At 33.9% G+C, this 57,671-nt stretch carries 48 protein-coding genes (1 of these 48 running past the window's edge); 18 read left to right on the top strand and 30 right to left on the bottom strand.

The features are described 5' to 3' along the window. On the top strand, positions 1 to 3,253 hold the 3' portion of the coding sequence (locus tag HOO91_13860) for a PAS domain S-box protein (protein ID NOU18637.1). It extends 185 nt beyond the left edge of the window; the window shows 3,253 of its 3,438 coding nt (coding positions 186-3,438); its start codon lies off the left edge, out of view; it ends in the stop codon at positions 3,251 to 3,253. A gap of 437 nt (positions 3,254 to 3,690) precedes the next feature. Here HOO91_13860 and HOO91_13855 read toward each other — a convergent pair whose 3' ends face one another. From HOO91_13855 to HOO91_13835, 5 genes are all read right to left on the bottom strand, one after another. Beyond that, entirely contained in the window at positions 3,691 to 5,574 is a 1,884-nt protein-coding gene (locus HOO91_13855; GenBank protein ID NOU18636.1) for a methyl-accepting chemotaxis protein, read from the bottom strand. A 17-nt stretch (positions 5,575 to 5,591) separates the two neighbouring features. Beyond that, on the bottom strand, positions 5,592 to 6,614 hold the full coding sequence (locus tag HOO91_13850; protein NOU18635.1) for a hypothetical protein: 1,023 nt from the start codon (positions 6,612 to 6,614) through the stop codon (positions 5,592 to 5,594). Positions 6,615 to 6,708: 94 nt separating this feature from the next. Continuing rightward, the gene (locus HOO91_13845) at positions 6,709 to 8,352 is read right to left on the bottom strand and encodes a HAMP domain-containing protein (GenBank protein ID NOU18634.1); all 1,644 of its coding nucleotides are present in this window, start codon (positions 8,350 to 8,352) and stop codon (positions 6,709 to 6,711) included. 32 nt (positions 8,353 to 8,384) lie between these two features. Then, complete coding sequence (locus HOO91_13840) at positions 8,385 to 9,209, bottom strand: transporter (protein ID NOU18633.1); 825 nt, start codon at positions 9,207 to 9,209, stop codon at positions 8,385 to 8,387. 7 nt (positions 9,210 to 9,216) lie between these two features. Next, on the bottom strand, positions 9,217 to 9,741 hold the full coding sequence (locus HOO91_13835) for a chemotaxis protein CheW (protein NOU18632.1): 525 nt from the start codon (positions 9,739 to 9,741) through the stop codon (positions 9,217 to 9,219). 912 nt (positions 9,742 to 10,653) lie between these two features. Here HOO91_13835 and HOO91_13830 point away from each other — a divergent pair. Further along, positions 10,654 to 11,514 carry a tetratricopeptide repeat protein gene (locus HOO91_13830; protein NOU18631.1) on the top strand — a complete coding sequence of 287 codons (861 nt, stop codon included), beginning with the start codon at positions 10,654 to 10,656 and terminating at the stop codon, positions 11,512 to 11,514. Position 11,515: 1 nt separating this feature from the next. Here HOO91_13830 and HOO91_13825 read toward each other — a convergent pair whose 3' ends face one another. Next, entirely contained in the window at positions 11,516 to 14,305 is a 2,790-nt protein-coding gene (locus tag HOO91_13825) for a CHAT domain-containing protein (GenBank protein NOU18630.1), read from the bottom strand. Positions 14,306 to 15,312: 1,007 nt separating this feature from the next. On the opposite strand from HOO91_13825, the gene HOO91_13820 reads away from it, so the two are divergent. The 6 genes from HOO91_13820 to HOO91_13795 all read left to right on the top strand — a co-directional run bounded on the left by HOO91_13820 (position 15,313) and on the right by HOO91_13795 (position 21,037). Beyond that, on the top strand, positions 15,313 to 15,459 hold the full coding sequence (locus tag HOO91_13820; protein NOU18629.1) for a hypothetical protein: 147 nt from the start codon (positions 15,313 to 15,315) through the stop codon (positions 15,457 to 15,459). Positions 15,460 to 15,675: 216 nt separating this feature from the next. Continuing rightward, positions 15,676 to 16,983, top strand: a complete 1,308-nt coding sequence (locus HOO91_13815; GenBank protein ID NOU18628.1) for a hypothetical protein — start codon at positions 15,676 to 15,678, stop codon at positions 16,981 to 16,983. Then, positions 16,980 to 17,612: a hypothetical protein gene (locus tag HOO91_13810; GenBank protein ID NOU18627.1), complete on the top strand. Its 633-nt coding sequence runs from the start codon at positions 16,980 to 16,982 to the stop codon at positions 17,610 to 17,612. The genes HOO91_13815 and HOO91_13810 overlap by 4 nt, the downstream gene beginning before the upstream one ends. Before the next feature lie 43 nt (positions 17,613 to 17,655). Beyond that, positions 17,656 to 18,312: a hypothetical protein gene (locus tag HOO91_13805; GenBank protein ID NOU18626.1), complete on the top strand. Its 657-nt coding sequence runs from the start codon at positions 17,656 to 17,658 to the stop codon at positions 18,310 to 18,312. 78 nt (positions 18,313 to 18,390) lie between these two features. Then, the gene (locus tag HOO91_13800; protein ID NOU18625.1) at positions 18,391 to 18,849 is read left to right on the top strand and encodes a redoxin domain-containing protein; all 459 of its coding nucleotides are present in this window, start codon (positions 18,391 to 18,393) and stop codon (positions 18,847 to 18,849) included. Positions 18,850 to 18,853: 4 nt separating this feature from the next. Then, positions 18,854 to 21,037: a peptidase domain-containing ABC transporter gene (locus HOO91_13795; GenBank protein NOU18624.1), complete on the top strand. Its 2,184-nt coding sequence runs from the start codon at positions 18,854 to 18,856 to the stop codon at positions 21,035 to 21,037. 1,095 nt (positions 21,038 to 22,132) lie between these two features. On the opposite strand, the gene HOO91_13790 is transcribed toward HOO91_13795, so the two are convergent. Together HOO91_13790 and HOO91_13785 are read right to left on the bottom strand one after the other, a co-directional pair. Continuing rightward, positions 22,133 to 23,146, bottom strand: coding sequence for a dihydroorotate dehydrogenase-like protein (locus HOO91_13790; GenBank protein ID NOU18623.1), 1,014 nt, complete (start codon positions 23,144 to 23,146; stop codon positions 22,133 to 22,135). A gap of 137 nt (positions 23,147 to 23,283) precedes the next feature. Next, positions 23,284 to 24,342 carry a serine hydrolase gene (locus HOO91_13785; protein ID NOU18622.1) on the bottom strand — a complete coding sequence of 353 codons (1,059 nt, stop codon included), beginning with the start codon at positions 24,340 to 24,342 and terminating at the stop codon, positions 23,284 to 23,286. A 175-nt stretch (positions 24,343 to 24,517) separates the two neighbouring features. Here HOO91_13785 and HOO91_13780 point away from each other — a divergent pair, with 175 nt between their 5' ends. Then, entirely contained in the window at positions 24,518 to 25,516 is a 999-nt protein-coding gene (locus HOO91_13780) for a DUF4421 family protein (GenBank protein ID NOU18621.1), read from the top strand. Here HOO91_13780 and HOO91_13775 read toward each other — a convergent pair. From HOO91_13775 to HOO91_13760, 4 genes are all read right to left on the bottom strand, one after another. Next, a complete protein-coding gene (locus tag HOO91_13775) occupies positions 25,513 to 26,691 on the bottom strand; it encodes a putative C-S lyase (protein ID NOU18620.1) in 1,179 nt (392 codons plus the stop codon). The two genes, HOO91_13780 and HOO91_13775, sit on opposite strands and share 4 nt — an antisense overlap. 69 nt (positions 26,692 to 26,760) lie before the next feature. Further along, positions 26,761 to 27,051, bottom strand: a complete 291-nt coding sequence (locus tag HOO91_13770) for a hypothetical protein (GenBank protein NOU18619.1) — start codon at positions 27,049 to 27,051, stop codon at positions 26,761 to 26,763. A gap of 192 nt (positions 27,052 to 27,243) precedes the next feature. Continuing rightward, positions 27,244 to 27,639: a DUF1987 domain-containing protein gene (locus tag HOO91_13765; protein ID NOU18618.1), complete on the bottom strand. Its 396-nt coding sequence runs from the start codon at positions 27,637 to 27,639 to the stop codon at positions 27,244 to 27,246. 495 nt (positions 27,640 to 28,134) lie between these two features. Further along, complete coding sequence (locus HOO91_13760; GenBank protein NOU18617.1) at positions 28,135 to 28,503, bottom strand: DMT family protein; 369 nt, start codon at positions 28,501 to 28,503, stop codon at positions 28,135 to 28,137. A 93-nt stretch (positions 28,504 to 28,596) separates the two neighbouring features. Here HOO91_13760 and HOO91_13755 point away from each other — a divergent pair, with 93 nt between their 5' ends. Then, on the top strand, positions 28,597 to 29,124 hold the full coding sequence (locus HOO91_13755) for an HXXEE domain-containing protein (protein NOU18616.1): 528 nt from the start codon (positions 28,597 to 28,599) through the stop codon (positions 29,122 to 29,124). 1 nt (position 29,125) lies between these two features. On the opposite strand, the gene HOO91_13750 is transcribed toward HOO91_13755, so the two are convergent. The 4 genes from HOO91_13750 to HOO91_13735 form a co-directional block, all read right to left on the bottom strand. Beyond that, the gene (locus tag HOO91_13750) at positions 29,126 to 30,040 is read right to left on the bottom strand and encodes a Dam family site-specific DNA-(adenine-N6)-methyltransferase (GenBank protein ID NOU18615.1); all 915 of its coding nucleotides are present in this window, start codon (positions 30,038 to 30,040) and stop codon (positions 29,126 to 29,128) included. 127 nt (positions 30,041 to 30,167) lie between these two features. Next, positions 30,168 to 31,244, bottom strand: a complete 1,077-nt coding sequence (locus HOO91_13745; GenBank protein NOU18614.1) for a hypothetical protein — start codon at positions 31,242 to 31,244, stop codon at positions 30,168 to 30,170. A gap of 35 nt (positions 31,245 to 31,279) precedes the next feature. Beyond that, positions 31,280 to 31,816: a hypothetical protein gene (locus tag HOO91_13740; protein NOU18613.1), complete on the bottom strand. Its 537-nt coding sequence runs from the start codon at positions 31,814 to 31,816 to the stop codon at positions 31,280 to 31,282. Positions 31,817 to 31,818: 2 nt separating this feature from the next. Then, positions 31,819 to 32,379 carry an RNA polymerase sigma factor gene (locus HOO91_13735; protein ID NOU18612.1) on the bottom strand — a complete coding sequence of 187 codons (561 nt, stop codon included), beginning with the start codon at positions 32,377 to 32,379 and terminating at the stop codon, positions 31,819 to 31,821. Between the two features lie 314 nt (positions 32,380 to 32,693). Between HOO91_13735 and HOO91_13730 the strand changes: the two genes are divergently transcribed. Together HOO91_13730 and HOO91_13725 are read left to right on the top strand one after the other, a co-directional pair. Continuing rightward, complete coding sequence (locus HOO91_13730; protein NOU18611.1) at positions 32,694 to 34,724, top strand: TonB-dependent receptor; 2,031 nt, start codon at positions 32,694 to 32,696, stop codon at positions 34,722 to 34,724. A gap of 83 nt (positions 34,725 to 34,807) precedes the next feature. Beyond that, on the top strand, positions 34,808 to 35,002 hold the full coding sequence (locus tag HOO91_13725; protein NOU18610.1) for a hypothetical protein: 195 nt from the start codon (positions 34,808 to 34,810) through the stop codon (positions 35,000 to 35,002). A gap of 54 nt (positions 35,003 to 35,056) precedes the next feature. Here HOO91_13725 and HOO91_13720 read toward each other — a convergent pair whose 3' ends face one another. Both HOO91_13720 and HOO91_13715 read right to left on the bottom strand, forming a co-directional pair. Further along, positions 35,057 to 35,905, bottom strand: coding sequence for a hypothetical protein (locus HOO91_13720; GenBank protein NOU18609.1), 849 nt, complete (start codon positions 35,903 to 35,905; stop codon positions 35,057 to 35,059). 14 nt (positions 35,906 to 35,919) lie between these two features. Further along, complete coding sequence (locus HOO91_13715; protein NOU18608.1) at positions 35,920 to 37,698, bottom strand: M20/M25/M40 family metallo-hydrolase; 1,779 nt, start codon at positions 37,696 to 37,698, stop codon at positions 35,920 to 35,922. Between the two features lie 189 nt (positions 37,699 to 37,887). Between HOO91_13715 and HOO91_13710 the strand changes: the two genes are divergently transcribed. Continuing rightward, positions 37,888 to 38,211, top strand: coding sequence for a hypothetical protein (locus tag HOO91_13710; GenBank protein ID NOU18607.1), 324 nt, complete (start codon positions 37,888 to 37,890; stop codon positions 38,209 to 38,211). Here HOO91_13710 and HOO91_13705 read toward each other — a convergent pair. From HOO91_13705 to HOO91_13685, 5 genes are all read right to left on the bottom strand, one after another. Beyond that, positions 38,208 to 39,308: a SpoIIE family protein phosphatase gene (locus HOO91_13705; GenBank protein NOU18606.1), complete on the bottom strand. Its 1,101-nt coding sequence runs from the start codon at positions 39,306 to 39,308 to the stop codon at positions 38,208 to 38,210. The genes HOO91_13710 and HOO91_13705 overlap by 4 nt on opposite strands. Before the next feature lie 132 nt (positions 39,309 to 39,440). Continuing rightward, complete coding sequence (locus HOO91_13700) at positions 39,441 to 41,459, bottom strand: response regulator (GenBank protein NOU18605.1); 2,019 nt, start codon at positions 41,457 to 41,459, stop codon at positions 39,441 to 39,443. A gap of 153 nt (positions 41,460 to 41,612) precedes the next feature. Continuing rightward, on the bottom strand, positions 41,613 to 42,716 hold the full coding sequence (locus HOO91_13695; GenBank protein ID NOU18604.1) for an alanine racemase: 1,104 nt from the start codon (positions 42,714 to 42,716) through the stop codon (positions 41,613 to 41,615). An 84-nt stretch (positions 42,717 to 42,800) separates the two neighbouring features. Continuing rightward, entirely contained in the window at positions 42,801 to 43,310 is a 510-nt protein-coding gene (locus HOO91_13690; GenBank protein ID NOU18603.1) for a hypothetical protein, read from the bottom strand. Between the two features lie 136 nt (positions 43,311 to 43,446). Then, positions 43,447 to 44,445, bottom strand: coding sequence for an isoaspartyl peptidase/L-asparaginase (locus tag HOO91_13685; protein ID NOU18602.1), 999 nt, complete (start codon positions 44,443 to 44,445; stop codon positions 43,447 to 43,449). A gap of 112 nt (positions 44,446 to 44,557) precedes the next feature. Between HOO91_13685 and HOO91_13680 the strand changes: the two genes are divergently transcribed. The 3 genes from HOO91_13680 to HOO91_13670 all read left to right on the top strand — a co-directional run bounded on the left by HOO91_13680 (position 44,558) and on the right by HOO91_13670 (position 47,270). Next, positions 44,558 to 46,393 (top strand): LTA synthase family protein, encoded by a 1,836-nt coding sequence (locus HOO91_13680; GenBank protein ID NOU18601.1) that lies wholly within the window; start codon positions 44,558 to 44,560, stop codon positions 46,391 to 46,393. A gap of 41 nt (positions 46,394 to 46,434) precedes the next feature. Continuing rightward, positions 46,435 to 46,647, top strand: a complete 213-nt coding sequence (locus HOO91_13675; protein NOU18600.1) for a hypothetical protein — start codon at positions 46,435 to 46,437, stop codon at positions 46,645 to 46,647. Between the two features lie 119 nt (positions 46,648 to 46,766). Continuing rightward, a complete protein-coding gene (locus HOO91_13670) occupies positions 46,767 to 47,270 on the top strand; it encodes a hypothetical protein (GenBank protein ID NOU18599.1) in 504 nt (167 codons plus the stop codon). A gap of 84 nt (positions 47,271 to 47,354) precedes the next feature. Here HOO91_13670 and HOO91_13665 read toward each other — a convergent pair whose 3' ends face one another. After that, positions 47,355 to 47,840 carry a hypothetical protein gene (locus HOO91_13665; protein ID NOU18598.1) on the bottom strand — a complete coding sequence of 162 codons (486 nt, stop codon included), beginning with the start codon at positions 47,838 to 47,840 and terminating at the stop codon, positions 47,355 to 47,357. Positions 47,841 to 47,984: 144 nt separating this feature from the next. After that, complete coding sequence (locus HOO91_13660; protein ID NOU18597.1) at positions 47,985 to 49,046, bottom strand: NADH:flavin oxidoreductase/NADH oxidase; 1,062 nt, start codon at positions 49,044 to 49,046, stop codon at positions 47,985 to 47,987. A gap of 383 nt (positions 49,047 to 49,429) precedes the next feature. Between HOO91_13660 and HOO91_13655 the strand changes: the two genes are divergently transcribed. Together HOO91_13655 and HOO91_13650 are read left to right on the top strand one after the other, a co-directional pair. Continuing rightward, positions 49,430 to 50,011 carry a nicotinamide mononucleotide transporter gene (locus HOO91_13655; GenBank protein NOU18596.1) on the top strand — a complete coding sequence of 194 codons (582 nt, stop codon included), beginning with the start codon at positions 49,430 to 49,432 and terminating at the stop codon, positions 50,009 to 50,011. A gap of 610 nt (positions 50,012 to 50,621) precedes the next feature. Further along, the gene (locus HOO91_13650) at positions 50,622 to 51,056 is read left to right on the top strand and encodes a hypothetical protein (protein ID NOU18595.1); all 435 of its coding nucleotides are present in this window, start codon (positions 50,622 to 50,624) and stop codon (positions 51,054 to 51,056) included. 107 nt (positions 51,057 to 51,163) lie between these two features. Here the strand turns inward: HOO91_13650 and HOO91_13645 are convergent, their stop codons facing one another. From HOO91_13645 to HOO91_13625, 5 genes are all read right to left on the bottom strand, one after another. Beyond that, the gene (locus HOO91_13645; protein NOU18594.1) at positions 51,164 to 51,916 is read right to left on the bottom strand and encodes a DUF1987 family protein; all 753 of its coding nucleotides are present in this window, start codon (positions 51,914 to 51,916) and stop codon (positions 51,164 to 51,166) included. Positions 51,917 to 51,919: 3 nt separating this feature from the next. After that, a complete protein-coding gene (locus tag HOO91_13640; protein ID NOU18593.1) occupies positions 51,920 to 54,067 on the bottom strand; it encodes a DUF1987 family protein in 2,148 nt (715 codons plus the stop codon). Positions 54,068 to 54,114: 47 nt separating this feature from the next. Next, positions 54,115 to 56,223 (bottom strand): SpoIIE family protein phosphatase, encoded by a 2,109-nt coding sequence (locus tag HOO91_13635; GenBank protein NOU18592.1) that lies wholly within the window; start codon positions 56,221 to 56,223, stop codon positions 54,115 to 54,117. 21 nt (positions 56,224 to 56,244) lie between these two features. Continuing rightward, positions 56,245 to 57,225 (bottom strand): hypothetical protein, encoded by a 981-nt coding sequence (locus tag HOO91_13630; protein ID NOU18591.1) that lies wholly within the window; start codon positions 57,223 to 57,225, stop codon positions 56,245 to 56,247. Positions 57,226 to 57,309: 84 nt separating this feature from the next. After that, complete coding sequence (locus HOO91_13625) at positions 57,310 to 57,555, bottom strand: transposase (protein NOU18590.1); 246 nt, start codon at positions 57,553 to 57,555, stop codon at positions 57,310 to 57,312. Positions 57,556 to 57,671 lie beyond the last annotated feature (116 nt).

Below are 57,671 nucleotides of genomic sequence, written 5' to 3'. Positions count from 1 at the left end.
TTTGTGTAGTAATGTTATTCGTAAAACCGAAAAGGGTCTTATAAACTGTTTTAAGTCAGACGCAATAATAGGTAGAGAAAACCCTAATGGTCCTATTATTCAAGCTTGCTTGAGCGGAGGATTGTGGGATGCTGGTGTAAGTATCACTGTTGGAGGTAAACATATCGCAAATTGGTTAATTGGACAGGTAAAAAATGAGGCATTGGATGAAAAACAAATGCTACAGTATGCTGATGAAATTGGGGTAAATAGGGATGTGTATATGCAGGCTCTTGCTGAAGTCCCTGTTATGTCGCTTGAGCAATTTACTAAAGTATCGAAAATGCTGTTTGTATTTGCAAAGGAACTTTCTGAAAATGCATACAGTAATTTACAGCTTAAGACACAAATTGTTGAAAAGGAAAATATAACAAAACAATTAAAAGCAAGCGAGGAGCGATTCACTCAATTATTTGATAAAGCTCCACTTGGCTACCAATCGCTAGATTTTGATGGTAATTTTATTGAAGTAAACCAGCAATGGTTAGATATACTTGGTTATTCACATGAGGAGGTAATTGGAACGTGGTTTGGAGACTATCTTGCCCCAGAGTATCGGGATAGTTTTCGAGAGCGATTTCCAATTTTCAAGGCCAAAGGCAAGATTCATAGTGAATTTATAATGGTTCATAAAAATGGTAATAGGTTGTTCATTGCATTTGATGGAAAGATTGGTTATGATTTGGATGGAAAATTTAAGCAAACTCACTGCATATTGCAAGATATATCTGAACGTAGGCAGGCGGAAGAGAAACTTGCCCAAGCGGCATTAGAATGGCAAACTACTTTTAATGCTGTTGATGATGCTATTTGGCAGCTCGATAAGGAACAACTAATAGTGCATTCCAACAATAAGTTGGAGCATTTTTCTAAACACAACATAAGCGAAATTTCTCATAAGCATTGTTGGGAAATTTTTCACGGTACTGCTGAACCAATCCATGAATGTCCTTTTTTAAGGTCAAAAGTGAGCCATAAAAGAGAATCAATGGATTTAAAGATTGATGATAAATGGTACAACATCTCAGTCGATCCTATTATTGATGAAGATGACCAGTTTTCCGGTGCTGTGCATATTGTTAGTAATATCACTGAACGCAAACGTGCTCAGCTTCTTGAGCATGCCCTTTATCAAATTGCGAGGGTACCGGAAACTGCTAAAGGCTTAGATGAATTGTACTATGCAGTTCACCAGATTATAAAGAGTTTTATGCCGGCAGACAATTTCTATGTGGCTCTTTATGATGATGTTAAAAATATTATCTATTTCCCCTACTTTGTTGATGAGGTTGATAAACCGCCACCAGCATTAACACTTGAAAAAGGTTTAACAGCAAGTGTTATTAAAACAGGGCACTCGCTTCTTTTTGATGGCAATCTTCAAAAGGAGAAGGTTATTAATGGAGAAATAGTAATGTTAGGAACCCAATCTGCATGTTGGTTAGGAGCCCCACTAAAAAATGGAGAAAAGGTTATTGGTGTAATAGCTGTACAACACTATTCAAATACAAAAGCGTATGGAGAACAGGAGAAACAAATTCTGGATTTTGTTTCGGATCAAATAGCCAACACTATTGAACGTAAGAAGGCGGAAGAGGCCTTAATACAAAGTGAACTACTTCTCAGAGAATCTCAGAAAGTTGCCCGATTAGGAAGTTATGTTTGGGACATAAAAATAGGTATATGGAAAAGCTCTGAAATTCTTGATGAAATTTTTGGAATAGATGAAAGTTATAACCGAACCCTTAATGGTTGGTTGGAGCTAATTCATCCGGATTGGCGTTCTTTAATAAATAATTATATTTCAATTGATGTTTTAGAAAACCATCAGCTGTTTAATAAGGAATATATGATAGTTCGTTGGCTTGATAAAAAAGAACGTTGGGTACACGGACTTGGTGAATTAGAATATGATTTAAATGGCAATCCGATTAAACTGTATGGAACAATTCTAGATATTACTGAGCGTAAACAAGCAGAGCTAATAATAAAGGAGAAAAACGAGGAAATATCCTTGCAAAACGAAGAATTACGACAATTAAACGAGGAACTTTATGAAATAAATAGGGAATTAGTCGTAGCTAAAGAAAAAGCAGAAGAGAGCGATAAACTTAAATCTACTTTCCTTGCCAATATTTCACATGAAATTAGAACGCCAATGAATGGTATTCTAGGATTTGCTGAACTGCTTAAAAACCCTCATCTTTCTGGTGAAAAACATCAAGAGTTCCTTGATATTATAGAAAACAGTGGAATTCGAATGCTTAACATTATCAATGATTTAATTGATATTTCGAAGATTGAATCGGGACAAATGAAGGTGGTTATTTCTAAATGTAATATAAACGAGCAAATAGAATATATATATTCATTCTTTAAACCCGAGGTTGAAGTAAAAAAATTGAAGCTTATTGTTAGAATTGCACTTCCAGCAAGCAAAGCAATTATTAATACTGACGTTGAAAAAGTGTATGCGATTATGATTAATTTGGTTAAAAATGCTATAAAATATACTAATCAAGGTACTATTGAATTTGGGTACGAAAAGATGGATAATTACCTGGAGTTTTATGTTAAGGATACGGGAATTGGTATTCCTAAGGATAGGATAGAAGCCATTTTTGAACGTTTCATTCAAGCTGATATTTTTGACAGTAAAGCCTTACAGGGAGCAGGTCTTGGCTTGGCAATTACCAAATCTTATGTTGAAATGCTTGGTGGTAAAATTTGGGTTGAAAGTACGTTAGGGGTAGGATCTACATTTTTCTTTACTATCCCTTACATAACCGAACCAGTTGAAGAAATTCAAACTAAGAAAGTTAGTTCAAAGAATGGAAAAGGAAATCAAATTAATAAACTAAAGATTTTAATAGTTGAAGATGATCAAACTTCAGAATTACTACTTACGCTGACATTCGAAAAATTTAAGTTTGAAACATTAAATGCTAGAACAGGATTCGAAGCTGTAAAAATTTGCCGCAATAACCCAGATATTGACTTGATTTTAATGGATATTAGAATACCAGAAATTAATGGATTCGAGGTTACAAAACAAATTCGTAAGTTTAATAAAAAAGTGATTATTATTGCTCAAACAGCCTTTGCTTTGGCAGGTGATGGCGATTTAGCAATTAAATCGGGTTGTAATGATTATATCGCTAAACCGATTAAAATGGATAAATTAATGGAACTGCTTAATAAGTACTTTAATTAACGTTAGTTCGTAAGATGTCATTGTCCGAAACTCGTAAGTTCGGTTCTGAGCGAAATGAAGGATCTAGTTATCTGTAATACAAATGATTGCTTTCAGCGAATCCTTCGGATTTCACTTCGTTCAGCATGACAAGAAACAGTAAGCTCTGGAAATTCTAACCCCTTTCCTTAATAATGATGAATTGTAATATGAAACCTTTGTCATCCTGAGCGGAGCAAAGGATCTAAGATGCTTCACTTCGTTCAGCATGACAAATTACCAATCTAATATTTACTTAAAATCAATATATTATGATAGTATAGAAATTACGTTAAAATAGTTTACAGTTATTACAGTAATCACAAAGCCGCCTCAATTTACTTCTGAGACGGCTTCTGTTAAATGAAATCTAAACCAATTAACATCCATTAACGCTTTGATGGAAGAGCTAAGAAACCTTAAAAATTCTCATAATTCTTATCATCATGTTCTTTAAGGTGAAGGTTGATACCAGACGTTTTCTTACCTGTGGGAACAAATTGGTTTGTAGTTTTTTTAATGTTAACCTCTTTTTTAGGAGTATAGGTTTTATTTATACGCATACCTTCGTTCTCCTTTTCAATTTTAAAAAAGGATACAAGCTCTTTTAGCTGTTCTGCCTGACCTGCAAGCTCCTCGGCACTAGATGCAAGCTCCTCGCTAGCCGATGCATTTTGTTGGGTAACCTGATTTAGCTGCTGTATTGCCCCGTTTATCTGAGTGGTTCCATTAGTCTGCTCTGCGCTAGCAGCGGATATCTCTTGCACCATTTGGGTGGTTTTCTCTAGTTCGGGCATAATATTCATCAATTTTTTTCCAGCCTCTTCTGATAATCCTAAACTTTTTTGAGATAGCGATACAATTTCATCGGCAGAAACCTTACTTCGCTCTGCTAGTTTTCTTACTTCTGCAGCTACTACGGCAAAACCTCTACCATACTCACCAGCTCGGGCGGCCTCAACAGCAGCATTAAGCGCAAGTATATTCGTTTGGAATGCTATATCATTAATTATGTTTATTTTATTGGCAATTGTTCTATTGGCTTCAACGGTATCACCAGATCTGGTTGAAACTTCATCCATACCTTGGTAAGCCGATACGGATATCTTTTCAGTTAGAGAAGCATTTTGGCTATTCTGCTCTATAATTGATGTTATTTCCTCCATGGTTGATGATAACTCTTCAACAGAAGCTGCCTGCTCATTTGCTCCTTGGGAAAGAATCTGTGACGTTTTACTCATTTCCATACTTGCTGTTGCAATATTATCAGCTCCAGCAATAATATTTCCTATTATGTCCTTTAGTTTTACAACCATTTCCTGAATATCCTTCATTACGCCCACTCGCTGCCTTGAGCCAAAATCAACCAGTAAATCTCCATTTGAAACTTTATTAGCTATTTCTGCAACTTCCGTTGGCTCACCTCCTAGCTGTTTAATGGTTACCCTCGTTATAAATGTTGCTATTGCAACACCTACAATTAAAGCAATTATTGATATTAATATTATTGTAGACCTATTTGTGCCTACAGAAGAGTACATTTTCAGGTTCTGGTTCTTCGAAGATTCTGAGGTAATTGCAATTGCCTCCCTGGCATGAGTTACCATTTCCTCTTCAGCCTTGATTTGTTCCTGTGTGTTGGAATAAAATTGATCAAATTCTTTCTTGTACTCACGAATCGCATCACTAATCTCTTGAATATTTAATTCATCAGAAATTTCAAGGGTTTTATTATAGTTCTCCATAAATTTGTCATAGTTCTGCTTATCTTTAAAAATAATGATGTCCTTCTCTGATTTTCTGGTTTCTAAAAAATTAATTAATAGTAATGCTACCCTATTCCCATTTTGTTTATCAAGGTATTTTTCGCTTTCAGATTTTACAACACGTCCATGCTCTCTCATTTGTTGCAGTATGGATTCATCCTCTTTATCAAGTTTAACATAGGTGTCAAAAGAGGCTAAATAATCATGAACCTTTTCTAAAATACGATCCTTTTCATCCTTATCTGCTTGCTGAGAATGGCTTGCTTTAGCCTCAAGAGCAATTTTTTCAATTTTATCTATCGCCTCATGAAGCTGTTTTACGTAGTTCTGGTTATTCCTGAGCATAAAATCCTTTTCGTGCCTTCTTGCTGAAAGCATTTCTTTTTCAACCTCCTTCATGTAGTCGCTTTTCTTTACCCGGTCAAGTACATCGACAAAACCTCTAACACTTAGAATTACAACTATTAGGGTTAACAGAAGTACTAGCCCATATCCCAGAGCTAATTTCTGTCCAAATTTTAGTTTATTAAAGTTCATAGTAGTTTTATTTAGGTTTAGAACTTAAAATCGATGTTAGCATATACAGAAATCTTTTTTGTTTTGTCTGAATTTTCAGGTAATACGTAGCGTCCATTAAGCGAAAAAGAAATGTTTTTTATAGGACTCATTTGAAATCCAAAAATGGCTGTGCTTAAATTTTTATCGTAGTTCCAGCTATTCGTTTGACCGCTCAAAGTGTTGGATGATAGCCTATCATATCGCCCAAAAATTTCAAGTTTTTTGGTTAATTGGTAAGCCGCAAACAAAGATAATCCGTTCAACTTTTTATTGTCTACATTTCCAAAATTTTGCCCAATTTCCAGCTCAGCACCAACTTTAAACTTAGTACCCATATAGCTTATATAATTTGTAATGTTCGATTGAGCCACACCCTTTTTGCTATAGTCAAAATAAGCCCTATAGTATAAACCTTTAAATGGTTGAATGGTGACTCCTAAACCGTACCAGTAAATATTATCCGATTGAACTTTTTTAAACCCTTCACCATTTCGTACTGTTACATCAGCCGAAAGCCAATTGGTAAATTTATAGTCAATTTTCGCCCCAAGATCAGCACTTGAACAGAAACCATACTCATCTTGTAGGGTTTTCATAACGTATCTGTGACCCCATTGCTGATCCTGAAGTTTAAATTGATTTAATTCAATCATTCCAATCGATACCGAAAATTTGTTTTTCTGATAAGTTCCATATGCAAACTTTAGGTGAGCTGTATGTTGCAATGATGTTGATATAGTGTCTACTGTTTTACCGTTAATTGCAACATCAGGTTTAGAAACATCAATCACGGTTCTTACAGAAAAATTTTCGGAATAGCTATAGTTATACCCAAGATATGCTCTTGAAACTTCAAATGCGGTTTTGTGTTCGTTGAATTCATAAAAGAAATCAGTAAAAACTCTTCCTTCTATTTTTCCGCTTGGGCTAAACTTTACCAACGAATCTTTTACCTGAGCATTCGTAAATCCCACAATTTGGAGAGCTAGGAATATACCTAGTGCAGTTTTTTTTAACATAGTAATTTCACAGTTAAACAATTAAAGTCTAATTTGAGTAACTCCCTATTAATTCAAAAAAATTATATTCTATTTTTAGTAGAGTTCGAAAACCTTAAAAATTTTCATAACTCTTATCATCATGTTCCTTAAGATGAAGGTTGATACCAGATGTTTTCTTACCTGTAGGAACAAATTGAGTTGTAGGTTTCTTAGTATTAACCTCTTTTTTAGGAGTATAGGTTTTATTTATACGCACACCTCCGCTCTCCTTTTCAACTTTAAAGAAGGATACTAGCTCTTTTAGCTGTTCTGCCTGACCTGCAAGCTCCTCGGCACCAGATGCAAGCTCCTCACTAGCTGATGCATTTTGTTGAGTAACCTGATTTAGCTGTTGTATTGCCCCGTTTATCTGAGTGGTTCCATTGGTCTGCTCTGCGCTAGCAGCGGATATCTCTTGTACCATTTGTGTGGTTTTCTCGAGTTCGGGCATAAGGCTCATCAATTTTTTTCCTGCTCCTTCTGATAGCTGCAAACTCTTTTGCGATAGTGCCACAATCTCATCGGCAGCAACCTTGCTTCGCTCTGCAAGTTTTCTTACTTCGGCTGCAACTACAGCAAAACCCCTACCATATTCACCAGCACGAGCAGCCTCAACCGCAGCGTTAAGTGCAAGTATATTTGTTTGGAATGCTATATCATTTATTATTTTTATTTTATCGGCAATTGTTCTATTGGCCTCAACGGTATTGTTAGCACCAGTCGCCACATCGTTCATGCCCTGATAAGTTGCAACGGATATTTTTTCTGTATGTGAAGCGTTTTGGCTATTCTGTTCAATAATAGATGTAATTTCCTCCATGGTTGAAGATACCTCTTCAACCGAAGCGGCCTGCTCATTTGCTCCCTGGGAAAGTTGCTGCGATGTACTGCTCATCTGTAAGCTCGCTGTGGCAATATTATCGGCTCCTAAAACAATATTTCCCATCATTTCCTTTAGCTTTACAACCATATCCTTTAATGATGAGGCTAAAATACCCACCTCATCTTTTTGGTCAATATCAAGCTTTACAGTTAGGTTACCCTTTGAGATTTCATTTGCAAATACTACCCCCTTATTCAATGGTTTGGCAATTAAATTTACCATTATATAGGTAAAAATTATAGCAATAATAATGGCTATAATATTTACAACAATTGAAAAAATATAGACGCTATTTGTTGTTGTATCAAAATTCTTATCGGCAGCTTTATTTTCTGCTTCTATTGAAGTAACCATTTTATCTACAGCAATATCTAGATTTAATAGTATTACGTCAAATTTTGCATCAACTATACGAATCTCTGCCATTGAGCTGTCCGCTTTGACTAGCGGTAACATATCATCCTCAAATAGTGAAATTATATTTTTTAAATGCTCACGACACTCCTTTAAAAGATCTTTCTCCAAATTTGTATCTACAATTTTTTCAAGATTATCCAAATCACTCAATGCATTTGCTTTATCGTCCCTCCACTGTTTCTGAACCTCGTCTAAATTTCTGTTAATAATAGCATCAGCAATATCTTGATAAAGTACAGTTCCCATTGCTTTAATCTCTTTAGCATAAACAAGAGCCTGTGAGCGCAGAAATCCCTCATCCTGTAGTTTAGATAGAATAGTCTGTTGATAAAGTTGGTAAATAGAAACCATTACAAAAAGTGAGATTACAATAAAGAAGCTAAGTATCAGTTTTTGGGCAATTTTTAAATTTTTCATGATTGTTCAATTATTTTATTTTTTAATTATTTTTAGAATGGGTGCTCGAAGGATAGGTAGAAGAAAATCCCAGTATCGGACTTACCATCCCGAATGGTTGTAGGTATTGCTATACCTGGCACTATTTGTAGCTGTTTTACATCAATTGCATACCTAAAACCTGGGCTTACAATTGTTTCATTCACCAGCTCCATTTTGTTGCTTGGATTTGGTATCCTATAAATATTATGAAGAACTTCGAGCATTAGGTTCAGTTTCTGTGTAGCTAGCCAGATTAAACTTGCCCCCATGTTAAAATTTAGTAGATTGTTTTTATTCTTATTGTTCAATAAATCAACTGATTTCACGTTTGGTAATAGTGTTAATCCCACATTAGCATGGCAAGCAAAAGCATTGGTAAGCCTTTTGCTCATTGGCAAATTGAGCTGATAACCGAGAACGCCATTACCAAACCCTTTATCCTCGTTTCCAGTTGGAAGAATTATCGAAAATCGTGGGGCGAGAGTTATAAAATCATCATGCCCTGTAAGCTGGTATCTATAGTTAATAAGGAAATCGGGGATTCCATTTGTAGAATTGGAATTTAACCATGAGTAACCTATTGTATAGCTGAATTGATGTTTTTGGGAACCTACGGGCCACTCCTGAGTAAATGAGTACATTAAATCTTTTGTGGGGCTCATTTTATAGTAGCCACTGCTTATATGCTGAACAACTCCATCCTCCTGATTGTATGCCTCTTCTACAAAATACGAATTATCTTCAATGGCTTTAACAAATTGGATTTCTTTTTGCTCCTGTGCAATTAAACCATTGTGGGTAAGAACAAAAAAGATTAATAATAGTCTTATTCTCATTGTATTATTAATTATTTTGTTGATCAGCTTCATCAGGAATAATTTCAGGTATAGAGGTGCTCAAAATAGCCACCTCATCGGCCATTAAAACATTTTCAATATCAACAATCATTATAAATGAATCATTATTCTGATAAATTCCTTCAAGAAAATCAGATCTATATTTATTCCCAAGTGTTGGTGTTGGAGCTATTTTACTTGGTTCAATTTCGTGAACTTCATTAACAGAATCAACCAGAATACCAAATTTAATGTACTGACCTTCAACGGTTGCCTCCATAACAAGAATACAGGTACTTGATGTGATTTTTGCCTCAGGCAAACCGAACTTATAGTGTATATCTATTACAGGTAGAACCTCTCCACGGAGGTTAATTATACCCCTCATATAGCTAGGGGCGTTTGGAAGTTTTGTGATTTTTGGCATCTCTAAGATGCTCATTACAGAACCAACATTGGTTGCAAACTCCTCATCATTCAGTCGGAACGAAAGGTATGAGGTGAGTTTTTTCGTGGTTTCTTCTACTTTCATTTTATTAATTTTTATGTCTTAATAGTATCTTTTAAAACTTATCATCATCTAAATTCCGCTAATTGGGAATTTCATTTTCTAATAGCTAAAAAACATCGCAGATTGCGATATTTATTATTTAGAATTATTGTTTTTAATTAACCATTTAATCGTATTTCAAATGTTATTTCTTAGAATTTAAATGATTTAAATCTACTCAAAAAACCATATTGATACTTCCGATAATAGCTAAATTTAATAAAGTTGTTCCAATATCTATCTATACTAAACTTACTATTAAGTTTCAGACTTGCTGAATTTATTAATCACGGACAAAATCAATACAAACTAAAAGCATGATTAGTATACTGTAAAAAATTAGTATACAGTATTATGCAAATATAGTTCTAGGATTGTGATAGTGAAAATATAGATTAATGAGATAAATCACCTTTTTTTATGCGTTGTTTCATCATTATTTGGACGAGTTGGCTTAGATATGTATTCTTCCCTGCATTATTAACAGGATGACATTTCCAGACTATAATGTTTCTTGTCATCCTGAACGGATTGAAATCTGAAGAATTACTTTCGTCGAACTAGTAAAACATGTCCTGATGTTTTTTTATCGGGAGAACACTCGGTTCTAGATTTTTTTGAATCATTTTAATTTTATCTGATATGCCAATTGCTATATTGCTACCATAATAATTCTTTGCAACCTGTAACTTTACTCCAATATTTTACTTCCCGAACCTTTAAAAATATCTTTTTTCTACACAAAAATAATATTTTAGCAAATGAATCTTTTAATATCATTAATGCGTATTTAATGTTACTTATATTGACAAAATATTTAACTTGTGTGTTGATATAAATAATTTCATTAATATTGTATTTAATTATATACGCCTTGCATAACAAACTCTATTTATGAGCTTACAAATTAACAGAAAAATAATTAAAGCATTTATACTAAATGAGCTTTCAGATGAAATGATGTCATTAGTTTCGGATGCAATACTCGCAAATGAGCGTTTGGCAAGAATGTGCGAGGAAGAAAAATTTAAAATTGATATAAAGCGATACCATGATAATGAGATGACCCCTGCCCAGCGGCTTGAGTTTGAGAGCAAGTTAATAAAGGACACGGAGTATTCTGTTGAGGTTAAAAAGAACGAGGAAAATAACAGCTCTCAGGAGGAGTCTCCTCTAAGAAGAAAACTGGATAAGGCCCACAGTACCTATAAAGCTTCCCAAAAGCAGCATTACACTATAAATAGGAGGCTTAAATACTGGTTGGCAGCTGCGTCAATCGTAATGCTGCTTATTACAGTTGGAGGGATAAGCTATAATTTTCAACCTAGCGATTCATTGGAAAACAGGCTATACACAGAATATTATAAACGACTTGGGCCAGAGGATTTTTATTTATTTAACAGCAACTCTTTAGATATTGCCAAGCAGAAATACGTGGATGGGGAATATTCCAATGCTATTTTACTCTTAAAGGATATTCCATCAACGATAAACGTTGAGGTCGAGAAAAATTTCTTCATCGGATTGTCCATGATGGAGGTTGGTAGGTACAATGTAGCATTAGATTACTACAATCAGGCTCTTTCCAGTCAGAGCGATTTCAATCTTATTCCTCAAACCAGATGGTATTTGGGGCTTTGCTATCTTAAAATTGGGGACAGGAAGAAAGCAATAGATACCTTTCAGATTATTGTGGATAAGAATGATTACAACTACAAACAAGCTAAAAAGATCCTAAAAAAACTTCGCGATTAGGCTAAGACCTTCCAGCGTCACCAGACCTGGAAGTGTCTGCACTCAATAGTATCTTTATCGCCTTCCGTTTCCAGAAAACAAGGAGTAGAGTCAGAATTACGGTAATAGCAAGGGTTATCTTTTTTAGATACCAGTAGTGGTATAGCCCATTCTGGTTACCGTTCACCACAATACCCGCCCAGTAACGTGGGTGAGCAGAAATTGGTTCAACACTTTCAAGGTTCTTCAGCTTGGCAAGTCTTAGCGCCTCATCCTTCCGCATTCCTTTAAGCAGGTTCAGGTAAAAATCGTTTAGTATATTGTTTGTTGACCTATCGGCTGCTGCCCAAAGCGACATCACCACCGATTTACTGCCAGCATACATAAAGCTTCGGCTTATGCTCAGCACACCTTCCCCTTCCGATAGCTTACCAGATCCAGAGAAGCACGATCCAAGCACAACCATCTCCGCATTCAGCTGCATGTTGTACACCTCCCAAGCGTGTAGGTAGTCATCGTCAGTTGAGTCAGTCGGAGTGGATAGGACTAGCTTCGAATTTGCTGGGTTAAGGGTGTCCTCAAAACCATGTGCGTAGAAATGGATTATACCATAGCTGTTGCTGTACTTTCTGAAGTTTTCTTCCGTAGCGTTACTCCCAGTTAGCGATTTTCCAAGTGTTAGCAGTGCAATCTTTCTTACACTCTGTAATCCAATAGGGATATTCCTTAGTGAATCCTTGGAATTCTTATAATCGGGAGCTATCCCCAGAAAATTGGGCGAACCTTTATGGGTGCTATTCAGGGAATTGCTATATAGCGTGGCGGAGTATGCGTAGCCAATAGGGTACTTCATTAGCAGGTAGGGCTCATGCACGTAATCCCGCCTGTCGCCCTCTTGGCATGGTCTATCGGTAAGCACATCAAAGGGGATAAGTCCCAGCTTGCCATCGGGGATTATCAGCAGGTTCTTACCCTTTAGCAAAGGTTCAACGGGGTATATCAGCTTTTTGTAAAGGGTATACGCAGCATCCCTGTACTTGTAGTAACCCGTTGAGTAGAAGCTACGCATGGCATAAATCAGAAAGTTAAGCTGGCGTAGGAAAGTGGTATCCGCCTCTTGCCTCACCAGTTGGAAAGTATCCTTGGTAATTGCAAAGGTATACAGCTCCTTATCTCCCAACACGTATTCAAGAACAGCCTCTTTCTTATCCATTGCTTTTTGTAGCTGAGTAACGCTTACAACCTCATTGCTGTACTTCTGCCTGTAGTATTCGGGGTAGCTACTCTCAAGCCTTTGCATTAACCCCTCAAGCCTCTGCGTTAGAGTAAACTGCTGCTCGTTCCATAAATCTATTTTCGATTTGTTGGGGTGTTCCAGCTTGCTCTCATCCTCAACCTGCATTCTAAGGCTTGCTATCTGTTGCTTTAAACTTCGCTCACTACCGCTAATACTATCGGGTACTCCTGCAATATCTTTTGCCATCTCATCATTTTTCAGTTCCCTTAGTACGGCGTATTTGCCGTACTCAGCGTATCGAAAAGCAATACACATGTACTTTGAATCACCTGAAATTTCGTATAGCGAGTTTGCAATCCTTACTATTGATAGGTAAACCTCATGCTCCCTCTCAGCAAGTTGTAGCTTTGACCCCTCGTACAGGTAGCCTATGCGCAAACGCTCGGTAAAGCTAGTAGCCAGCTCAAGCGTGACGAGGGCAGCCTTAAGGTTCTCTGTTTTGTTTTCTTGCTCCGCTAATTGTCCGAAGGCTTGCGCTTTTAGCTTAAGGATATCCAACAGATCCATATCTGGCAGCACATCCGCATTTGGATTTGTATATATTGAGTTATCGTTGAAACTATAAATCTTTGAGATTAGCGATTGTTGATAATACCTTAACGCCTGCTTGTAATCTCCTTTCCGATAGAATAGTTGTCCATTATTCATTAAGCATAAAGAGGTGTACGAATGCTTTATTCCAAGGGTGCTAATCAATATTTTATATGCCTTGCTATACAACTGCTCACTTTTTGTTAACTGCCCAATTTCCGAATAAAAACAGGCGTAGTTAATATACGCCATCCCTGTCATGTAGTGATTCGTACCAAACTTCTTCAGGTTGTATGCTATCGCCTTCCTAAAACAGTAATCAGCTTTACTCAGACTATCCAATTTCTGGTAAACCAGCCCACAATTATAATATGTTTCGCTATTCTCACCGAGATAATTCTCTTTAGCCATTTGAATACTTTTCAGATAACTTGCTTTGGCAAGATTATAATTCCCTAACTTGTAGTAAGAGTAACCTAAGTTATGATAGTTGTTAACGATATAACCATATTTCCTTTTATCATCACTTTTCTTAAGCACTGCAAGCGTGTTTTCGAAGTAATAGATAGCCTTGGAGTAATCGCCTTTTAAGGAGTAAATATTGGCAAGATTAATATTGATTAACGACAGGTAGTAATTATCAGAGGTGCTTTCCAATGCTTTTTTATAGAAATTAATAGCCTCATTTAAATCTCCTTGCGTTTTATAGATTACCCCTAAGAGGTTGTATATCTTAAAGTATTTTGGGTTTATATCTTCTGATATTTTGCTTTTTAGCAGTAGTATTTTATTAAAATTCTGTACAGCATTACTATAATTGGAAGATCTGTAGTAAACCACTGCGCTATCGTAAAGCGCAGTGATATTGTTTTTTTCCGTTAGTTGTTGGGCTTCTATACATGACAAACGAAGAGGAATGCTCTGTGACAGTAAAATAGGAAATATGATTGTTAGAGAATTAAGCCTAATTCTAAAAGAATTCATTATTATTGCGTTAATGTATCATTAGTTGATACAAAAATAAGCTAAATGTTTAAATAAAAATCTAAGATTATGAAAACGCTGAAAAAAACAAAAAAAATGACAGTGGTTGTAAAAGTCCTCAAAGCCGAAGAGCTAATCCAACTTAAAGGGGGCGAAGGAGCACCAACTCAAATAGATATTATAATACTTTAAGAATGTGCTAAGAATTGGTTTCTATAGTTTTTTGAAAGAAAATCAATGATTCCACATGTTTAACCCAAAACTTATGATTATGAAAACGCTAAGAAAAGGTAAAAAGTCGTAAAAAATTTTAGCTCTAATGGTACAGAATTTTAAGTTGTATAGCTTAAAAAGAAGTCCTACAAAAAAGAACTGCACCCCAAATGTTATATTCAACTTTTAGGGTGCGGTTTGGAGTGGGGCTTTACTAATTGTTGAATTTTGCTAGTGCTTTACGCAATTGTTTCCTATAGTTACTTCCCTCCTACAAGCATCTAAACACCCGTTTGAAAAAAACTAATTCTATCCTGTTTGAGTTTTTTGTAAAAATCGAACACTTTTTGTAAATTAGATGTAAGATATCGTTTAACTAAAAACATTAAAAAATGAGTAGAGATTTACTTTTGAAGTTGAACAATAATTTGTTAAAAAATAGTAAAAACATATTTTTATTTGCCTGTAAGTTGTGCGTATTGTAATGAGAAAAAACAAAAATACCTCTAATTACTAACATATATGCTTTTTGTCATTATATGGCGTTTTAAATCGCTTACTTCTCCAAACGTTAAACCAAAAAATTTAAGTATAAATTTTTATAGACATAGCAATATGTTATAATAAGCACATTTTTACATATTTCGTTTGTTAAAATTCTTTATAGCATTAAAATATGACATAAATAATGTATATGTTTGTTATAGGTTTTAGCTAAGCCAAAAAAATAATCAACCCAAGTAATGGAATGATAAACCAGCGTTTGGGAAATATTAACCTTAAAACAAATAATTATGAAGACGTTAGATTTCGAAAAGATGGAACAAATTGAAGGTGGTTTTAGTTATTGTGGACAACTTAGTTATTGGCTCCGAAATCCTATGGATTTTCAGGGGGATATATACTACCTTCATGATATATATGAGCATAACTGTCGATAGTAATTTTAGGGATATTCGATGGAGTCTAGGTGTGAATTATGTTTAATATTTAAGGCATTTATTCACTACATAACAATACGATAAAGATTTTGGAAGAATTTTAGTTATTCTTTGGAAATCATTCATAACTCTATCAGGATTCTATATCCTGATGGAGTTATGATCTAATAATGAATATAGGTTACTTTTATCTTTAATAAAACTAGATTTATTCTCATGAAAAAATCAATCTTTGCTCTCTGCCTTATTTGCATACAGACACAATTCATTTATTCTCAAAAAACAAATTGTATAAATGGTGCCGTTTTTCAAATTAACACTTCCGAACCAGTTGGATATGCAGCCATTAGTATTAAGGGGAAATCCATTGGAACAGCAGCAAATGATCTGGGAAACTTTTCTTTTTATTTTTCCGACAGCCTAAAAAATGATACTCTGATGATCTCATCTCTTGGGTTCAAAACATACCAGAAACCTATAAACCAAATCCTTAATGACTCCATAAAAACATTTTATCTTGATTCTACTAACATTCCCATTCAGCCTTTGTTTGTTCTATCAAAGGGAGAAACTGCCGAGCAGATTGTAAGAAAAGCCATTAAGAAAATTAAGAAAAACTATCCCACTAAAATGTATTACATGGATGCTTTTTATCGTGAACTTTGTATGAGGGATGATAGGTATGCCCGATTAATAGAGGCTGCAGTAAGCATTCAAGATTTTGGATATGATACAGATTTAAACCTTGCCAAAATAAAAATCAACGAAATACGAAAAAGTGACAGTTATTTAGAATACGATCTTAGGTCAAAGATTTATAAAAAAATTTTTGGAGAAACAAACCTGATCTTAAACATATACAATTCTGACTATGTAAGAGCGATTCAGAATTGTAGTTACACCAATTTTTTATGTAAGGATAACATTAACCGACATGTATTCACACTATCAGGGTGTAACTATATTGATAAAAAGTTAATCTATGTTATAAGTTATAGGGATACATTATGGGATAGTAAAATTACAGTTAGAACCGGTGATATAGGAGGAAATATATATATACAGGCTGATGACTATGCTATTATTAAATTTGAATGGGGTTTTTATGCTGTAAACAACAGCAATCAGGGTAAAGAATGGTATTTTAAAAATAAATATTTTTTATCTTACAATGTAACCTACAGGAAGTATGATGGAAAATATTATCCAACTTTTATTCAGGAAATTAAACCTGTTAGCACTGCTATGAAAACCAACTCATCCGATACGATACAAGGTAAACAGTATGTATTGTCGACCCTTATGGTGAATAATATTCTTACAAGACGTAGGGATTTTTCACGTATAAAAAACGCAGAAAAGGAAATTTTGACTAAGGATATCTATGAGAAAAAATTCCCATACCATCCCGATTTTTGGAAAAGCTACAATATTGTACTGCTTAACCCTCTTATTCAGAGTGTAAATATTGATTTACAAAAGAACAAATCTTTAGAGGAGCAATTTAAAAGTAATGGGGAATGAAAACAATCAAATCATTACTTGAAAGGGAAAATTTTTGGTACCTCTTTGCCATACTATGCCTGTTGAATATCCTTTCTATATATGCTATACATCAAATTATTGTTTCAGATCCTCAATATTTTACTGGTGGAAATGCCCACTCCGCTTCCTTTTACCGAAATATTTGGATTGCAATTAACATCGGTTTCCCAGTTATTTGCTTTATTAAGGTTACTATAATTGCTGGATTACTCCAATTCGGGCTAAAGAATTGGGAGATAGAAGTACCATTTAGAGAGTTGATGTCATTGGTAATACTAGGCGAATTGTTTTTTTGGCTTAGGGATCTTGCCCAGATGGTCTGGTTTCTATTTATTCATACGGAGTATACAATGAAGGAGGTGGATAACTTTTCATTTCTATCATTACAATTTTTTATTGGGTCAGAGGCTAGTGAGGCAATAAAGGCAATTTTTCAATTTTTTAGTATTCCTGAAATGCTATTCTGGGGAATACTTATTTATGGTCTGCAGTTGATCACCAGAGAATCGCTAAAACGTATGGCTAAACTCGTACTCCTTACCTATGGAATAGCATCTATTCTATATCTTATTTTGAAGGGAATATATTTATATAAATTTAATGGTTAGCGTAAAGCATAGACAGTATTACTGACTTCATGTTTTTGATTGTATGATAGGTAAGCAATTAGATATAATAACCAAAAGGAGTATTTACCTTTTTATTGCTGTTGCTAGTATATATGTAATAAATTCGTTGGTAATACGCCTTTTTTACATCGATGATATTTTCTTCTTTAACACTTATGGAGGAAAGTTTAATGCCGACGAAGCCCATAAGATTTTACAACTAGATAAGAGCTGGGGGTTCATTAAATTTCTGTTTATTCCTATAACGCTGTTTATTCGAATATCGTTCGTCGTTCTTTGCTTCTACATCGGCTTATACCTTGCAGAGATTAGGGTATCAATGCGGGAACTGTACAAAGTTGTTATTGTAGCGGAGTTTACATTTATCCTATTCACTATTATTAGAACGATACTTGTTTTTAACCATAGCTTCACCTCCTTTGAGGAGTTGGGGGGATATTCCCCGTTTCGCTTTATTTCAACAGTTAAGTTAAACTCCTATCCCGATTGGATAAAAATACCAATGGGGATTTTGAATTCCATTGAATTTCTGTACTGGCTGGTGCTCTCATTCCTGCTGGCTAAATTAATGAAATGGAATTTTTTAAAAAGTCTATCGTTTGTGCTAAAGACGTACGTGTTAGGTTTGTTAGTGTGGATTCTATTTGTGGTATTTATTGTAATTGTGGTATTTAAGTGATGTATTATGAGTGATAAATCTAGAATAAAACGGATACTATTAGTATGCATTATAGTGCTTATATTATCAATGGTTTTCATGATTATTAATAAGAGGACTCAAGAGAATAGGCTGAGCCAGAAGATCAAAGTTTTGCCCAATTTTACATTTAAATCATTGGATAATCATCTGATTACCCCTGATTCAATTTCATCCGATAGGAATACCATTATTATGCTCTATAGTTCTGATTGCTTACATTGCTATAATATATTCGATCAGATGGTTAATTTAATATCGGAGATGCCAACTTTTCAAATACTTATGGTTAGCTCCGACTCTTTGGAAACGATTAGTGAGTTCAAGGAGAAATTCGATTTAGATCCAGGAATGCCAATCAAATTTTATCAATGCGATAAGGCTGAACTAGCTAAACTATTTGGGCATTACAATTATCCAACTTTATATTACTACGATCAAGGAAAACACCTGATTAAAAAAATAACGCAGAATATTGATGCTGATAATCTTAGAGTATTGATAAAATCCGGTAATTAGGGTGATGAATCTAGCAAGAAAGAGAATATCAAAATCCTTTACCCTGCAAATCGGTAGTTCTGATTGTGGAGTTGCATGTCTGTCAACCGTAATTAAATTTTATAATGGTTTTACACCGCTTGAAAGAATACGAGAGCTTAGCGGAACGGCAAAGCAAGGGACGACAGTTCTTGGCTTATATCAGGCAGCCCAACAGTTAGGATTTGATGCCCAAGGGTTGGAAGCGGAGAGCGTTTCGAATCTAAAAGAACTTGATGAACCTGCCATTCTTCATGTAGTATTACATGAAAACCTACAGCATTACTATGTTTTTTTTGGATTCGATAAGGATGATAACATAGTCATAGCTGATCCTGCAAAAGGAATTCTTACAATTACCAAAGATGAATTAGAACAGGTTTGGAGAAGTAAGGCATTGCTTAAATTGATCCCCAATAAAGAGTTTGTAGAGGGTAAAATAATCAAAAAGGAGAAAAAGTCATGGTTGCAGTCGTTGATTGAAGAGGATTTTGGGATACTAATAGTTGCTTTATTCCTAGGTACAGCCATTACAATTCTGGGAATTTCTACAGCCATCTTTTCGCAAAAGTTAATCGACAAAATACTTCCCTCTGCGGATTACAATGGGTTATTTATTAGCTTGCTTTTATTGTCTGCCCTGCTAATTGTAAAAACAGGGTTGAACTATTTAAGAGGTTTCTTCCTTATTAGCCAGAATAAGGAGTTTAACAATCGGGTTATTCAAAAATTCTATAGTGCACTTATCGATCTACCGAAATCATTCTTTGATACCCGAAAAACGGGTGAGCTAATAGCACGGATGGATGATACTCGGAGAATTCAGAATACTATTAGCTCAGTAGTTGGTAATATGCTAATAGATGGATTAATTATTATAATTTCACTTTTTGTAATTTTTTTATACTCAATAAGTATCGGTAGTCTAGTTTTATTTAGTTTTCTTCTTTACTTCGGTATAATCCGAAGATTTCACAAAAGAATAGCTATTTCACAAAAGGATGTGATGCAATCGTACGCCTTAAACCAGAGTAATTATATCGATACCATTCAGGGTATTGATACCATTAAGTCGAATAATAAGGAACCCTTTTTTAAGGAGTTAACTAAAAATGCATACGGCTTTTTTCAGCAAAATATTTATAATTTAGGTAAACTCAATATTCAGTATAGCTTTTGGTCAGAGGTTACTGGGGTTCTTCTAATTCTTGGAATTTTTGGGCTATCCTCATTTCAAGTGTTTCAGAAAGAGTTAATGATTGGGGAAATGGTGGCCATTCTTTCACTAACAGGTTCAATTATACCCTCCATAAGCCGGTTGGCTATATTTAATATTCAAATTCAAGAGGCAAAAGTGGCATTTGATCGTATGTATGAAATTGCCAGTATAAAATCAGAGCATAAGGATGACCTAACAAAGCAGGATATTGAAATCATCGATAAAATTGAAATTAAAAACCTGAATTTTCGATTCGCTGGAAGAAAGCGGCTTTTATTAAATGTTTCTTTAGAGGTAAAAAAAGGAGAACTAGTAGGGATTTTAGGTGAAAGCGGTACTGGAAAAAGTACGTTAGTACAAATACTCCAAAAATTTTATGAGCCAGAATCAGGACTAATACTGATTAATAATAAAAATTTAGCATTAATCAATACTCATTTTTGGAGGAGTAATATTGGTGTTGTTCCCCAACAAATTAAAATATTTAATGGGACTCTCATAGATAATATTTGCTTGGGTGATTCTAGGAAGGAAGCCGAAAACGTAATCAGTTTTTGTAAATCGTATGGCTTTGACACTTATTTCTCTGATTTTCCCCAACAATATTTGACTATTTTAGGCGAAGAAGGAATAAACATTTCAGGTGGTCAGCAACAGCTTGTGGCATTAGCAAGAGCATTATACAAAAAACCTAAATTAATAATACTCGATGAGGCGACCTCTGCTATGGACAGAAATGCAGAGAACTTCATTTTAGACCTTCTACAACAACTTCGGAATGAATTAGCTATAATAATGATTACTCATAGAATTAAAACTGCCTCAAAAGCAGATAAAATCTATTTACTTGAGAATGGAACAATTTCTAACTCGGGTACTCCAAAAGAACTAATGCTAACCGATAATTATTATAGTTTGTCGTATAAGGAGCAGGTTGGGAATATGATATAGTGATCTTTTTCAAATGAATTTTGCAGAGTACGAGAAAGAGCATGTAGTTTAAATCTAAAAATCATAACTTGAGTTCCTAATATTGAGAATGCCAACTATAATTTTCATACAAATCTATCACGGCTTTTCTTTATAATTTAAAACCCTCGTAAGCTGAATATTAAGCTCGCTCATCTCGCCGTCTGTAATCGTAACTGTATTAACCTGATCCGCAAACTCAGGTTTCTTTATGGACATGTCTAATATCCACCAGATATATCCTAACAACTACCAGACATGTTCTAACGTCTACCAGATATGTTCTAACATCAATCAGATACGTCCTAACGTCTGTGAGATATGTCCTAACGTCTGTGAGATACGTCCTAACACTTGTGAGATACGTCCTAACGTCTGTGAGATGTCTCCTAACACCTGAGAGATGTCTCCTAACACCTGTGAAATATGTCCTAACATCTGTGAGATATGTCCTAACATCTGTGAGATGATTCCTAACACCTGTGACATGACTCTCGACATATATGAGATTACTCCCGACACCTGTGAGATATGTTCTAATGTCTGTGAGATACGTCCTAACGCCTGTGAGATGACTCCCGACATATATGAGATGACTCCTCACACCTGTGAGATATGTCCTAACATAATACCTATGAGATATGTTCTGACGCTCTCAAGGCAAAATACCATTGCATTGAAACAAAACCCAATTGCAACCCATCAAAATGTCATTGTACACCAACAAAACCTCTTTGCACCTAATCAATCGTGAATTGCGAAGGTGCAAAACCCTATTGTAAGAAATCAATCATAAAATGCGTTAAAACAAACCCCCATTGCATCTCAATATTCGCATTTTGCGATAGCTTAATCGTGCATCGAAAGTCCACAATCACCAAAAGTGAAACCCTAAGAATGCGAAATTTTTGAATGTTCACTATTTGATTTTGAATACTTGCTTTTAATATCGAATGCACCTAGTTATGCTTATAGTACAACATATTATCAATAAAAAATCCAACACAATCTCAAATATTAATTGAGTTTGTGTTGGAACAAAATGCTTTTGGGGTTGAATTAAAGAAAGAACATAATTTACATAATAGTTGTTTTCTTTATTATATCATTTGAACGCATTAGTATTTCTACGTATTGTGCTCTGCGGTATGCAAAAGGATCCTTAAGGTTTTTCTTAGCAAGTTTTCCACGGAAATCTTCAATATTTTTGTACCCCTTACTATCCATCCAAGCTTCTAATTCATTGAGTATGGTTGTTATCTGACCAACACCATTCTGATAAATTGTACTTACAACTTCAAATGCAGTTGCACCAGCCAGTAGCATTTTTATAGCATCGGTGGAATTCATTATGCCAGAGCAGCTACAAATATCAGCAACAATGTTTTTATAAAGCAGACCTGTGAACTGAAGTGTTAATCGCGAGTCGTTACTTGTGCTGAGGTAGAGTGTTTGGGTTAATTCCTCTTTTTCAATATCAATATCAGGTTGAAATAATCGGTTGAAAATTACAAAGCTATTAACCTCCTTACCATCCATTTGTTTGATAACATCCAATGGGTTTGTATAGAATGGGCTAAGTTTAACGCTAATAGGTATTTTAAGTGCTTTCCTTACATCTTGAAGAATGTTAAGCTGCGATTGAATTATTGTTTTTCCATCAACCTCAAAATCTTTTGGGGTGGTATAAAAATTCAGCTCAATACCATCAACCCCCGTTTTTTCAATCTCAATAGCGTATTCAGCCCATGTATCGGCATGAATGGCATTTAAACTGGCTATTACGGGAATTTTAATTGTTTCTTTTGCATTTCTAAGCTTTAAAAGATGCTCTTTTGTACCAGCATGTTTTAGGGTAGGGAAGAGGTTGACCATTTCAGCATGGCGTTCGGTATACTCGTCGAGTTCATTTTGTAACTCAAGCTCTTCGAGCTGAATTTGCTCCTCAAAAAGTGATTTAACAACTATTGCACCTGCGCCAGCATTTTCAATAGCTTTTAGTACTTCCAAATCGGAGGTAAGGGACGATGCTCCTACAATCAACGGATTTTTAAGGTCAAGTCCCATGTAGGTTGTTTTTAGTTGTGTCATGGCCATGGTGTTTTAAGTAATTATTTTATTGCTATTGAAGTTTAAGCAAGTTCTTTTGCCTATCATTTATCATCTATATAATAAACATTAATTACTTGAAAAAGTTTATTGTTAAAGCAAAGAATAATTAAGAAACACTATTGAACTGAGGAGAATATACTTTTAATCAGACTGTCAATACTTCTTGCCCATTTATAATCGGTAAAATTTTGCCCATTTACTGCAATAACAATTTTTTTATCGGGAGCAATATAAATGAATTGATCTCCATATCCTGCGGCATAAATCAATGGCATGCCATCGGGTTGGGTTGTAACCCACCAATGTAAACCATACCCTGCTTTATCGCTTTTTGATTCAATTCTCGTAGATTTTTCAATCCAATCATTCGATATAACTTGATAATCGCCCCAACATCCATGATTACATATTAATGTGCCAAATCTTGCCATATCTCGTGTAGTTAGGTATAGACCACCCCAAGCGGGAATACCGTTATTTGCATATGTATCCCAGTGATAATTTTTTATCCCTAGAGGTTCAAAAAGGTAGTTTTTTACCAACCATTCAAAATTATGAGATGATAACTTGCAAAGTATTTTTTCTATAACCTGCGAATTCCCACTATTATATGAAAACTTGGTGCTCGGTTTACATTCATTATTGAGTTTTAATGTATATTCTACCCAGTTCTGTCTACTTTGGCTAAGCTCAATTAGAGCGTTTCCAGCGTAAGAATAATGAGTGGTCCACTCATCCCATTGTAAACCGGTAGTTTGGTTTAGAAGATTTCTGATGGTTATTCTTTTTTTAATAGTATCTTTTTCAAATATTGATTTGTATTCAGGAAAAAACGTCCAGATAGGAGTATCAATTGAATTTAAATATCCTTTATCAATGCAAATACCAGTAATCAAAGATGTAACACTTTTGGTAACAGAACTAATTGGATGTAATGTGCTAGGATTATTAAATCCGTAATACTGCTCAAATAGTACTTTTGATTTTGCAAGTATTACGATTCCTGATATTTTGCCATACTCACCATTTCTTAGGTATTCATTAATCCTCTTTAATGTATCGGGATTAAGAGTATATGATTTCTCAATGGATTGAGCTTGTGCTGCAATGGTTATACCGACGAATAATATTATGGTTTGAATAAGTTTATGCTTAGCTATTAGCAAAATATTCATACGATGGAGAGTGATTTAATCAATAAATATAAGGCTTTTTTAAGATTAAATTCAATACAGTTTTATTAGTAGACCAAAAAATTATATGTAAGTTCCTGTGTTTATTTAAAGTAATTGAGTTGGAGGATTATTTTGTTGTGTTTCTTTAACTATTTTTGTGGTCTTATTTTTAAGAATGAGAAAAGTTTTTTTTGCAATTATTCCGCTGGTATTTATACTGTTAGTTACATCAAATGATGCATACGCTACATTTAGAGCCGATAGCCTTTATATAAAACCATTTTCAAGAAAATTTTCAACCCGTATCCTTTTCGGACTAAAGGAACTTTCAATTAGCATAAGTAGTAGTTCCAAATTAATGAGTAAATCCCCATCGATTATTTTTAAACCAAACAATGGAATTATTGGAGGTGTAGGGATATCTTTTAGAAATATACAACTTAGCTATTACTTTAAATTACCTGGAACGGAACTTGATATAAATAAGTATGGAAGGTCATCAATTTTTGATTATCAGGTTAATATAACCAATAGGTTTTTTTATATCTCAGGTTTTCATCGAACTTATAAAGGATTCTATGTTTCAAATCCCGAGGAATCATATTCTGGTTGGACTGAGGAAATGCCATACCCCAAGCGATCAGATATTGATTATACAACTGAGGGAATTGAAACAATTATAAACTTAAATCCCCATAGATACTCACTTAATGCTTCAATTAAATTAACAGAGCAGCAACTTAGGAGTGTATTTTCAACCTTACTTTATGCTAACTATTCATTAACAAGCGTAAGTGCAGATTCTTCGCTGATTCCAAATCAACTACAAAGTTATTTTTTTGAAGGAAAGCAATTATATCAAAGCAATTTTTCAGGATGGACAGTTATGCCAGGAATATCATATAGCCTTGCAAAAAGTAAATGGTTTTTTAATCCAATCTTTTTTGCTGGGCTTGGCTACATGAAGAAGGAATTGCTTTTTGTCAATCAGGGTTATAGTGATTATAAGGACTACTATTTTAGAATCAACTTTAGGTTAAATCTGGGTTATAACAATAAAGTTTTTTTTGCAGGAACTTTTGTAGAATGGAATGAACAGTTTCTCCCAGAAAAGAATTTGATGATAAAAACAGAGAACTTTAACCTAATGCTTATGTTTGGTTATAGATTTTAGAGACCCTTAAACACCTTATATATTCTCTCCAAAACTTCTTCCACCATACTTCTAGGGCAGGCAATGTTCATACGTTGGAAACCTATTCCTTGCTCACCAAATACGCTACCTTTATTTAAGCCAACCTCTGCTTTATTGACAAGTAAATCGTTAATCTTTTCATCGTCTAAACCAAAATTACGAAAATCAAGCCAGAGAAGATAGGTTCCTTGAAGTTCAGCGAGCTTAATTTTAGGTAATTTATCCTTTAGGTAAGTTTCAACAAGCTGTGCATTACCATTAATGTACTCAAGAACTTCATCTAACCAAATTTCACCTTCTGGGCTGTAGGCAGCTTTAACTGATTCAAAACCGAAAATGTTCCCCATTCCCGCCCCAGTAACCTCTAGTGCATGGTTATACTTTTTAAGCAGCACTTTATTTGCTATGATAGCATGACCTGTAAAAAGTCCGGCAAGATTGAACGTTTTACTTGTTGATGCAAATGTGATAGAGTTCATTAGGAACTCCTCACTCAAACTTGCAAAAGGAATATGTAAATTAGGTTTTATGATCAGATCGGAGTGTATCTCGTCCGAAACAATAAGGATATTATGCCTACAACATATTTCGCCTAACCTTACAAGTTCATCTCTATTCCACACCCTACCAACCGGGTTATGTGGGTTTGAGATAATAATCATTTTTGCGCCTTGCGATGCAACCTCTTCTAGGTGTTCGAAATCCATTGTATACTTCATATCCAAACCAATCAAAGGGTTTGGCCGAAGAATACGACTGTTATTATATATTGTTGAAAAGAATGGATGGTAAACCGGAGTTTGAATTATTATTTTATCTCCAGGTTTTGTGAAGGCTTGTATTGCATGATTAAGACCCGAAACTACCCCTGCGCATATACTTATTGAATCTGGATCAATAGCCCAAGAATGACGCTTTGCATTCCACCACACAATTGAATCATTAAATACTTTATCGCGGATGGTATAACCAAGCATTGGGTGCTTTATTCTTTCAGCTAATGCATCAAGGATGAAATCAGGGGTGGGTATATCCATATCAGCAACCCACATAGGTAAAACCTTGCTATTGCCAAAAACCGATTGCCTTAAATCGTATTTTACGCAAGAGGTATTTTCCCTATTGATAACTCTATCGAAATTGTAATATCCCATAAAAAAAATCAGTTTTCCTTGCACTTAAAACTTAGCAATGAAGGAAAACTGATGGCTATTTTGTTAAAACTATTTCTTTGCAGAAAGGTTGCTTAGTTTTGAGAAAGAATCATCAACTGCAGCCAGTAAATCAACGTTAATTGCTTTGTAATGAGACTTAATCTGTTTTGAATCAAAACTTTTATCGGGATTGTTAACCCTGCTAATAAAATTATTCCTTTTTTCAACGATTGAACCAATGATTCCAATCACATTATCCCTATTCTTTTCTCCATGAATCAACAGGTATGTATAGCAATCGCTGATAACTTCACCAACAAGGTAATCAACATCTTTCTTAATTTCTCTTTTGTTTGCCATGATGTATATGTTTTAAAATTGAACTGCAAAATTAGTATTTTCTGATAACCAAAGTTGAATAGCTGCTATAAACTATTCTTTTGTTTTAAAAAAACAAAAAATATATTTATAAAACATTGTTATTTAATATATTAAACTTAGCTAGAAATGGAATAAAAAAGAGTAGCGGGGTGAAGGTAAATATTAAACCTATTAGGTGTATGGTATACATCTGTATGGTAGCATCACTTCTGGGAGTTCAAAGAGAATGACACCTTCATTGAGCAGATCCTCATCATCTTGGTGATAGTTCCATATTACTTCAACGCTTATCCCATTACTTCTAAAATTTGAGATTTTACGCATTATTTCCCGAAGGTATTTATATGATGATGAGTTAATATATTTAAAATTAAGGTCTACAATGATTTTGGTCGATTCTTTATCCTTAATTTCTTCATAAAACTCATCGAGCCAGTTGAGCACGCGCATGTAAAATTCCTTTGCATTCTCTGGGTGAGAAATACCTGAAATAGAAAATATTTTACTCTCTGAGTCAAGAAAAATCTCAGGGGTATCAATAGCAGCATCTATTTTAAGTGATTTCATTCCTTGTAATTTCATTAATGTAAATATAAATATTTTAATCTTCTATAACAAGGTTTATTCGGTTAAGGTTACATACCATTTGATTAAAGATTCGATTTTGTGACTAAACTGCTACTTAGGTTAGACTAATTTATTGTAGAAATTTCTTCTAGTATTTGGTGATTATGGCGTTTATTAGTAATCTAAATATCAGTCTAATATGTTTTTTTTACATTTTATTTGAATATTTAACACTAAATAATGACTGTTTTTGGTTTTGTTAGCGTATTTTTACAACTAGTTTAAAACCTGATTTTTGAGCAACTTGGATATCTACGTGGAGTTTTTTGTTTAATGGGTTTGTCATCCTATGTTGCTTAAAAGATTTTTGTTCTTCGTTTAATTTTTTTGTGTGTTTGGGAAAAGGAGGTCTTTGGGCCTCCTTTTTAATTTGCTGCAAATATATAGATATTTTTATAGTCTTTCATTTCCGTATTAAAGTAAGATGTTTTTGTACTATTTTTTAAAAATAAAGTATACTGCAAGGATAAGAAATACAAAACCAATTAAATGATTTGTTCGAAAAGTTTCAGCTTTGAATGCTATCATTGAAAACCCCATAAAGACTATAAGAGTAATTACTTCTTGTATAACTTTTAGCTCAACTAGACTGAAAGGACCCCCATTGTCTTTAAAACCAATTCTATTTGCAGGTACTTGGAAGAAATACTCAAATAAAGCGATTGACCAGCTGATGAGTACAACCGCAATTAAACCGAGATTTTCGAACCATTTCATCTCTTTAAACTTCAGATGCCCATACCAAGCCAATGTCATGAATGTATTTGATAATACTAGCAGGCCTATTGTATAAATTGCTTTCATCTCCAAAAATTAAGATGCAAATCTAAAAAATGATTCTTATTGAGGGAGGGTTAAATCTCTATAAGTTTTAAATTTGTTGGATAAACATAACCTATGGCTTTAAAAAGAGTTTATAATCTATTGGTGCTTCTATTTCCAATTGTGTATTTTTTCCATAATCTTGAGGAATGGGTTGTTTTTAGGATGAAAGCTTCGGATATATACCAATTAATCCCTAAGCATGTTAGCTCATTCTTACCCAATAATTCTAAAGAACTATCTTTCATTTTTGGCATTGCCGTAGTGGTTGCAACAGTATTACCTATTTTAGTTGCATTCTACCTTTGGGGAAAATTTACTGCTTTTAATGCCAAAATACTGGTAATTGTTGCTTTTGCCACTTTAGTGAACTCCATATCTCATATTTCTTCATCTTTTGCTTTGGGGTTTATATCTCCAGGTTTAATTACTGCCTTATTGCTGTGTATCCCTTATGCTGTAGGGGTTACTATTTTTTTTGCTAAGCACTTTTCTGTTGGTATAAAGCAATATCTGCTTTTAGGTATTGTTTCAATTGGCGTTTACCTCTTTGCTATTGTTGTTTCGTGGTTTTTGGCAGTGCAGATTTATAGTTTTTTTTAGTTTAGTCAACCTTATAGTTCGATATTAATAGTTCAAATATTTCGCCTCTCTTTGATGATACTGAATTGATTTTACGTGTTGCCTTAACGCGTTTTATATTGAAATCTTTATAAAGATTATCGAAGTACTCATTTTCAGTATCAAAATTCTTTACATCGGAATTACTAAGTAGCCAGTAATGACCCAATGTGCCAATTCTAACACAAAAGTCTTTAAGTCGTTCTTGCTCAGTATCGTCAAATTTATATTTATCGTATGCATTAAATGACGATGATTGGCTAATAGGTTTATAGGGAGGATCGATGTAAAAAAAGGCATTTGGGGATTCGATATGGGATAATACTTCCGAATAATCTACGTTTAGAATAGTGACCTTTTGGAGTAGTTGGCTATCGCACAGAATGGTTTGTGTATCGCAAATCTTCGGTTTACTATATTTTCCGAATGGAACATTAAATTCCCCTTTGCTATTTACCCTATATAAGCCATTATAACAGGTTCGGTTCATAAATATAAGTAGGGTAGTACTCTGAATGGAATTTAGGTTTCGGGCATTGAATTTATCCCTTTGAACTAAAAAAAAGGCCTTACGATCCATTTCACTTTTTAGCGAAAAATATTTATCCTGAATTGAACCTAATTTCTTTATTAGATTTTCAGGTTCTTTTTTGATTACGTTGTAAGCATTAAATAGATCTGGGTTGATATCATTTACTACAGCTTTCTTTGTGTTTGGGTACGATTGTAAAAACCTGAAAAGTAAAGCACCGCTACCTATAAAAGGTTCAACATATACTAGGTTTTCAGAAGTTTTCAGGTATCCTGGCAAGGAACTACTAATTAAATTAATTAGCTGGGCTTTGCCACCAGCCCATTTCAGAAAGGGTTTTGCACTACATTTTTTATTATCCAACATATCATTTATAAAACCAACCCAAAAATAGCATAAAAAAGGATAGAGTGAATAGCTGAGTAAATCAATAAAAAAATAAGAGCCGGAACAATTTCCGACTCCTATTTTTTATGTGGAACTATTGAATGATCTATTCAAGCCTTGCATTTCCGTACCTAACGGTAATATCAACCTTTGATTTTGTGTTTTCATCGCTACCTACTAGACCATCGATTTCGGTATGGGATGAACTTTCGGATCTATTCACCCTACCTTGCGAATTGAATTTAATATTTCCATAGGAAGCATTGGCATTTAAAATGTATGAGGCTGATGGATCTATACCTGCATAAATACCTGTATAACTGCCATTGAACTTTATGCTTTCGAAATTCGCTGGTATTTTATCAATTCTTACATCACCATATTTTACTGTAAGATCTAGTTTTTTAGTGAGTTCCTCAAATCGATAGGTTGCATAAGCGCCTTCGCCAACAAAGTTTGAGATTGTTCCTATTGAGTATGTATCGTATTTTGACTCTGATACTATGGAACTTACCTGATCTATAATAACTTTAGAGTATTTACTTACAAGTACAATGGCTTTTGCTTTAACAACATTCAGTTTCCCATATTTTAAATCAACCTTAAACCAATTTACCTCGTCAATAGTTGCGTTGCCATATCCAAGTGTTAATGAATTGAGTGGATCGTTATTACCTCGAAAAATCCTATTAGCCTTGAGGTTTCCGTACCTAAGTTCAATTTTACATTTACCAGTTAGTTCATTAATAAAGATATCCCCATACCTATTAGCAATATCAAGGTTGGTCTGCTTTGGCATCTTCACCTCCCAATCGATGCTAAAATCTTTTGAATCGCTATCGAATAGTTTGTTCCAAGGCTTCATAAAGTCTTCATCGATTTTTGTGATTGCGCTAATATTATCGCCTATTTGGTTAATCTCAATATTTATAGCTTTTAGTAATCGTGCTGTTTTCTCACTTTCCGGGTAATCAACTTTGATTTCGATTGTGATTGAAATGCTGTTTTTATCCCAATTTTCAATATTCATTTGACCAAAACGATTTTCGAGGTATACATTCGAATTAGGTGTAAGTGAAAACTCTTTTTGATACGTTTTGGCAACTTTATCTTGACCTACTATAACAGTACTAGTTATGAGCAGAGTAAGAAGAAGTACGGATAGTAATTTTATTGATTTCATAATCCTATATTTTTTTTAAGACAAATGTTTAACTATTATTGGTTATTGACTTGACTAAACTTTTGTAAGGTTTTAAGTATTTGATCGAGCATATCAATTCTTGTCTGATATTGCTGAATCATTGCGCTAACCACTCTTTCTTGTTTAGGGTTATTATTCAAATCCTTTTTTAACAGGTAATAGCCCACGCTCATGTCAATAATTGCTTTATTAACTTCAGATTCAACCTCTGGCGATGAAACTTTTTTAAGAGAGTTGATTTGGTTGTATCTTTCGTTAATCTGACCAATGTAGTAGTCCTCAGCCTCCTTAAGTTCAGGTGAAATGGAACTCAGCGTAAGTTCTTTTTTACTAAAGATTTCAGAATAAGAATTATTGAAAAGGAGTCCCAATGTCCCAGTAAGGATTATACCTGCGATTGCGGCTGCTGCAGCAACCATAAACAGGTTAACTTTTCGGGCAGGTTTGCGGGCTTCCAATTTTTGCCGGAACCTATCGAAGTGTCCATCCATAGGCTCTTTCGAATCGAAAGAATCATGGTTTTCGTGGATATACTTCTCAAGACTTTCCATTATTATTTGGTTTTTGGTTTGTTTTTTATTATTTCAATAAGTTTTTGTTTTGCTCTTGCCAGCTGTGAGCGTGATGTTGATGCTGTAATACTAAGCATGCATGCAATTTCCTCGTGTTCATATTCCTCAATCAGATGAAGGGTTAACACTAATTTATACCCTTCGGGTAGTTTTTCAATCGCATCTTTAACCCGCTCTAGGGTTTCAGCATTGTAGTCGCTTTCTTCTGTTGATTCAACTTTTACATTGTAAGCTTCTTCAATTGGCATGAACGATAAGCGGCGTTTTTTTAATGCGTCAATTGAAGAGTTAACTACAATCCTTCGCAACCAGGCTCCAAAGCTAACCTCATTCCTATAGGTCGAAATTTTATCAAAGGCTTTAAAGAACGATTCTTGCATTATATCCTCGGCTTCCTGTTCATCTCCCACAATTCTAAGGCTTGCATTGTACATTGCCTTATAGTACAAACGGTAAATTTCGAATTGAGCGTTACTATCTCCAGTACGGCATTGGTTAATTAAATCCTGATGAATATTATTATAAAAGTTTTCTTTGCTCATCGCTCAATTCTGATTTATAGACGGCAATCTTTAGCCGATTGCTGCACTAAACCAATTTTTTTTAAAGAATTGTACAAATATATGGAATTGAATCTAATCATTGGTTGCGATTAAATAATCTTAAATTTGCCGCCTTATTTATATAACTAAGTTACTAGTTTGTTTATTTACAGTATTTTATTCTTTTGCGTTTAATTTTGATTTTAAAGATGATTTTGTATGGATAGGATATCAAATTAAGCTATATCAGCAACTAGTATCTAGCAACCTGCGACAGACAATTTTTTATTAATTTTAACCAAAAGTGTTTAAGGATGAATAAATCATTAAAACAAAAAAATCGAAAATTGCGATTTTTTAATAAGTGGACGAATAAGGGTTACAGCGTTTTTAACAGTTTGAAGATAACGGTTAAAATATGCGTAATCCCTGCGACCTATTCACTTGTTGCAAGTCCAACAGTGGCTATTGCTCAAACTGATACAGTATCAGTAAGCAGGCATCTTGACCTAAAGGAGGTTGTGGTATCCACAAAGCTAAAAGCCGAATCCTACTCAGAGCTGAATAGGGTGGTGCAGGTTGTAACACAAGAGGAGATTCAGCAGATTTCAGCCTCATCGCTACAAGATGTTCTTGAAAAGGTTATAAATGTTGACATTCGACAAAGGGGTGGCAATGGTGTGCAGGGGGATATGACATTCAGAGGAGGTTCTTTCGATCAAGTTTTAGTTCTTTTAAACGGTGTAAATATCACCGATCCACAAACAGGTCATCATAATCTTAATATTCCTATCGACCTGAATTCAATTCAAAGAATAGAGGTTCTTCAAGGACCTGGGGCAAGGGTTCATGGGCCTGGTGCTTTTAGCGGTGCAATAAACGTAATAACCCAACCCGATTCAAAAAATCAAATAAAAATATCGGCTAAAGCAGGTGAATATGGACTCTTTGAAGGAAATCTTCAAGGTTCAGTCAACCTTAAGAATTCAAATACTTTTCTTTCGGTATCAAACAGTAAGTCCAATGGATATATTAAAAATACCGACTATGGGATTACAAACATATTTATTCACTCACTTTTAGCAACGAAATCGGGTAATTTCAACTTTTTTACTGGATTTCAAACAAAGGGATTTGGGGCTAATAGTTTTTATACTCCCAAATACCCGGATCAATATGAAAAAACTAGTTCATTAATCTCATCGCTTGGATTTGAGAGGAAATGGAATCAAAATACGATACAAATTAATACTTACATTAGAAGACATTGGGATAGGTTTGAACTATTTAGGGATACTGTGCCATCTTGGTATAAAAGCCATAATTATCATTTAACAACCGTACTGGGATCTAAATTTCTCTATCGGAAGATGAGCAGATTCGGTAGAACGCAATTAGGTGTTGAGCCACGCAGTGAAGGTATTCTAAGCAATGTACTTGGTGATGCACTTTCGAGTCCTAAGAAGGTTTTTGGTAACGATACCGCTTACTATACAAAAGGAAAAACTAGGTATATTTATAACCTATTTGTAGATCATACCTTCTATTTAAGGAGATTTAACATCTCTACAGGTGCAAATTATTCTTATTGTACTACTTTTCATTCGGAATGGAGTTATGGTTTAGACGTTTCCTATTCAATTGTGGATCAATTGCGGTTATATGCCTCAGCCAATCGTTCGTTTAGGAATCCTACCTTTACGGATTTATACTATGTTGGACCAACAAATTTGGGGAATTCAAACCTAAAACCTGAGTCTGCAATCACCTATGAAGGAGGGTTGAAATCCGATTTCTCTTTTTTATCCGGCTATATCGGATATTTTCATCGAGAGGGAAAAAACATTATCGATTGGATAAAGAAAACCCCGCTTGATACAAAATGGCAAACCGAAAACTATACTTCATTAAATACGGATGGATTAGAAATTTCAACTGTTTCTAATTTAAAAGAGATAATACCTTTACTTAATACTCTTTCCTTGAGTTACTCATATCTTTGGCAGAATAAACATAGTGGGAGTTCTGATTCTTACTATGTTATGGATTACTTAAAGCAGAATTTTCGATTGGGATTAAATCATAAACTTGTGAGTAAACTCACGGCAATGTGGAATTTATCATGGCAGGAGAGGGAAGGAACATATATTAATTTTTCAAGTGGTTCTAGTATTCCATATAAGCCATTCTGGCTAATTGATTTGAAATTGAGTTGGGTCGCTACCAAATATTCAATATATACCGAAGTTTCGAATCTTTTTAATACTAGGTATGTAGATATTGCAAATGTTGAACAGCCTAAAAGATGGATTACAATTGGATTTTCATATAAATTTGTTAGATAAGATTAAAAAAATAGCATACTATTTTGGTGGTATATAATTATCTATGTTATTTTGGGTTTTATAAAACTAAATTTCTTAATACTATGAAAAGAGCAAAAATTATCCTGTTTGGAGTTGTTTTCTTAAGTGCATTAACCTTTGCATCTTGCGGACCAAGGAAAGTTAAAGAATGCAAAGAGGGTGAGAGAAAAGAGTGCTGTGAGAAGAAAAAATCTTGTTGCGAAAAGAAAGATAGCACAAAATGCGATCATGCTAAAGATACCACTAAAACAGAATAGAAGTTTTAGTTTAAAAATGAAAGAGGCTAACCGAGAAGTTAGCCTCTTTCATTTTTAAGGTCGACTGCCAATTGGTGTCGTTATAAATCCTGTTACAACTTTACCCGTATCATAATTCAATTCGGAACCTCTTAAGCTATGAGGTATTGAGAAAACAATGATCATAACAATTGCTGCTAAGAAGCTAATAACAGGTCTTTTTATATTTTTATTTAACAAGACTGCAATTCCCCAGGCAACAAATGCGATAAGCGTTTTATTATCAGTTAGGTCAAAGCCTAATGGAAACCCAGTCCATGCTTGACCAAATGCGTAATACTGAACAATTGGGCCAAAAACAAAACCACCAACCAAAAGGATAATTAGCGTTAATACACCATAATATCTAAATCTATCGTGATTAAAAATTGCCATTGCACCTGTCAAATTTGAAAGTAACATGGCAATAAACATTAGTATTATATGAGGAATTAAAGCCCAAGCAGGGACTGGGTTTTTAAACCGAATCACGCATGGCTCATCCTTTGTAAGTTCTGTTATTTTTTGGCTATTAATATTTTTTAATTCAATGTAATATTCAAGTTTACCAGCAGCGGATTGACTTGGTAGGGATGATGCGAGTTTACCCGATTCAACTGATTTAAAGGGTAGTTGAATCCAATCCTCTTTTTTGGGAAAATGCCTGAAATATAAATTGGCCTCGTAATCGGACGAAATTCCTTCTAAAGTAATTTGACAATCAGTTCCGCTATCGGCACTACGTGGTAGTGACAATTTATTATTTACACCCGAAATCTCATACTTTACAAGTTTTGGGTGAGTGGGACCTGTAATTCGTTGGTAAACCATTGCCCCAAGGGTAATAATTACTGCAAAAAACCAGTACCAAAAAGTTGATTTCATATTCTTTTTCTTTTTTAAAGTTGAACCAATAAAACCATTTTTTGTTCACCACGCTTTATCTCTACCGCAACTGTCATACCTGCTTTTAATTCGGAAAGTCTGAACATATAATCCTGTATATTTTTTACAGGTTTTCCATTGACTGCTGTTATAATATCACCACTTTTCATTCCAGCTCGGTAAGCAGGTTTATCCTTAGTTACAGAGATTGCTTTAAGCCCATTATTTGATGCTCCGCTAACATCAGGCATAATTCCTAATGTGACCTTATAACCACGACCATTTCTCATTGGTTTATTTTTTGGTCCAGCTTCTTGGAAGATGAGTTTTTTAGGGCGATTGGATAATTCGTAACAGAGAGAGTAAGCATATTTAACTACTGAAACCATACCATCAAAATTGATTTTATCAATATCATCGAATGGGGTATGATAGTCTAAATGAACGCCAGTGGTAAATGCAAAAACAGGAATATTTTTATTGTAAAAACTTGAGTAATCGGATGGACCTGAACCCTCAGGGGAAAAAGCAAGTGTAAGGGAGCTATCCGCATTTAGGTTTTTAAGAATGGCTTCGCTTTCAGTAGATGTTTTTGTTCCGCTAATCTGTAACTCTTTTTTATTCATCCTACCTACCATGTCGAGGTTTACCATGGCAACAATTGACTGGTTTGGAATTAAACCAGATTCAACAAATTTTTGAGAACCAATTAAACCCATCTCTTCTGCTGCAAAAGCAACAAAAACAATACTTCTCTTGATTTTTCTATGTTTTGATTTTAGATTTTTTGCAATCTCTATCATTGCTGCAATACCAGAGGCATTGTCATCCGCACCATTATGGACAGCAATGGTATCGGGTTTGCGACTTGATGTGATTTTACCACCCATTCCTAGGTGATCGAAATGGGCACCAATAACGATATACTCATTTTTAAGTTTTTTATCTGATCCCTCAAGAACTGCTACAACATTTTGAGTTGTTTTACTATCGTTAATTACTTCTGTGGTGGCATTAATAGAAGTTGAGAGTTCCATAGAGTGTGAATGTCTATCGACTATTATTATTTTTTCTAATTCTTCTATTTTGGCCTGTCCATTAAGAATAAGGTTTGCAACATCCCGTTTTACCTGAATAACAGGAATACCAATATCATATCCCCTTTCAGTCATGGTTAAGAGTTTATCTTTGGAGTCCCATGAATTACCCGAAACTAGTATAACACCTTTAGCTCCTTGATCCTTTGCTATTAACGTTTTATTTCTATCTGATGATTGATTGATGAATACACTTTCAAGGCTATCTGGTTCTGGATCGCCTCTTAGTAGTAAGACCCATTTGTTATTTACATCAACGGCTTGGTAGTCGTTCCAAAGTAGTTTCTCGTTATTAATTTTAAAACCATACCCAGCAAAAACCACAGAGGATTCAAATGTGGACGAGGATGAGAACGAAAGGGTAGAGAAATTGCTTTCGAATGTTTGATCAACTCCATTAATACTCAACCTATTGTTTGTACCAGGTTTTTGATCAATGATGATATCCATAAACTGATATCCTTTATCACCCAAGGGTTTTAGACCAAAACTATCAAACATATCCTTGATATATTTAGCAGATACTCTGTCATAGGGTGTTCCGGGATATCTTCCCTTTAAGCTGTCCGAAGCAAGAAAATCAATATACTTATAGAGATTTGCTTTTGTAATATTAGGGTTAAACTGTTGATTAGACTGGCAGGATGCAATTGAGGAAATTGAAACCAGTAACCAAATCTTTAATAATTGTCTCATTTTAATAAATTAAGGTTAAACAGTTGTTATTATCTATTTTGGAATGTTCAAATTAATGACAAGATACAAACCTACATTTATTTTCGAAAAAGCAACAAATTCTATAGTTGATATTTATTAACCAAATCAATAATTGTTAATTGGAGAATCATTAAAAAAATCAGTTAATTTTGGGCACTTTAAATAAACATGGGGAAAAAAATATCGGAGCGTAAAGTAATTATCTTTACTACTTGTTTAGTCATTTTTGCAGGATTAATTAGATTACTAAACTATGCAATTGGCATTGTTTTATTCTATTTAGCTTTTCTTCCTTTTATTCTTTATCGAATTAATTACTACTATAAACTGCGAGGAAAGTCTAAAACCCAAGACGATAAATACAGGTTAATAGTCCTTGTTTTATTGAGTATCACTATAGTTCTTAATTTGCTAGAGATACAGGATGTAGAGTTTTTCCTTCTCTTTTTACTAATGGTTGACTTCCTACTTGTGATTAACAAAAAAGCCTAGGGAATTTTAATACCCATAAAACTTACATCATCAACTTGAATATTTTCCCCTTTCCAAGCTTTAAAGGTAGTTTCAAGAGTTTTCACTTGTTCTTGAAGAGAAATTTTTGCCATTGAGCAAATAAGCTGCCGTAGTTCTTGATATCTGAACTTTTTTGTATACAACCCGCCAAATTGATCAGCAAATCCATCAGTAAAAATATAAAGAATATCACCCTCCATGAGTTTAACCTCGTGTGTAACGTAGCTTGTATCTTCAAAAATATACCCTATGGGTTGTTTGTTCGGCTTTACTTGATATAAAGTGTAATTATTATCGTTGTGAACGATATGCGATGTTGGTTGTGGTTTCGAATTTTTGCGAAGAATATGTAAGGGAAGATTTGCTCCTGAGTAGTTAAGCTCTTTTGTTACAGGATCGTAAAGGCATAAACTTATATCCATACCATCAAAAATCTCGGCTCCCTCGCTCTGACAAAATGAGTTTTTAAAAAGTACATTCATTCCATTCAGAATTTCTCCGGGATTTGTAAGATTTGACTCGTTAATAAGGTTGTTTAAGCCATAAGTCCCTATAATACTGGTAAAAGCACCGGGCACACCATGGCCTGTACAATCGGCTACGGCAAAAAGTATTTTATTGTTTTTACTTTTAACCCAATAGAAATCACCACTTACAATATCTTTGGGTATAAAAAGAATAAACGATTCGGTAAAATAATCCTCTAAACGTAGCGAAGTCTTAAGAATTGCTTGTTGAATTCTTCGAGCATAATTGAGACTATCCGTTATATCTCTATTGCGCTTGTCAACAATATGCTTTTGTACCTCAATCTCATTTTTTTGTAATGATAAATCGATATTTGCCGATTTTTTGAGTTTATATTCCCTGTAAGCAAAGGTGATTAAACCAAGCGAAAAAGTAATAATTAAATAAAGTAAGATTTGATTTGGTTTTGAAAGGTTTGTTGGGTCAGTCTTTTGACTAGTTTCGACTGGTTTAGGAGTATTTTGAATGCTTTGTGAAAACCCAATTATTGAGAACGAAATAAAAATATATAAAAATAGTATTCGGCTGAATTTAGCTGAAAGTTTCATCTGGAAAAATTAGTTGTCTTGTTTGGCAAAAGTAGAATAAATGTTACAAAGTGCAGCAATTTTTTTTTACAATAGATTGATGAAATTTGGATACGCAGTGTTTTTAAGAGATTTGTAAATAATATAGATGAATCACTGCTGGTTTAGGTAATGCCTTAGCGTATTAATTAGTACCTCAGGCTTAATCGGTTTTGCTAGATATTCATTGCATCCTGCATTTTTCCCTTTAATTATATCTTCTGCCATGGCATAAGCGGATTGAATGATAATGGGAATCGAAGGTCTCATCTCTTTAATAATTGATGTAGCTTGATAACCATTCATATCTGGCATTTTGATATCCATTAAAATCAATGAAATATCAGGATGATTTCTAATAAAATTTACTGACTGAAGGCCTGTTTTTGCTCTAATAATATTAACTTTTGTTGGGTTTAAAACTTCCTGAAGGAAAATGAAGTTATTATCCTCGTCTTCTGCAATTAAAATAGTTATTCCCTCAAAATTATCACTAATCGAGGATTCGAAATTTTCATCAATAATTTTAGTGCTTTCATCAGGAATAATCATCGGCAAATTAAAAAAGAATGTTGAACCCTTATTTTTCTCAGATTCAGCCCAAATTCTTCCGCCCAACATTTCAACCAGTTTTTTTGATATTGCTAATCCAAGCCCTGTACCCCCGAATTGGCGCGTTGTTGTATCATCAGCTTGTCTAAACCTATCAAATATCAATGGAATTTTTTCATCACTTAATCCAATCCCTGTATCACTAACATAGAATAGGATGGTAGCATTATTAGGTATTAGATATCCAAATTCGATAATCCCTTCGAAAGTGAATTTCAACGCATTATTAAGAAGGTTAGTTAGAATTTGTCTAAGTCTAAGAGGATCACAAAGAATACAAAAATTTAAATCATGTATAGTTTCCTTTTTAGCGAAAAGTATGCTATCCTTATTACTCCTTTTTTTCTCATTATTGACATATTCAAAGATTTCATTAAAAATCACATTAACATAAGTTGGTGATTTGTTTATCTTTAGTTGACCTGCTTCTATTTTGGCTATATCAATAATATCATCAATAAGAGTTAAAAGAGCTTTACTGCTATTGGTTATGTATTGAGCGTATGTATCTTTCTTTTCCTGCGAAATTGTTTTACGGGTAATAAGTTCTGAAAAACCGATTATAGCATTCATGGGTGTTCTAATCTCATGACTCATATTGGCTAGAAACGACGATTTTAGTTTATCCGCTTCTTCCGCTTTTTCTTTAGCTCTATGGAGGTTTATTTCATTTTCTTTATGTTTGATACTTACAGCAATTTGTGTAGATACAAACTCAAGAACTTCAAGATCATCCGGTGTATATGCATTTTCGGAAGAGTAACTTTGTAAACCAACAATACCATAAACCTCATCGCTGCTAAAGAGTGGAACAGCCATCCAGCATTTAGCAGGAGTTCCTATAATGTCATCTATAAAGCCTTCTTTTTGAAGTTCAAGAATATCATTTTGGGTATATAAAACTGATTTTTTTAAGCTGATTACATATTCACTTAAGGTTTTTCCGAGTGGAAATCGAGTGAATGTATCCTTTTCGTCATCCATGTAAGTGAGCATCAGATGTTGTCTGAATTTATCATACTGAACAACAAAAAGATTATTTGCGTCTATAACTTGATTTAATTCATTTTGAATAGATTTATAGTATTGTTTGTTATCTCTATTTTCTAATTCTGATTTTGCAAGATTGGTTAATATTTTTTTTACCTTTTCATGTTTAATGCTTTTTGTTTTATTTTTAATCCATACAATAACTAGCTGATTATTATCTCTAATGATTTCTTTAAAAGTTAATTGTAAGTATATTTTTGTGTTAATGTTAATGTTGTGCCAGAATCCTATATACTCCTTTTTAATAACATCATGGTATTCATTTGGATGGATGTTTTTAAATAAATTGAAAAGATTGCCCGTATGGATAATTGGATCGTTATTAAGGAGTTCTTTTAGTTCATTGGTAACGCATAGGATTGTACCCTTTGAGTCTAATATCATACCGTAACCTGGAATACACTCAAAAAGGTAGTTGTTAAATATATCAGTACTATTAGTTTCTTTAGCAAAGGGGTCATTACAGATCATAACCAATTAACTTTAAGTAAAAATAGAGAAAAAAATGAATATCTCCAATTAATTATAAAATAATCGATGTAATTCGCAAATTACTAACAATTTACGAATAAACCAATTTAAAATTGATTAAGTGTGAGTAAATGATGATATACGTCTAATATTTTAAAGCCTTTTTCTCATTGTTGAGATAGAAATTCCGTCCGAAAGGAATATTTCTCCCATTGTATCAACAGTAAGACAACTGTGAATGGGGAGAATAGCAACTAGCTGACCTGGGTTTAATATTGATACTCCCACATTAGCGTTTGATGCAATTAAACCATGCTCTTGGCTAATACTTTTGAGCCAAAGCCCTTCATAGGGTGAGCCCCAATTTTTTCCATCAAAAGGGCAAATGAGACCGAACGATTTGGTTTGATCTGGATTAGAAATGAAATCCTTAGATAGATGAACTGCTCCTCCATGAATAATTGCCTCTCCACGCTCAGTGTAAACGTCAACAACTAGGCATATTAATGCAACAGCAATATCATCGATTGTGCAAGAACCGATTGAGGCTTGTGTCAAATCGTAATACACAAAATTGCCCGGTCTAATCTCATCAATTCCCCAAAAATCATTGGAGATTGAGCATGATGGAGTATCTCCATATGAAACATGAATTTCGGGATTACTCTCTTTCCAAAATGTTTTAATACGACTTAGCATTGCCATCGATTTTCGATGAATTGCTTCAACCTCCTGTTTCGAGTTGGTATCGTAAGTTTGTCCTGAATGTGTTATAAAGCCTTTAAACAGGTAAAATTTATTTTGTTTAATATGATCAACCATTAGGGCAATTTCTCTTGTGTTTTCAGGGTTTACTCCTGAACGACCATGCCCACAATCAAGTTCAATGTAAATGCCTATTTTATTATGAATTAAAGAATCAATGGAAATTAAATTCTTAAAGGAAGAAGTAATAATATTTAATTGTATTGATTGTGCAAGTTTATTGATAATCTCTGAATCGAAGGGAGATACAGGAAAGGCAACTGTTATATCGGACCAACCAGCTGATGCAAAATACTCAGCCATGGTAAATGAAGAAACTGTGCAAGCATTTACACCTAATTGCTTAAACCATTCTCCAACCTCAATACTTTGATGGGTTTTAAAATGTGGTCTGAATTTCAGATTATTTTTTTTAGCCTTTAATGCCATTCTTTGAATGTTATCGAGGCATTTCTCTTTGTTAAGCAGTAGGTATGGGTAATACGAAGCCATTTGGATACTATTTAAGTTAGATGTAAAAAACAAACCCTGAACGAATCAGGGTAGAATATGAAGGAAATTAGCGTGTCAAAAGTACTAATTCTCAGAATTTATTTCATACCTTTTTCCGTAAACAAGAAGAGGAGTTATAATTGCTTCGGTATGCTTCTCCAATGTAATTAAAATCTCACTTTCTTTAACTTCAATGGTTGGTCTATCAATATTTAACCATAGAAAACGATGAAATGCTTTTGACCTTTCAAATTTAATATATCCATCCTTTTCTTCTAACAACCTATAGTTTTCCTTGGTCAGAAAAAATTCTTTAATCAGGTTAATATTTACATTTTTAGCAGGGGTTATATGCATTAACGATGTTTTATAAGATAGGGATGTAGTTAATGCAATAATAAATGGTAGAACAACTGTTAAGGGAGAAAACTCAGTATAGTAGGTAATATAATCCTTCGAAATAGGGTATCCACCAATTAAGAGTAAAAGGATAAGAAACAAGGCAAAAATAAATAATAGCATAACAAAGAAAAAGAAGAAAAGCCTGACTTTTCCTTCGGTCTTTATTTTCTCGGTTTTCACTTTTAAGGCCATTATAGCATCCGCTTTTTTAATTAGAAGCAAGTTAACAAAACAAAATCGAAAAAATCAACCTTTTGCACCTAAATCATTAATAGTCTTTTACGAATAAATCATAACTAGCTTTTAGTTAATTCATTATGATATATTATTATTTTTTGTTATTGAAAATAGCAACCCCTTCCTCTCCATTTGAGTTTGCAAAAGCTCTAAACATTCCGCTAGTATTCATTGTTAGTGAAATATTCCCATATTTATCAACGGCTATTATACCCCCCTGTCCTTCTGCTTTTTTAAGTTTGTCATTGACAACAAGATTCGACGCATCGGTTAATGATAACCCTTTATATTCAATCAAAACAGAGATATCATGTGCAACACTATACCTGATGAAGTATTCCCCATGCCCAGTTGCTGATACTGCACATGTATTATTATTTGCATAAGTGCCAGCACCAATGATTGGTGAATCGCCAACTCTACCGTATTTTTTATTTGTCATACCTCCTGTTGATGTGCCAGCAGCTAAATTACCTTGCTTGTCGAGAGCAACACAGCCAACAGTTCCCATCTTTTTATCCTTGCTATTCTCCTTTTCAAGAGCTTTTTGTAATGCATCCCAACTTTTTTGTGTAAAAAAGTAGCTACTATCAACAATTTCAGCACCCTGAGAGCGTGCAAACTTTGAAGCACCCTTTCCAACCATCATTACATGCTGAGATTTATCCATAACTAAACGTGCAGCCGAAATAGGATTTTTAATATCTCCAACACTAGCAACTGCCCCAGCACGAAGTCCATTTCCATCCATTATTGATGCATCCATCTCATTTTTTCCATCGTGATTAAATACAGCACCTTTGCCAGCGTTAAATAGTGGACAATCCTCCATATATCTTATAACCTGCTCAACCGCATCTAAACTAGTTCCTCCTTGAGAAAGAACTTTTTTACCGATCTCAAGAGCACTGCCAAGGGCTTGATTGTATGCACTAAGTTGATCTTTAGTATAATCATCAGGATTAATATTTCCTGCACCACCATGTATTGCAATTGCCCATTCAACCTTCTTTTTTGTGTGGTTAGTATTATCGGTGCAACTCAGAAATAGAATTGCCAAGAAGAAAAAGGGATATAATATTTTTTTCATTGCGGTTTAAGGTTTTGTGAATAAGCAAATGTACTTATTTTGATTTTACATGAATACGTGAAAACCCACTAACTTTTTGTATAAATTTGCACTCTTAAAATACCTCAATAAGATGAGAATTCGATTGATATTCCTTTTAAAATACTTCCTCTTCTGGTTGCTATTTTTCACTTTTGCACGGCTTTTCTTTATGATTTACGAGTTTAGCCTATCTACTCAGATATCAGCGGGTGAGTGGCTAGGTATTTTCATTAGAGGTGCTTGGATGGATATCTCGATGATTGGATATATACTTCTACTTTCAAGTTTAATAATGGCTTTACATTTTTACTCTAAAAGGAAATGGATTATCTCTACTTTTAAATACTATACTATATTTCTTCTGGCAATATTTACTTTTATAGTGGTTGTTGATGCTGAACTTTATAGAAATTGGGGATTTAGAATAGATACAACGCCCTTTTTGTATCTTAAAACACCCGGCGAGGCATTTGCATCAATAAAACCATTGTTAGTAGTTTTACTCACTATTTTAGCAATTATTATTTTTCTATTTTTCTTTGCCTTTTACCAAAAAAAAATTCTTCAGTATAATACTCAAATAAAGAGAGGATGGTGGGGATTTATACCTGTATTCTTATTCCTTTCAGCCACAATGATTATACCTATAAGGGGCAGCTTTGGTATTGCTCCAATGAATCCAGGTAAGGTGTACTTTAGCCAGAATATGTATTGTAACCATGCTGCGCTAAATTCTCTATGGAATTTGATGTATTCTGTCTCCAAATCGAGTTCTATGTATAAGAAATACCCAGATTATATTGATAAAAATAAGGGAAAAGAAATTGCTGCAGAACTTTTACTCGATAATGGTTCAAACCTCAAAGTTCTAACGAACGATAGACCCAATATTGTGATAATTCTACTTGAAAGTTTCACATCAAAGATTATTGAACCTCTTGGAGGATTACCCAATATTGCACCAAATTTTAATAATTTTTGTAATCAAGGTATTCTATTTAGCAGGATGTTTGCTAGTGGTGATAGGAGCGATAAAGGAATAATTGCCGTTATTAGTGGGTTTCCTGCACAACCAACCAGTTCAATAATTAAATACCCTCTTAAATCGCAAAAACTCCCTACAATTAGCAGTATATTTGATAGTTTGGGCTATCACACATCCTTTTATTATGGTGGTAATCCAGACTTTGCTAATATTCGATCGTACCTTTTTTCTTCAAAATTTAGGAAGATTATAACAGAAGATGATTTCCCTAAATCGTACCGAAATTCAAAGTGGGGTGTACATGATGAGTATGTTTTTAATAGGCTACTTGCTGATTGTGATTCTGCAAAAGGTAAATTTTTTAAGATGTACTTTACACTTACTAGCCATGAACCATTCGAAATGCCAGCAAAGCCTAAGTTCAAAGGTGACGATGAGCAAACCAAGTTTTTAAATTCTACTTGCTATACGGATAGCTGCTTGGGTGCTTTCTTTAACGAGGCTAGAACAAGAGAATGGTATAAGAATACTTTATTTGTGTTGATAGCTGATCATGGTCATCGTTTTCCGGGAAGTGATGCTAACTATGTCTTAAATAAATTTAAAATTCCAATGCTTTGGCTTGGAGGTGTATTATCAACGGATTCATTAAACGTAAAAACTACTGGTTCTCAGGTTGATTTAGCATCAACTTTACTTAATCAGCTTGATATTAGGACGAATCAATTTAAATTTTCGAAGAATTTGCTCTCCAATGGGTGTAAACCATTTGCATATTACGTTTTTAACAATGGATTTGGATTTGTAACCGATAGCACATCTGTTATTTATGATCATACCAGTAAAAAATTTATTGATAAAGAGGGTATAAACACTGATAAGGTAGCCGAACAGGCATTCTCATTCTTTTCATACTATCAGGAGATATTTTTAAAACTATAATACCTTAATATTAAAGCAAATTCAATTAACATAATAGTTTTATGGATTGTAAAAAGGAATCGAATTCGAAAAGTTGTAATTGCACATATCCGTGCAGTAGGCATGGAGTTTGCTGCGATTGCATTACTTACCACCGCAATAGTGGCGAGTTACCAGCGTGCTATTTCCCTAATGATATTGAGAAGGGGTATAACAGATCAATTAATAATTTTGTTAAAATTGTAAATGAGAGGGGAACAGGATATCTAAAGTAAAAAATGATATCTTATTTTTAAAGAAAACATAACAATTAAGCTAATTTTATGTTTTATTACCAATGATGTAAGTTTTATAATTAACCACTTAATAATTTATCATTAAAATTTAAATTAGTATGAAAAGAATAAGCCTAATTGCATTACTATCAATTTTTACAATAGCCATAACTCAGGCGCAAAGTCCACTTTCAAAGGGTGGAAAACAATTAAATGCGGGCGTTGGTTTTTCTGGCTGGGGAGTTCCTATTTATGGGGGAATGGATTTTGGTGTCTATAAGGATATCACAGTAGGTTTTGAAGCTTCATTCAGATCCTATAACCAGAAATACATTAACAATTCTTATCGCTCAACGATTTTTGGTATTTCAGGGAATGGGAATTACCATTTTAATACTATACTTGAGATTCCTAGCAATTGGGATTTCTATGCGGGGTTAAACCTTGGTTACTATATTTGGAATTCCCCTTCGGGTTATACAGGTAGTGGTAGCTCTGGACTTGGTTTGGGTGCTCAAATTGGTGGACGCTATTTTTTCAAGCATAACTTTGGAATCAACCTTGAATTTGGCGGAGGTAATGCCTTTTCCGGCGGTAAGTTTGGGATAACCTATATCTTTTAATGGCAATAGTTGAGCATATAATATTGAAAAACAAATCCGAAGGTTTTAAATCTTCGGATTTGCTTTTTTCAGAAAATTGATTTTCTATTTTATCTCTTTTAGAATAAAGTACACCACATTTTTGATTGCCTCGTCAAAGTCAGCGCAACCCATCTTTGAATCAAGGTTGTACTGTGGGATAAGCATAAAATTATCGAGGTAAAAAATTAGATTCATTCCCTTTGAAGTTCCCACTAAATCTGCCGATAACTTTTTGCCTGTTAGCGTTGTAAAGGTTATAATATCGAGATTTGGCTTTATTGAGCTTTCGTTTCGCTGAATAGTCAATGCAGTACAATTGGTATTAAGAACCACCTTCTTTCTATCCTTTTTCATTGTAAAGATAGTCAGCCTATAGGTTTCCATGGTGGTGATTGACATAGGGTTAGTGGCAGCGCAGGAGGTTTCGTAATTATAATCCGTTCCCTTATAGTTAACCTTTCCGGAATACCTATTCGTGTTTTGCGCAACTACATTATTGGCAATTCCAGCAATAGCTAGAACCCAAAATAGTGTTATAATCTTTTTCATACTATTGATTTTAAGTTAATATTTACAACAAATAAAGTTATTAGAATGATAGTGCTTATGCCAATATTATGCCAAGATTTACACTAGTTTAAAAACATACACAAAGTGCTGAGAAGTAGAGGAGGACAAATTATCTTCAAAATACTACTTGGCCCTTAAGTACTGATTTGGCCATTCAATCTCATCTCCTAATTGTTTTGCAGCGTTTAATGCAAAATAGGGATTCCTTAGCGATTCACGAGCAATAAGGATCAAATCAGCCTGATCTTTTTGCAGGATATCCTCTGCTTGCTGCGCTTGCGTTATCAGACCAACAGCACTAGTTAGTATCCCCGATTCCTTCCTAATTTGCTCTGCATACGGCACCATGAAACCCGGCCTAGCTGTAACTTTTGCATTGTGAACCATGCCTCCAGCCGAGGTATCAATAAGGTCAACGCCTTTGTGCTTAAGGATAGATGCAAGTTTAACCGATTCATCAATATTCCAGCCACCTTCAGCCCAATCGGTAGCAGATAATCGAACAAACAAAGGCAGGTTCGAAGGCCATACACCCCTCACAGCATCTACAATTTCGAGCAGTAGGCGTATTCTATTTTCGAAGCTGCCGCCGTAGCTATCGGTACGATGATTGCTCAGTGGTGAAAGGAATTGATGAACCAGATAACCATGTGCTGCATGAATATCAATTACTTTATATCCTGCTTTTAACGCACGTTGAGCTGCAATTCTAAAATCGGAAATTACTTTTTTGATTCCTTCCATATCTAGTGCTTGTGATGCTTCATCATCGGGATGAAATGGAACTGCGGATGGGGCAACGGTTTTCCAACTATCACTGGTGTTCTTTAGCTGTTTACCACCCTCCCAAGGGCGAGCGCAGCTGGCTTTCCTTCCAGCGTGGGCAAGTTGAATACCTGCAATTGCTCCTTGTTGGTGAATAAATGTGGTGATGCGTTGCAACATTTCGATATGCTCCTCCATGTAAAGCCCCAAATCTCCGGGTGTGATTCTCCCTTCGGGGGAAACAGCAGTTGCTTCCTGAATGATTAATCCTGCTCCACCTGTTGCGCGACTTCCTAGGTGTACCAAATGCCAATCGTTGGCAAACCCATCCACGGCGGAATACATACACATTGGTGAGATTGCAATGCGGTTTCGGAGCGTTATCTCTCTTATTTTTAGTGGTGATAATAGTTTGGACATAGTTGCTTGTTTTGAGTGCAAAGTTAGTAAGTTAACAAGTTAATAGGGTAATAAGTTGAAAAGTTGACGGGATTTAGGGGTTTAGGAAGTTAGAAGTGATAATCGCAAAATGCGATAGTTTTTAAGTTGATAAACGAATAAGCTAATAAGTAGATAAGTTGACAAGTTAATAAGAGGGTAGGGGTTGGGTATCGCAAAATGCGATAGGTTGGTTTTAGGGTTATCAATCTTCCAACATTCCATTCTCCATCGCTCCAATTCTCCAGCTGTGAACTGGTTTGAAAGACTGGTTCTTTTAGGCTTTGTTGTGGGGTTGGTTTGGGTAAACTTAAAAGATAAATGCTACTTTTATAGGGTGTTGATTAATCTAATATTTGAACTAAATGACTTTAATTGAAGCAATTGCAACGTTTTTCGGTTTAATCTGTGTTTGGCTTACCGTTAAACAGAATATTTGGTGTTGGCCTACAGGGATTGCTCAGGTTACCCTTTACATTTTCGTTTTCTACGATGCTCGCTTGTACTCAGATATGATTCTACATATTATCTACGTTATTATTAATGTTTACGGGTGGTATCATTGGTTGTATGGCAATAAGGAGAAGGAGGAGCTGAAAGTAAGTTTGGTTGGAAAATGGATTTGGATGTGGCTGATAATATGCGTTGTTGGAACATTTGCTTGGGGATATATTATGGCCAATTATACTAATGCTGCACTACCTTACTATGATTCATTTATTACTGCCGCCAGTCTTATTGCCCAATGGTTAATGGCACGAAAAATTGTAGAATCGTGGTGGTTCTGGATTGTTGTAGATATTGTAGCTGTTGGTGTATATTTTGTTAAGGGTCTTTACATTACCACAGGACTTTATGCCGTTTTCCTTGTGATGGCAACTATGGGGTATTTTGAATGGAGAAGGGCTTATAGGAAAGAAAAGACAATGGCAGTTGCGGTGTATTAGTTGTAGATATGGTAGCGGTTTTGGGGATTATTTTATTCAAGCCATTCAAACAAATATTCATTGTTGAATTCTATTTCAAAGGCTTTTAGAAACGACAAGTATTCATCTTTAAAGGTTCGGGTTTTGTGGTGTTCCATTTGGTTTTCAATATATTTTAACGTCAGTTCGATGTAAGGTGTCATCCTGAGCGAAGCGAAGGATCTAATTACTTGTAAAACAGATGGTTGATTTCAGCAAATCCTTCGAATTTCACTTCGTTCAGCATGACAAAACAACAACCGAACACTGTGCTTAGGATCAATATGCTATGCTTACATCGAACTCACGTTACTTTAATTGAATTTTCTGTTCTTTGAGAAAAAACCATTATTGGGAAAATAAACAACCCTAATAAAAATAGTGCATTTTTCATGGCTATTGTTTTTTAAGATTAATTTCCTAACTTTAAGAAACAAATTACTGAAATTGATATAATTATTTAAGAAAGAAGAAGAATTATTACTTAAAATGAAAGTAGATATTTTTTCTTATAAAAGATACTAGTTACACAGAACGTGGAAATATAGAGTTTTTAAGATTAAAAACTTTTTTTAAACCTTAAACTAAAAATATGAGTATTCTGGAATTTTTTGATAAACCAATAGTAACTACTTTAATTAGTCTAATTGGAGTTAGTTTTGTCGCTGCCTATATTTCAGAACGATGGCAACGTCGTTCAAAGATGTACGATCTCAAGTTAAATCAAATACGTGAGATTATAAGCGCTTATCATCATTATTTAAGACTTGTAAAAGGCGATGTGAATGATCTTAATGGCAAACCATTCGATGAAATACATGCCTTGGTAATTTCACTTAATAAGTTAAATAAATGCATGTTCAAATCAGAAAAAATTTACCCCAATTGGGATTATGTTTTTCAAAATCTTTCAAGTATAAGAAACGACAGGATACATAGCAAAGAAATAAATTGGGACGAAAGAATTGACCCATTGAGAGAAAAGGCCGATGAGGCTATTGATATTATGTTTAAAGAACTGATATGATTGTTTTCATTATCTAATATACAATTGCCTTTTGTAAAGATCTTGTTAATAATCGCTGACTGATACCAAATTCTGATACATTATGCTTTTTCTATGATTTTCTTATCCTATATTTGAATTAATTCCAAATCATATTTTAATTCGCTTTTAAGGATTTGACCTAAAGAATGCATTTCTTCATTCCCTTGTTTGTAATACCATTTGGCTGTAACATTTTCACATTCATTAAAAAAACTTAGAATTCGTTGAATATAGTCTTTTGAACCCCTATTACATGATTCGATTATAATATTAATTGTGTAATGTTTTTCTTTATTGTTCCATACCATACTTTCAATCGGTCTTATTAGAGGTTGAAAAAATTCTATTGGTTTTTCGGTGATGGAATTACCTTTAATCTCAAAGATTCCTTCTGCTTTGTGAAAGAAAACCTCAGGTGATTCTCCCGATCTTCTAATACGTAATGGATCATCATACTCATCAATTTCTATTAATTCTAATGGAATATTAAAATGATATCGTAAATCTTCTCCCAAATTGAAAATATCTTCATCATCCTTGTTAAAATACCAACGAATTGTAACTTGATTGTGTGAACTTTTACAGTGTGCTTTAATTAGGCCAAATATGTTATTAATACTCTTACTTCCCTGTGTATTTGTATATTCGAGGCCAAAGATAACTTTTAAAGGTTTATCCGGATAAATTCTATTAAACTCACTTAACATATCAATAACCGGACGATGAAATGCAATAGTATCCTCACAAATTACACAACCTCTATAAATAAATTCACCTTGTACTGGATAAAAAAGTATCTCTGGGTACTGTTTAGTGCCTTTCCATTCTAATTTTTCCATTATTCATTTGTCGTTTATTTGAATTATTTCCAAATCATATTTTAATTCGCTTTTAAGGGTTTGACCTAAAGAATGCATTTCTTCATTCCCTTGATTGTAATACCATTTTGCTGTTACATCCAAACAATCATTAAAAAAACTAAGAAAACGCCGAAAGAAGTCAATAGAGCCTCTATTACATGATCTGATTTGAAAGTTAATTGTGTAATGTTTTTCTTTATTGTTCCACACGAAACTTTCGATTGGTTTTATCAAAGGCTGATACATTTCTATTGTTTTTTCTTGAAGAGAATTACCTTTAATCTCAAAAATCCCTTTTTCCTTGTCGAAGGAAATCATAGGTGATTTTAAAGATTCTTCTATGAAAATTTTTTCCTCTTTAGAAGAATCTTTAATTGCTACATAGTAATCTTTATATGCTATCATTGTAAATGGGATCTTTACATTGTTTGCGAGATCCTCTCCAGCTTCATAGATATCTACATTATCTACTTCATAATACCAGTAAATGATTACGGGATAGCCATAATAATAGCGTTTTTCAATTTTCTTAAAGATCTGAAAGATTTGTTTACTTGATGGAGTATTATAATATTCAAGAACAAAAGTAGCTTTCAATGATGTATTAGGATATTTATCAATAAACTTATCTAATATTTCAAAAACAGGTAGATGAAATTCCTTAGAATTTTCAGGAAGTACATTTCCTTTGTATTCAAAAATACCCTGTTCCATATCAAAAAAAACAGTCGGAGTTTGAGTTGTTCCCTGAATATAAAATAGTTTTTCTAATTCATCTTTTAACGACTTGATGGTTTTAGTATATCCCAATTTATTGAGAGCATTCACAATTTCTTCTTTAACCTTAACATCTTTGTGGTTGCAAATGTCATTAATTCCAAAAAGATTTAATAATGGTTGTATTGCCCTGCTATCGCCTAATTTACCAAGAACTTTTGCTGCTATTTCTTTAACTTCCCAATCACAAGTATTTAAAGCCTTTATTATTGGCTCTACAGCTTGGATATTCTTAAATTTACCTAGAGTTTCTATAGATGCAATAATTACATGATTCGAAGTATCATTTAACATATTTATAAGTGGTACAATTGCGCGTTTATCATTCAACTTATTCAAGGCTTTGATACACTCAACTCTTACTTCACTCTTTTCATGATTTAATGTTTTTATTAAAGGGTCAATAGCACCAATATCACCATAATTTCCAAGAGCTTCTGCTGAAGCTATAATTACAGAAAATTTAGGATCATTTAATGCATTAATTGATGGAATAATCGCACGTTTGTCATTCAACTTAGCTAAGACTTGTATACACTCAACTCTTACTTCACTTTTTTCATGATTTAATGTTTTTATTAAAGGGTCAACAGCACCAATATCACCATAATTTCCTAGTGCGTTTGCTGAAGCTATAACTACAGAATATTCAACGTCATTTAATGCATTAATCGATGGGACGATCGCACGTTTATCTTTTAATTTGTCTAAGGCTTTTATACACTCAATTCTAACATTGCTGTTTTCATGATTTAATACTTTTATCAGAGGTTCTACAGCATAAGTATCACCCAAATTCCCAAGTGCTTCTGCAGAAGCAACAATGACTGAAGGTTCAATGTCATTTAATACGTTAATTAGTGGTTCAACAACTTTATTATTTTTTATTCTACCAAGAATTGTCGCCGTCTTTTGTCTAATATTTGTTATATCATTCTTTAAACATGCTATAAACGATTCTATGCCAATTATTTTGCTGAATTCACTAAATACTGTGTTGGAAAACCATCGAATTCCATTTTTCTCATCAAAAGACATTATTAATGGCTCAATAATATTGGAAACACCAAGTTTGCAAAGGGATTCTATAGCAATTTTTCTTTTATTGTCATCGTCGGTATCTAAAAATTTTATTAATAGGGTAATTGAACGAATATCTTTAAAGTCACCAAGAGCTACAATTACTTTGCTAGTTATCTTCCTTTCATAATCCCCTTTAACAAGATAGTCCAAGGCGTTAATTGTAGCATTAATAATATCGTCATTTTTAATTTTAAGAGCATCAATAAGTCTTTCAACATCTTTTTGCTCTTTCCAGTTTTCGATATCTTCTAATGTGGTTTTTAAAAACATTTTTCGTTTCCTCCAACTTATTATTTTACTGATTTGATCCGATAAGTTTAATAAACCTTAAAACCAACTATTAATATATCATCCATTTGCTTATATTTACCTTTCCATTGTAAAAATTCGTTTTCTAAAAGTTCAGGTTGAGTTTCCAAGGGACTTGTATAAATATTTTGTAACAGTTGTCGCACCCGCTTGGTATTATATTTTTGAAATGTCATTCCATTCATTTGATTGGCATACCCATCGGTGCATAAATAAAAAATATCTCCTTTTTCCAGTTTTATATCACAACTTTGATAAATATCTCCCTCAAAAAACGGATTATAACCAATGGCAATACGCTTCGATTCAAATTCAGTAAACTTACCATCCCTAAACATATATAAGGGAAGAAATGCATTTGAAAACTGCATTTTCTTTTCCCCTATATCGATAATGCATAATCCCATATCATAACCATCACCTGAATTTGTTTCTTCCTGCTTAAGTAAAGTAATGATTTTCTTACGAAGTATATTCAAAATTTCATGTGCCTGAAGTTTATTACTTGTTATGGTTTCATTTAAGAGCGATAGGCCTAGCATACTTTGCAGAGCGGCTGGAATACCTGCCCCTGTACTATCAGCAACAGCCAAATAAACTTTGTTTTCAATTTTTTTTAAAAAATAGAAGTCCCCACCAACAAGCTCTTTAGGTCTGATATAAATAAAATATTCTTTTAGGTTTTCTTCAAATTGTTTCCGTGATGGCAGAAATGCATTAATAATTTGATTGGTGTAGGTAATAGATGTGAGAGTGTCTTTAAATTTCTGCTCTTCTTCCTTTTTTAGCTGTAACTGTCGCTTGCTTCGTTTGATAAAATCTTTTATCTCTTCAGAAAAAACCATGCGTTTTTCGTATGAAGAAATAAATGTCAGCGATTTCTCATCAAGTAAACTCTGACGCTTCAAGAAATCATTGTAGCGGTTATTTATCAGTCTTTTTGCTTCAATAAACTCTTTTTCAAATAACGACATTCTTTGAAAAACACCTTTAGCAAGGCTATCATGTTTTAGCTCATATTGATCCTTTTCATCTTTGTCTTTAATAATTCTCAGATTTATAAAATGTTGTAAAAGGTCATGAATTAATTCATTGGTAAATTCAACTCCTGTTTCTTTTATTCTATCAGAAATTTCATCGATTTTCAATGGCTCTTTTGTGCCTTCTGAAGAAACCATTGCCTTCAAAATAACCTCTGCATCATGTGAATTGGGCAGGATGTTTATTTGTTCGTCAAGAAAATCATTTAATATATTGCCAACATCATTAATTTTTGAAAGGTATTCTTTTTTAATTTGCGGATTATTTGGATCTTCTAAAAGCGCATTTTGAACCAATTTATCTAATAAAATCTGTAAGTAAGTAAGTTCAATTTCATGCGATTGTTTACAAAGAATTTCAATGATACTTTCGTTTATTCCTTCTTCAATACCAATGTTGCAAATTTTCAAAGGATTCTCAATAACCGACTTTACCTGTAAGCGATTCATCTTTTCAATTCTCACCCTATTATTAAAAATTTGTGGTATGTCGTTTTCAAATTCCGATAAGCAGGCAAAATATTCTTCGCGTAAGATGATAACAATATTGGCTCTTTTATTCGAGTTTGTAATTTTTATAAGTTGGTTCTGTATGATCTTTCTTTCATTAACTCCTGAAAATATAAACAATTCTTCAAATTGGTCAAAAAACAGGGTAACTGGTTTGAATTTCCTTGAATAAATTTCAGTGATCATAAGATTAATATCATCGGACTGAGAATGAGAATGTTTTTTTAATTCTAAGATAAGGTTTTCAATTGGTTTCTTACCACATCTGATAAATATCGGGTAAATATCCTGAGAAGGAATCTTAGCCAGAAGACCGCAATTGATAACGGATGTTTTGCCGGTACCAGATTGTCCATAGACTAATAGTAGGTTCGAAGAATTGTACTTTCGATACAATTCTTCGATTTCTTTTTCTCTACCAAAAAAAATATCTTTATCGTCAAGCGTATATGAATCAAGAAATTTATAAGGATTGTGTGGCTTATTCTGAGGTATATCAGTTTTCTTAAATTTGTCAAATATCTCATCAAGTGAATTTTCAAAAAATATGTTAGGATCATCATTCATAGAATATTCATTAATCTGATGTTAAATATTTGATAATGAGACCTTAAACTTATTATAATCCTCTTCCTTCGCAATAAACTCAATTACTTTAAGTAAAGAAATTGTCAATTCATGCTGATTTTGGGTTCTCTCAAGGAAAAAAGGACCACCGTTCCAGACAGGCCTATATTTAATTCCTTTTTTTATATCCCAGTCTATATATAAAAATACATCTGGTATATGATTTTCACCTTCATCAGAATAAATAACAAGCGGATCAAGATTCAGGTAATTTTCTTCTTTTCCTTTGGTAATGATTATAGCAGGAGTATTAAGCAATCCAGAAAGTTTTTTTAAATATGCGCTAAATTTTGAAGTATGTCCGATTACTTCTGAAAAACTATGTGTAAAAGACGGATCATTCCATCTAAAATTTTTTACGGATACATTACCAACGTATAAAAAGTAATAATTAGAGATAAAACTTAGATTATTTAAAATTGTTTCTAAAAATGCTTCTGCTTCAAAACATAAATTTTGAATTGATTTTGATGTATTCTCTATCGAGTCGTGTGCAATACGGTTCCGAATCGTTGTTAATGAATTAAATGCTTTTTGAGTTTCAGATTCAGAATTTCTTCCAAGAATAAAATAGTTTGGCAATTCATTTATATACATTTCGACATTATTGTCAATGAAAATCTTAATCCCATCTCTCATTAAGGCAGTCCATTTTCCGAAAGTTGTCTTAAAAAAGTTTTTAAAAAATTCATTCTTAAATGATTCTGGCAGGAATATTCTTTTTTTATTATTTTGTTCTATTAAATCAGAAAGAACAACAACAGCCAAGAATTGAATTGTAATTTCGCCTATTTGAAGGATTTGCTTAAGTCTGTTTGAATCTGGTTTAAGATATTCTTCTGTATTTAACACTCTAAATTCACTGGCAATAGGATATGGATATCTATTTTCTACCTCATTTATAAGATGCCTGTCCATAAGAATTAGATTATTACAATTCAAATTTAGAAAAATCAATTAACCTTTATAGCATTACATAAGTATTAATATTCAAAACAAACTTCACATAAATATTATAAATGCGAATTAAGGGTTGAAAAAAAGGTACATAAATGCAACGGCTAGTCTACCAAACACATGAACAAGCAATCCGTTTGCCGATCGAACTTTAGACGCCCTTTGAATGCCAGTCTTCTCCTCTAGCCAGTTGAAGAAAGACTCAATGGGTTGACGTACCCTAGACACAGCGGTGGAGAATAGATCCGCAGCAGCCTTGTCGAAGTATTTTATGGATTCCGCTTGACCTTTCACCCCTTTAACGGGAGTGTACATGATGGATTGCCGTTCTTCAAGGAGTTGGTTGAAGAAGTTCGGATCGTGGTATATCTTATCGCCAAAGAAATGCCGATTGCTGATACCGCTCCAGTTCTGCTTGAACACGTTCAGGT

The organism is Bacteroidales bacterium, assembly GCA_013141385.1.
In the GTDB taxonomy this organism is placed as follows: Bacteria; Bacteroidota; Bacteroidia; order Bacteroidales; family Tenuifilaceae; genus UBA8529.
This window is presented reverse-complemented; position numbering and strand designations above follow the sequence as displayed.

Bases quoted from the DNA above. Each gene is read 5' to 3' on its own strand.
- HOO91_13760 (NOU18617.1), bottom strand. From the start codon at position 28,503: ATGAAAGCAATTTATACAATAGGCCTGCTAGTATTATCAAATACATTC.
- HOO91_13780 (NOU18621.1), top strand. From the start codon at position 24,518: ATGAGAAAAGTTTTTTTTGCAATTATTCCGCTGGTATTTATACTGTTA.
- HOO91_13655 (NOU18596.1), top strand. From the start codon at position 49,430: ATGACTTTAATTGAAGCAATTGCAACGTTTTTCGGTTTAATCTGTGTT.
- HOO91_13800 (NOU18625.1), top strand. From the start codon at position 18,391: ATGATTATTAATAAGAGGACTCAAGAGAATAGGCTGAGCCAGAAGATC.
- HOO91_13815 (NOU18628.1), top strand. From the start codon at position 15,676: ATGAAAAAATCAATCTTTGCTCTCTGCCTTATTTGCATACAGACACAA.
- HOO91_13670 (NOU18599.1), top strand. From the start codon at position 46,767: ATGAAAAGAATAAGCCTAATTGCATTACTATCAATTTTTACAATAGCC.
- HOO91_13705 (NOU18606.1), bottom strand. From the start codon at position 39,308: ATGAAACTTTCAGCTAAATTCAGCCGAATACTATTTTTATATATTTTT.
- HOO91_13770 (NOU18619.1), bottom strand. From the start codon at position 27,051: ATGGCAAACAAAAGAGAAATTAAGAAAGATGTTGATTACCTTGTTGGT.
- HOO91_13685 (NOU18602.1), bottom strand. From the start codon at position 44,445: ATGAAAAAAATATTATATCCCTTTTTCTTCTTGGCAATTCTATTTCTG.
- HOO91_13855 (NOU18636.1), bottom strand. From the start codon at position 5,574: ATGAACTTTAATAAACTAAAATTTGGACAGAAATTAGCTCTGGGATAT.
- HOO91_13660 (NOU18597.1), bottom strand. From the start codon at position 49,046: ATGTCCAAACTATTATCACCACTAAAAATAAGAGAGATAACGCTCCGA.
- HOO91_13725 (NOU18610.1), top strand. From the start codon at position 34,808: ATGAAAAGAGCAAAAATTATCCTGTTTGGAGTTGTTTTCTTAAGTGCA.
- HOO91_13775 (NOU18620.1), bottom strand. From the start codon at position 26,691: ATGGGATATTACAATTTCGATAGAGTTATCAATAGGGAAAATACCTCT.
- HOO91_13715 (NOU18608.1), bottom strand. From the start codon at position 37,698: ATGAGACAATTATTAAAGATTTGGTTACTGGTTTCAATTTCCTCAATT.
- HOO91_13790 (NOU18623.1), bottom strand. From the start codon at position 23,146: ATGACACAACTAAAAACAACCTACATGGGACTTGACCTTAAAAATCCG.
- HOO91_13765 (NOU18618.1), bottom strand. From the start codon at position 27,639: ATGAAATCACTTAAAATAGATGCTGCTATTGATACCCCTGAGATTTTT.
- HOO91_13740 (NOU18613.1), bottom strand. From the start codon at position 31,816: ATGGAAAGTCTTGAGAAGTATATCCACGAAAACCATGATTCTTTCGAT.
- HOO91_13650 (NOU18595.1), top strand. From the start codon at position 50,622: ATGAGTATTCTGGAATTTTTTGATAAACCAATAGTAACTACTTTAATT.
- HOO91_13825 (NOU18630.1), bottom strand. From the start codon at position 14,305: ATGAATTCTTTTAGAATTAGGCTTAATTCTCTAACAATCATATTTCCT.
- HOO91_13640 (NOU18593.1), bottom strand. From the start codon at position 54,067: ATGTTTTTAAAAACCACATTAGAAGATATCGAAAACTGGAAAGAGCAA.
- HOO91_13840 (NOU18633.1), bottom strand. From the start codon at position 9,209: ATGAGAATAAGACTATTATTAATCTTTTTTGTTCTTACCCACAATGGT.
- HOO91_13675 (NOU18600.1), top strand. From the start codon at position 46,435: ATGGATTGTAAAAAGGAATCGAATTCGAAAAGTTGTAATTGCACATAT.
- HOO91_13805 (NOU18626.1), top strand. From the start codon at position 17,656: ATGATAGGTAAGCAATTAGATATAATAACCAAAAGGAGTATTTACCTT.
- HOO91_13635 (NOU18592.1), bottom strand. From the start codon at position 56,223: ATGAATGATGATCCTAACATATTTTTTGAAAATTCACTTGATGAGATA.
- HOO91_13645 (NOU18594.1), bottom strand. From the start codon at position 51,916: ATGGAAAAATTAGAATGGAAAGGCACTAAACAGTACCCAGAGATACTT.
- HOO91_13680 (NOU18601.1), top strand. From the start codon at position 44,558: ATGAGAATTCGATTGATATTCCTTTTAAAATACTTCCTCTTCTGGTTG.
- HOO91_13700 (NOU18605.1), bottom strand. From the start codon at position 41,459: ATGATCTGTAATGACCCCTTTGCTAAAGAAACTAATAGTACTGATATA.
- HOO91_13820 (NOU18629.1), top strand. From the start codon at position 15,313: ATGAAGACGTTAGATTTCGAAAAGATGGAACAAATTGAAGGTGGTTTT.
- HOO91_13720 (NOU18609.1), bottom strand. From the start codon at position 35,905: ATGAAATCAACTTTTTGGTACTGGTTTTTTGCAGTAATTATTACCCTT.
- HOO91_13755 (NOU18616.1), top strand. From the start codon at position 28,597: ATGGCTTTAAAAAGAGTTTATAATCTATTGGTGCTTCTATTTCCAATT.
- HOO91_13835 (NOU18632.1), bottom strand. From the start codon at position 9,741: ATGAAAGTAGAAGAAACCACGAAAAAACTCACCTCATACCTTTCGTTC.
- HOO91_13830 (NOU18631.1), top strand. From the start codon at position 10,654: ATGAGCTTACAAATTAACAGAAAAATAATTAAAGCATTTATACTAAAT.
- HOO91_13665 (NOU18598.1), bottom strand. From the start codon at position 47,840: ATGAAAAAGATTATAACACTATTTTGGGTTCTAGCTATTGCTGGAATT.
- HOO91_13810 (NOU18627.1), top strand. From the start codon at position 16,980: ATGAAAACAATCAAATCATTACTTGAAAGGGAAAATTTTTGGTACCTC.
- HOO91_13850 (NOU18635.1), bottom strand. From the start codon at position 6,614: ATGTTAAAAAAAACTGCACTAGGTATATTCCTAGCTCTCCAAATTGTG.
- HOO91_13785 (NOU18622.1), bottom strand. From the start codon at position 24,342: ATGAATATTTTGCTAATAGCTAAGCATAAACTTATTCAAACCATAATA.
- HOO91_13795 (NOU18624.1), top strand. From the start codon at position 18,854: ATGAATCTAGCAAGAAAGAGAATATCAAAATCCTTTACCCTGCAAATC.
- HOO91_13735 (NOU18612.1), bottom strand. From the start codon at position 32,379: ATGAGCAAAGAAAACTTTTATAATAATATTCATCAGGATTTAATTAAC.
- HOO91_13710 (NOU18607.1), top strand. From the start codon at position 37,888: ATGGGGAAAAAAATATCGGAGCGTAAAGTAATTATCTTTACTACTTGT.
- HOO91_13750 (NOU18615.1), bottom strand. From the start codon at position 30,040: ATGTTGGATAATAAAAAATGTAGTGCAAAACCCTTTCTGAAATGGGCT.
- HOO91_13695 (NOU18604.1), bottom strand. From the start codon at position 42,716: ATGGCTTCGTATTACCCATACCTACTGCTTAACAAAGAGAAATGCCTC.
- HOO91_13745 (NOU18614.1), bottom strand. From the start codon at position 31,244: ATGAAATCAATAAAATTACTATCCGTACTTCTTCTTACTCTGCTCATA.
- HOO91_13730 (NOU18611.1), top strand. From the start codon at position 32,694: ATGAATAAATCATTAAAACAAAAAAATCGAAAATTGCGATTTTTTAAT.
- HOO91_13845 (NOU18634.1), bottom strand. From the start codon at position 8,352: ATGAAAAATTTAAAAATTGCCCAAAAACTGATACTTAGCTTCTTTATT.
- HOO91_13625 (NOU18590.1), bottom strand. From the start codon at position 57,555: ATGTACACTCCCGTTAAAGGGGTGAAAGGTCAAGCGGAATCCATAAAA.
- HOO91_13690 (NOU18603.1), bottom strand. From the start codon at position 43,310: ATGGCCTTAAAAGTGAAAACCGAGAAAATAAAGACCGAAGGAAAAGTC.